Annotated in this window: 55 protein-coding genes (2 of these 55 cut by a window edge); 26 read left to right on the top strand and 29 right to left on the bottom strand. The window is 52.9% G+C overall.

All coding sequences use genetic code 11. The features are described from left to right. The 3 genes in view from JJU14_RS02540 to JJU14_RS02550 are tightly spaced (at most 50 nt apart) and all read left to right on the top strand, a layout consistent with a single transcriptional unit that may run on beyond the window. A protein-coding gene (locus JJU14_RS02540) for an FAD-dependent oxidoreductase (protein WP_300976133.1) crosses the window boundary here: on the top strand, positions 1-1,109 show its 3' portion. Its footprint begins 286 nt before the window's first position; 1,109 of the gene's 1,395 nt are visible here — the last part of the coding sequence; its start codon lies beyond the left edge, outside the window; it ends in the stop codon at positions 1,107-1,109. Positions 1,110-1,159: 50 nt separating this feature from the next. After that, positions 1,160-2,134 (top strand): hypothetical protein, encoded by a 975-nt coding sequence (locus tag JJU14_RS02545; RefSeq protein ID WP_228611032.1) that lies wholly within the window; start codon positions 1,160-1,162, stop codon positions 2,132-2,134. Between the two features lie 29 nt (positions 2,135-2,163). Continuing rightward, positions 2,164-2,664 carry a flavin reductase family protein gene (locus tag JJU14_RS02550; protein ID WP_228611033.1) on the top strand — a complete coding sequence of 167 codons (501 nt, stop codon included), beginning with the start codon at positions 2,164-2,166 and terminating at the stop codon, positions 2,662-2,664. A gap of 71 nt (positions 2,665-2,735) precedes the next feature. Here JJU14_RS02550 and JJU14_RS02555 read toward each other — a convergent pair whose 3' ends face one another. Together JJU14_RS02555 and JJU14_RS02560 are read right to left on the bottom strand one after the other, a co-directional pair. Further along, on the bottom strand, positions 2,736-3,377 hold the full coding sequence (locus tag JJU14_RS02555; protein ID WP_228611034.1) for a glutathione S-transferase family protein: 642 nt from the start codon (positions 3,375-3,377) through the stop codon (positions 2,736-2,738). A gap of 13 nt (positions 3,378-3,390) precedes the next feature. Further along, positions 3,391-4,056, bottom strand: a complete 666-nt coding sequence (locus JJU14_RS02560) for a hypothetical protein (RefSeq protein ID WP_228611035.1) — start codon at positions 4,054-4,056, stop codon at positions 3,391-3,393. 257 nt (positions 4,057-4,313) lie between these two features. Between JJU14_RS02560 and JJU14_RS02565 the strand changes: the two genes are divergently transcribed. Next, positions 4,314-5,081, top strand: a complete 768-nt coding sequence (locus JJU14_RS02565; protein ID WP_228611036.1) for a GntR family transcriptional regulator — start codon at positions 4,314-4,316, stop codon at positions 5,079-5,081. Positions 5,082-5,101: 20 nt separating this feature from the next. Then, a complete protein-coding gene (locus tag JJU14_RS02570; protein WP_228611037.1) occupies positions 5,102-5,551 on the top strand; it encodes a DUF2141 domain-containing protein in 450 nt (149 codons plus the stop codon). A gap of 74 nt (positions 5,552-5,625) precedes the next feature. On the opposite strand, the gene JJU14_RS02575 is transcribed toward JJU14_RS02570, so the two are convergent. Next, on the bottom strand, positions 5,626-6,969 hold the full coding sequence (locus JJU14_RS02575) for an MFS transporter (RefSeq protein WP_228611038.1): 1,344 nt from the start codon (positions 6,967-6,969) through the stop codon (positions 5,626-5,628). A 15-nt stretch (positions 6,970-6,984) separates the two neighbouring features. Further along, positions 6,985-7,671, bottom strand: a complete 687-nt coding sequence (locus JJU14_RS02580) for a hypothetical protein (RefSeq protein WP_228611039.1) — start codon at positions 7,669-7,671, stop codon at positions 6,985-6,987. A 110-nt stretch (positions 7,672-7,781) separates the two neighbouring features. On the opposite strand from JJU14_RS02580, the gene JJU14_RS02585 reads away from it, so the two are divergent. The 15 genes from JJU14_RS02585 (at position 7,782) to JJU14_RS02655 (ending at position 23,270) form a co-directional block, all read left to right on the top strand. Continuing rightward, complete coding sequence (locus JJU14_RS02585; RefSeq protein ID WP_228611040.1) at positions 7,782-9,476, top strand: nitrilase-related carbon-nitrogen hydrolase; 1,695 nt, start codon at positions 7,782-7,784, stop codon at positions 9,474-9,476. Between the two features lie 5 nt (positions 9,477-9,481). Continuing rightward, positions 9,482-10,213 carry a hypothetical protein gene (locus tag JJU14_RS02590; RefSeq protein ID WP_228611041.1) on the top strand — a complete coding sequence of 244 codons (732 nt, stop codon included), beginning with the start codon at positions 9,482-9,484 and terminating at the stop codon, positions 10,211-10,213. A gap of 35 nt (positions 10,214-10,248) precedes the next feature. Then, positions 10,249-11,520, top strand: coding sequence for an acyl-CoA dehydrogenase family protein (locus tag JJU14_RS02595; RefSeq protein ID WP_228611042.1), 1,272 nt, complete (start codon positions 10,249-10,251; stop codon positions 11,518-11,520). After that, complete coding sequence (locus JJU14_RS02600; protein ID WP_228611043.1) at positions 11,517-12,947, top strand: aldehyde dehydrogenase family protein; 1,431 nt, start codon at positions 11,517-11,519, stop codon at positions 12,945-12,947. The genes JJU14_RS02595 and JJU14_RS02600 overlap by 4 nt, the downstream gene beginning before the upstream one ends. Next, positions 12,944-14,383, top strand: a complete 1,440-nt coding sequence (locus JJU14_RS02605) for an aldehyde dehydrogenase family protein (protein WP_228611044.1) — start codon at positions 12,944-12,946, stop codon at positions 14,381-14,383. The genes JJU14_RS02600 and JJU14_RS02605 overlap by 4 nt, the downstream gene beginning before the upstream one ends. Then, complete coding sequence (locus JJU14_RS02610; RefSeq protein WP_228611045.1) at positions 14,380-15,180, top strand: alpha/beta hydrolase; 801 nt, start codon at positions 14,380-14,382, stop codon at positions 15,178-15,180. Before JJU14_RS02605 ends, JJU14_RS02610 begins: the two co-directional genes overlap by 4 nt. A 3-nt stretch (positions 15,181-15,183) precedes the next feature. Next, positions 15,184-15,786 (top strand): isochorismatase family protein, encoded by a 603-nt coding sequence (locus JJU14_RS02615; RefSeq protein WP_228611046.1) that lies wholly within the window; start codon positions 15,184-15,186, stop codon positions 15,784-15,786. Between the two features lies 1 nt (position 15,787). Continuing rightward, entirely contained in the window at positions 15,788-16,993 is a 1,206-nt protein-coding gene (locus JJU14_RS02620; protein WP_228611047.1) for an NAD(P)/FAD-dependent oxidoreductase, read from the top strand. A gap of 25 nt (positions 16,994-17,018) precedes the next feature. Beyond that, entirely contained in the window at positions 17,019-17,795 is a 777-nt protein-coding gene (locus JJU14_RS02625; RefSeq protein ID WP_228611048.1) for an Asp/Glu racemase, read from the top strand. A 104-nt stretch (positions 17,796-17,899) separates the two neighbouring features. After that, positions 17,900-19,102: a CaiB/BaiF CoA-transferase family protein gene (locus tag JJU14_RS02630; RefSeq protein WP_228611049.1), complete on the top strand. Its 1,203-nt coding sequence runs from the start codon at positions 17,900-17,902 to the stop codon at positions 19,100-19,102. Positions 19,103-19,113: 11 nt separating this feature from the next. Further along, on the top strand, positions 19,114-20,031 hold the full coding sequence (locus JJU14_RS02635) for a hydroxymethylglutaryl-CoA lyase (protein ID WP_228611050.1): 918 nt from the start codon (positions 19,114-19,116) through the stop codon (positions 20,029-20,031). A 32-nt stretch (positions 20,032-20,063) separates the two neighbouring features. After that, positions 20,064-21,005 (top strand): alpha/beta hydrolase, encoded by a 942-nt coding sequence (locus tag JJU14_RS02640; protein ID WP_228611051.1) that lies wholly within the window; start codon positions 20,064-20,066, stop codon positions 21,003-21,005. Further along, on the top strand, positions 21,002-22,039 hold the full coding sequence (locus JJU14_RS02645) for a hypothetical protein (protein WP_228611052.1): 1,038 nt from the start codon (positions 21,002-21,004) through the stop codon (positions 22,037-22,039). Before JJU14_RS02640 ends, JJU14_RS02645 begins: the two co-directional genes overlap by 4 nt. A 42-nt stretch (positions 22,040-22,081) precedes the next feature. Next, positions 22,082-22,768, top strand: coding sequence for a hypothetical protein (locus tag JJU14_RS02650; RefSeq protein WP_228611053.1), 687 nt, complete (start codon positions 22,082-22,084; stop codon positions 22,766-22,768). Positions 22,769-23,075: 307 nt separating this feature from the next. Beyond that, entirely contained in the window at positions 23,076-23,270 is a 195-nt protein-coding gene (locus JJU14_RS02655) for a hypothetical protein (protein ID WP_228611054.1), read from the top strand. 66 nt (positions 23,271-23,336) lie between these two features. Here the strand turns inward: JJU14_RS02655 and JJU14_RS02660 are convergent, their stop codons facing one another. Beyond that, entirely contained in the window at positions 23,337-25,967 is a 2,631-nt protein-coding gene (locus JJU14_RS02660) for a TonB-dependent receptor (protein ID WP_228611055.1), read from the bottom strand. A gap of 342 nt (positions 25,968-26,309) precedes the next feature. Here JJU14_RS02660 and JJU14_RS02665 point away from each other — a divergent pair, with 342 nt between their 5' ends. Then, a complete protein-coding gene (locus JJU14_RS02665) occupies positions 26,310-27,014 on the top strand; it encodes a helix-turn-helix domain-containing protein (RefSeq protein WP_228611056.1) in 705 nt (234 codons plus the stop codon). Positions 27,015-27,057: 43 nt separating this feature from the next. Here JJU14_RS02665 and JJU14_RS02670 read toward each other — a convergent pair whose 3' ends face one another. Beyond that, entirely contained in the window at positions 27,058-28,305 is a 1,248-nt protein-coding gene (locus tag JJU14_RS02670) for an MFS transporter (RefSeq protein ID WP_228611057.1), read from the bottom strand. Between the two features lie 212 nt (positions 28,306-28,517). Beyond that, positions 28,518-29,456, bottom strand: a complete 939-nt coding sequence (locus JJU14_RS02675) for a CpcT/CpeT family chromophore lyase (RefSeq protein WP_228611058.1) — start codon at positions 29,454-29,456, stop codon at positions 28,518-28,520. 244 nt (positions 29,457-29,700) lie between these two features. Between JJU14_RS02675 and JJU14_RS02680 the strand changes: the two genes are divergently transcribed. After that, positions 29,701-30,402 carry a Crp/Fnr family transcriptional regulator gene (locus JJU14_RS02680; protein WP_228611059.1) on the top strand — a complete coding sequence of 234 codons (702 nt, stop codon included), beginning with the start codon at positions 29,701-29,703 and terminating at the stop codon, positions 30,400-30,402. Position 30,403: 1 nt separating this feature from the next. On the opposite strand, the gene JJU14_RS02685 is transcribed toward JJU14_RS02680, so the two are convergent. The 5 genes from JJU14_RS02685 to JJU14_RS02705 all read right to left on the bottom strand — a co-directional run bounded on the left by JJU14_RS02685 (position 30,404) and on the right by JJU14_RS02705 (position 34,799). Further along, a complete protein-coding gene (locus JJU14_RS02685; RefSeq protein ID WP_228611060.1) occupies positions 30,404-31,144 on the bottom strand; it encodes a GntR family transcriptional regulator in 741 nt (246 codons plus the stop codon). 21 nt (positions 31,145-31,165) lie between these two features. Beyond that, positions 31,166-32,569, bottom strand: coding sequence for an aldehyde dehydrogenase family protein (locus JJU14_RS02690; RefSeq protein WP_228611061.1), 1,404 nt, complete (start codon positions 32,567-32,569; stop codon positions 31,166-31,168). Beyond that, positions 32,566-33,633 carry a nitrilase-related carbon-nitrogen hydrolase gene (locus tag JJU14_RS02695; RefSeq protein ID WP_228611062.1) on the bottom strand — a complete coding sequence of 356 codons (1,068 nt, stop codon included), beginning with the start codon at positions 33,631-33,633 and terminating at the stop codon, positions 32,566-32,568. Before JJU14_RS02695 ends, JJU14_RS02690 begins: the two co-directional genes overlap by 4 nt. Continuing rightward, complete coding sequence (locus JJU14_RS02700) at positions 33,630-33,932, bottom strand: DUF1330 domain-containing protein (RefSeq protein ID WP_228611063.1); 303 nt, start codon at positions 33,930-33,932, stop codon at positions 33,630-33,632. The genes JJU14_RS02695 and JJU14_RS02700 overlap by 4 nt, the downstream gene beginning before the upstream one ends. A gap of 174 nt (positions 33,933-34,106) precedes the next feature. After that, positions 34,107-34,799 carry a hypothetical protein gene (locus tag JJU14_RS02705; RefSeq protein ID WP_228611064.1) on the bottom strand — a complete coding sequence of 231 codons (693 nt, stop codon included), beginning with the start codon at positions 34,797-34,799 and terminating at the stop codon, positions 34,107-34,109. A gap of 212 nt (positions 34,800-35,011) precedes the next feature. On the opposite strand from JJU14_RS02705, the gene JJU14_RS02710 reads away from it, so the two are divergent. The 4 genes from JJU14_RS02710 (at position 35,012) to JJU14_RS02725 (ending at position 39,530) form a co-directional block, all read left to right on the top strand. Next, a complete protein-coding gene (locus JJU14_RS02710; RefSeq protein WP_228611065.1) occupies positions 35,012-35,515 on the top strand; it encodes a DUF3598 family protein in 504 nt (167 codons plus the stop codon). 21 nt (positions 35,516-35,536) lie between these two features. Beyond that, positions 35,537-36,496, top strand: a complete 960-nt coding sequence (locus tag JJU14_RS02715) for a VOC family protein (RefSeq protein ID WP_228611066.1) — start codon at positions 35,537-35,539, stop codon at positions 36,494-36,496. Positions 36,497-36,523: 27 nt separating this feature from the next. After that, the gene (locus tag JJU14_RS02720) at positions 36,524-38,113 is read left to right on the top strand and encodes an FAD-binding oxidoreductase (RefSeq protein WP_228611067.1); all 1,590 of its coding nucleotides are present in this window, start codon (positions 36,524-36,526) and stop codon (positions 38,111-38,113) included. Between the two features lie 169 nt (positions 38,114-38,282). Then, complete coding sequence (locus JJU14_RS02725) at positions 38,283-39,530, top strand: MFS transporter (RefSeq protein ID WP_228611068.1); 1,248 nt, start codon at positions 38,283-38,285, stop codon at positions 39,528-39,530. A 66-nt stretch (positions 39,531-39,596) separates the two neighbouring features. Here JJU14_RS02725 and JJU14_RS02730 read toward each other — a convergent pair whose 3' ends face one another. From JJU14_RS02730 to JJU14_RS02810, 17 genes are all read right to left on the bottom strand, one after another. After that, positions 39,597-39,812 (bottom strand): hypothetical protein, encoded by a 216-nt coding sequence (locus JJU14_RS02730; RefSeq protein WP_228611069.1) that lies wholly within the window; start codon positions 39,810-39,812, stop codon positions 39,597-39,599. 2 nt (positions 39,813-39,814) lie between these two features. Then, positions 39,815-41,380 carry an FAD-binding protein gene (locus JJU14_RS02735; protein ID WP_228611070.1) on the bottom strand — a complete coding sequence of 522 codons (1,566 nt, stop codon included), beginning with the start codon at positions 41,378-41,380 and terminating at the stop codon, positions 39,815-39,817. Positions 41,381-41,383: 3 nt separating this feature from the next. Further along, entirely contained in the window at positions 41,384-42,274 is an 891-nt protein-coding gene (locus JJU14_RS02740) for a DUF1838 family protein (RefSeq protein ID WP_228611071.1), read from the bottom strand. A 15-nt stretch (positions 42,275-42,289) separates the two neighbouring features. Next, complete coding sequence (locus JJU14_RS02745) at positions 42,290-42,796, bottom strand: hypothetical protein (RefSeq protein WP_228611072.1); 507 nt, start codon at positions 42,794-42,796, stop codon at positions 42,290-42,292. A gap of 52 nt (positions 42,797-42,848) precedes the next feature. Continuing rightward, positions 42,849-45,317 carry a TonB-dependent receptor gene (locus JJU14_RS02750; RefSeq protein ID WP_228611073.1) on the bottom strand — a complete coding sequence of 823 codons (2,469 nt, stop codon included), beginning with the start codon at positions 45,315-45,317 and terminating at the stop codon, positions 42,849-42,851. 415 nt (positions 45,318-45,732) lie between these two features. Next, positions 45,733-46,911 (bottom strand): CaiB/BaiF CoA-transferase family protein, encoded by a 1,179-nt coding sequence (locus JJU14_RS02755; protein WP_228611074.1) that lies wholly within the window; start codon positions 46,909-46,911, stop codon positions 45,733-45,735. A gap of 10 nt (positions 46,912-46,921) precedes the next feature. Then, the gene (locus JJU14_RS02760) at positions 46,922-48,112 is read right to left on the bottom strand and encodes a CoA transferase (RefSeq protein WP_228611075.1); all 1,191 of its coding nucleotides are present in this window, start codon (positions 48,110-48,112) and stop codon (positions 46,922-46,924) included. Between the two features lie 12 nt (positions 48,113-48,124). After that, positions 48,125-49,300 carry an acyl-CoA dehydrogenase family protein gene (locus JJU14_RS02765; RefSeq protein WP_228611076.1) on the bottom strand — a complete coding sequence of 392 codons (1,176 nt, stop codon included), beginning with the start codon at positions 49,298-49,300 and terminating at the stop codon, positions 48,125-48,127. 12 nt (positions 49,301-49,312) lie between these two features. Beyond that, complete coding sequence (locus tag JJU14_RS02770) at positions 49,313-49,831, bottom strand: MaoC family dehydratase (protein ID WP_228611077.1); 519 nt, start codon at positions 49,829-49,831, stop codon at positions 49,313-49,315. Between the two features lie 17 nt (positions 49,832-49,848). Then, positions 49,849-50,700, bottom strand: a complete 852-nt coding sequence (locus JJU14_RS02775) for a CoA ester lyase (protein WP_228611078.1) — start codon at positions 50,698-50,700, stop codon at positions 49,849-49,851. Then, the gene (locus tag JJU14_RS02780) at positions 50,691-51,581 is read right to left on the bottom strand and encodes a polysaccharide deacetylase family protein (RefSeq protein WP_228611079.1); all 891 of its coding nucleotides are present in this window, start codon (positions 51,579-51,581) and stop codon (positions 50,691-50,693) included. The genes JJU14_RS02775 and JJU14_RS02780 overlap by 10 nt, the downstream gene beginning before the upstream one ends. Positions 51,582-51,630: 49 nt before the next feature. Beyond that, positions 51,631-52,473: an SDR family NAD(P)-dependent oxidoreductase gene (locus JJU14_RS02785; protein ID WP_228611080.1), complete on the bottom strand. Its 843-nt coding sequence runs from the start codon at positions 52,471-52,473 to the stop codon at positions 51,631-51,633. A gap of 9 nt (positions 52,474-52,482) precedes the next feature. Beyond that, positions 52,483-52,791: an REDY-like protein HapK gene (locus tag JJU14_RS02790; RefSeq protein ID WP_228611081.1), complete on the bottom strand. Its 309-nt coding sequence runs from the start codon at positions 52,789-52,791 to the stop codon at positions 52,483-52,485. Positions 52,792-52,915: 124 nt separating this feature from the next. After that, the gene (locus JJU14_RS02795) at positions 52,916-54,100 is read right to left on the bottom strand and encodes a CaiB/BaiF CoA-transferase family protein (RefSeq protein WP_228611082.1); all 1,185 of its coding nucleotides are present in this window, start codon (positions 54,098-54,100) and stop codon (positions 52,916-52,918) included. Positions 54,101-54,112: 12 nt separating this feature from the next. Further along, positions 54,113-55,489 carry an amidase gene (locus JJU14_RS02800; RefSeq protein WP_228611083.1) on the bottom strand — a complete coding sequence of 459 codons (1,377 nt, stop codon included), beginning with the start codon at positions 55,487-55,489 and terminating at the stop codon, positions 54,113-54,115. Beyond that, positions 55,479-56,888 carry a phenylacetate--CoA ligase family protein gene (locus tag JJU14_RS02805; RefSeq protein ID WP_228611084.1) on the bottom strand — a complete coding sequence of 470 codons (1,410 nt, stop codon included), beginning with the start codon at positions 56,886-56,888 and terminating at the stop codon, positions 55,479-55,481. The genes JJU14_RS02800 and JJU14_RS02805 overlap by 11 nt, the downstream gene beginning before the upstream one ends. Before the next feature lie 4 nt (positions 56,889-56,892). Then, positions 56,893-57,671, bottom strand: partial view of an MmgE/PrpD family protein gene (locus tag JJU14_RS02810; protein WP_228611085.1) — the 3' portion only. The gene runs 592 nt beyond the window's last position; the window shows 779 of its 1,371 coding nt (coding positions 593-1,371); the start codon falls outside the window, past its right edge; it ends in the stop codon at positions 56,893-56,895.

Below are 57,671 nucleotides of genomic sequence, written 5' to 3' on the forward strand. Positions count from 1 at the left end.
AAACCTTGCGCGAGCAAGGCTATCAGAGCTCCATCCTGCTGATCACAGCCGATGATGGCAGTTACTACGCCAAGCCTCAGTTATCCACCGGCTTTGCCAGGCAAAAGTCAGCCGCCGAACTGGTGCAATTCAGTGCCGAGCAGATGGCCGAAAAATACCAGGCCGACATTCTTATTTTTAGCCGGGTCGAATGTATAGTGCCGGCAGAAAAATACCTGCAACTGAGCACTGGTGGCCGCATCTCCTACCAGAGTCTGGTGCTGGCCTGTGGCGCCAAACCGGTGCAATTGTCGCTGGCTGGCAATGGGTTGCAAGGGGTGCATGCTATCAATGACTTAATGGATTATGCCCGCTTTCGTACTCTGGCCGCTCAGAAAAAACGCATTCTGGTGATGGGTGCCGGTCTTATTGGCAGTGAATATGCCAATGATCTGGCGCAGGCTGGTTTTCAGGTCGATCTGGTTGACCCTCTGCCGGGCCCCTTACATAGCTTAGTACCTGAAGTCGCCAGTCAACGTCTGGCCGCCGCTTTTGGTCAAGCCGGCATCAACGGGCACTACAACTGCACGGTGCAATCGATTGAACAGAACCCGGCAGGCCTTCAGATCCAATTAAGCAATGGCGAGCAGCTGGCCGTCGATCTGGTGCTGTCCGCCGTTGGAGTCAAGCCCAATACCCAACTGGCACAAGCCGCCGGTCTGGCTGTTCATCAAGGGATCCAGGTGAACCGGCAACTGCAGAGCTCCGAGCCGGATATTTATGCCATCGGTGATTGCGCCGAAGTGGCCGGCCTGGTCCGGGTCTATGTTCAGCCCTTGCTGGCTCAGGTCAAGGCATTGGCCAACACCCTTAGCGGCACACCAACAGAAGTCAGCTATGGCGTGATGCCGGTCAGTATTAAAACCACCCTGCATCCGGTGGTGGTTAACCCACCACCAGCCGGGGCAACCGGACGATGGCAGTGCGACAACGACAGCGACCAGGGGGTTTGCGCCCGCTTTATCGGTGCCGAAGGCCAGTTACTGGGGTATGTCCTGACCGGGCAGCACACCAGTCAGGCCGCCAGGTTCAATCAACAATGTCCGGCCCTGCTGCCGGTATCATGCTAACAAACGGCAGCGCCGCCGTTTTTGGATAGACACTAACAAAGGTATTCTTTATGTCTGAACAGCAGCCCAGTAAATTTCAGCAAGCCATCACCGGAGAATGGCACGGTATCCCATCGGTATTTGATGCCGACGGCAATCACACCGGCTTTAATAAAGTCAACCGCGCCAGTGTGTTTGAAGGTGATCGCACCACCTACTGGATGGAAACCGATTTTCGCAACAGCGGCCCGCTGCGCAATCGTTTTGATACCGCCGGCGCTCGCTTTGAGTTTGGCGTCATCGACAGCGACAGCAATCGGGTTTACTGCGGCCCCGATTTCATGGGCTCAGGCCGCCCTTATGGTTTATTGGTCGACTCCAACTATTACTCGCCCGGTTGGAATACCGACTTACGTACCGTCAATCTGATCCTGCCGAAGCACGGCTTGCAGGTCTATTCCTCGCAACTGTTCGAAGCAGATACCCTGGTGGCGGTCTTCAATGGCCTCTACGTGGTAACACAGGATCATGCCAGCAACCAGGATACGCAGGCTTTTGTCGATAGTTTCCTGCAGCAGGAGCAAGCCAACGCCAGCAAACCTTTTATCCTGCCGGTAAAACATGCCGGACAGTGGCGTGGTGAGTTTGAAGTCTATAACGATAGCCAGCAGCTGCTTGGCAGCTGCGCTGTGCTGATCGATTACACCCCACTCTCGCTGACCAGTGCTGAGGTGACTGTGCATCTGACCGGTGCCATTGAACGAACCTTTAGTTACCGTCGCAGCCGTAACAATCAGGTACACCGCTTTGAAGGACCCGATGTCTATGGCAATGGCCGCGCCTATGGCCGCTACCTGTGGAGCACTCAACACTTTTATGGCGAAGCCTTCAAACTGAAAAGTCGCGACACCCTGCTCGATCAGCAAGGCACGCTCTGCTGTGTCTGGAACTTCTATGCTGGCGGCAAGGAGCAGCTGACCGCCTTTGGGGTACTGGACTGGCATCAGGGTGAGCAAATACTACAGGCTCGTTATGTTCAACCTTAAGCTAGCCAAGCGCTCAAAGGAGAATTCTAATGAATTACCCAAGCTTTGACAGCCGTGATTTTCGCCAGGCCTTAGGGCAGTTTCCCACCGGAGTCACCATTATCACCTGCAAAACCAGCGCCGGCGAGAACGTCGGCATGACGGCCAGCAGTTTTAACTCGGTGTCGCTGGAGCCGCCACTGGTGCTCTGGAGTATTGCCAAAGGTGCCTGGTCACTGGCCGCTTTTGCCGAAGCCAGGCACTTTGCCATTCATGTGCTGGCAGCGCATCAACAGGAGCTGTCCAATCAGTTTGCCCGCCAGGGAGCCGATAAGTTTCATGGCATCAACACCGATGAAGGCTTAGGGGGTGCGCCCTTATTGCAGGATTATTGCGCCCGCTTTCAATGCCAGATGCTGCATCAATACGATGGCGGCGATCATCTGATCCTGGTCGGGCGGGTGCTGGATTTTTGCAGCAAACCACAAGCCCCGCTGGTTTTTCACAGCGGCCGCTACGCCAGGCTGGAAGAGGCTGCCGTTGTCATTTAATCGCAAAAAAGCCGTGCCCCACTGGCACGGCTTTTTGCAAGAAACCGTCTTAAACATTTCAGGCCGCTTAACTAGCGGTTGGCAAAGGCCTGAAACGCCTGCTCCATTTCATCGATACCGGCTTTGACCGCCTCAAACTGCATCATCTGCGACCACCAGTCCTGTAAGGCCGCTTGCTCCGCCAATAAATCGCTGTCATGCCCTAGCATTCGGGGCAAGGCCAGTACAAAGTACAGCACAGGTACTAAGGCAATATCGGCCAGATCCAGCCCTCGCTCAGCCAAAGGCCCGGCCTGGCGCCAAATCACATTGGCTTTAGCCAGTTCCTGCCTGAGCAAAGCCAATTGCGCTGGCACATCGACCTGCTGGCGACCCAGCAAGACGCTAAACAGCGGAAAAGCAGCCGGAGCCAGCTGGGTATCGGCAAAACGGCCCCGCGCATTCATTTGTGCTTGCAACCAGGGATCTTCAGGCTGAAAGGATGGTGTATTATGAACACTTTCCAGATACTGCATAATGCTCCAGGACTCGGCCAGACACTCGCCATCCTCCCGCACCAGCACCGGGATCTTGCCGTATGGATACTTGCGGACAAAGGCCGGTGTGCGCAATGGCACATCCGGTGGCTCAATGGCAATATCCAGCTGCTTTAAGCGGATCAGGGTCCGGACCCTGGTAGCGTAAGGTGACAAATCAGAACTGAGTAATTTCATGGCGTACCTGTCATCAAAGTTGGATTAAATGCGTACCGATGGCTGCATTGATCAGCAAGCCCAGCCAGATGGTGTACACATACCATCTGGCTTTGGCCAGCGCCTGCTGCATGCTGCGATCAGACTGTGGCTGAATGCCGTGCTGAATCATCTGTTGCCAGGCCTGCATAAAAGGTTTTAACGCAAGGCGAATGCCAAGGCCGCACCCAACCAGGCCAGCAAACACCGTGAGCTTGACCGCCATCCGGGCTGTCAGCCAGGGTTCGGCCAAAAGCACCGTAGCAGCCAACAGCAAACACAGCCCTATCACGACACAGCGAAAGACGAAATCAAAACGGCCCAGACCCGCCAGCCAGGGTTTTCCCTTCACAAAGTGCAACACCAGCACCATGGCAAACCAAAACAGACCAATCAGCCAGACGAGCAATACCATACTGGCAGGAAGCTGGATCATGCCAAGTACAGCGCCTAGATGGAGACCGCTCGGTAAGATCAACGGCATGCATAAACGCGGCCCCTGATCCACACCGAGCATAATGTTGAGCGCTGTCGAGCGCTGGGCAACCGTCAGATCGGCACGTGCCACAAAGCGCGACGCGTAAAAGGTTCCAAGATCGCCGCCCAACCAATACACGAACAGCAACAAGTGAATAAAATTCAGCAGTAAAATTTCAGACATCAATAAAGGACCTTTCTGATTGAACTGACCCCAGAGCCAGACCGTAAGCCAACACAGGATGCCTGTTGTTGTAACACAGTGCCCCTGGCTCCTTATTGACAAAGGGCAAAACTAAATAAAAGCCTGGCTCCTGCAGCAAAAAGTCGACTTTGATACGGTTCGGCGCTAGCCATAATTGAATTATTGTTATATCATTTCTTGGTTATCACCTGTCGTACAAAGACGGAAAAACTTCAACACAAGGAAAATTATCGGTTATGACTTTTGAAGAGCTGTTAGCTGACTCAAGACTCAAATCCGCACTTTGGGAAAATGTGCCAACGCCTTTGTATCACCAGGTGTACCTGTATTTAAAAGAAAAAATACACCATGGCGATATCCCACATGGCGAAAAGATGCCCACCGAGCATCAGCTGTCGGAGGCCTTTGGCGTATCCCGCATTACCGCCAAACGAGCTATGGATGAGCTGGCAGCCGAAGGCTATATAGTGCGGCAACGCGGTAAAGGCTCCCATGTGGCTTACAAACACAGAGCCGAGCATTTGCAGGCCCCATTGAGTGCCTTGCTGGATAGCCTGAAAGTGATGGGCCAGGAAACTGTGGTCAAATCGCTGACCTTTGCCCGGCTAGTGCCGCCGCTGGATATTCAGGAGCGCTTTGGTACAGGTCCTGATCAGCCACTGATCCAGTCGGTCCGGCTGCGTTATGCCGACAACAAGCCTTTTGGTTATTTTGTCAGCTGGACGCGCGAAATCGGCGAGCTTTATACCGAAGAGAATATCTGCAAAATGTCGCGGATTGATATTTTCCGTAAATCGGGCATTGCGCTGGATAAAGTTGAGCAATCGGTCACTGCCACCCTGTCGAACACCGATACCGGCGCTTATCTGGAGGTGCCGGTGGGACGTCCGCTGCTGGTGCTGGATCGCTCCATGTTCGATGACAGCGGCCAACTGATTGATCATATGTATGCGTTGTACCGGCCGGATCAATACCAGTTCGAAATGCAATTTTCGATGAAATAACACCAGCAACAGGAGTTTGTATGACGGCACGATCGCTTTTTCTTGGTAGCTGCCTGGCAGCCGGCAGCCTGCTTGCCAGCCCGTTGCTGCTGGCGGACACTTTGTATTTGCATGTGCAAGGCATTGCTTCTGATCAAGGCCAGGTGGTGGTGCAGGTGTATGACTCCGAACAACATTGGCTATCGGATAAACCAGAACACATGGTGCTGCGTTTCAAGGTTGATGCCGCTGAAGTGGTTAGCAACCCAAAGCTGGCTTTGCCCCTGCCCTATGGCCGTTATGCCATCCAGGTGTTCCAGGATTTAGACAGCAACGGCAAGTTGCGCACCAACTGGCTGGGTATTCCGCGTGAGCCTGTCGGTACCTCCAACAATGCCACAGGCCGGATGGGCCCTCCAAAGTTTGATGATGCCAGCTTTGAATTTTCTGCAGAGAATCCGGAGCACAAACTGGATATGGTCAATATCTAATCCCAACAGCTTATTTTGGATGAAAAAAAGCCCCTGAGATTTCGACTTCAGGGGCTTTTTGTTGCTGTGGTTGGTTATGGGGTTGGTGCATCCTGAACAGCCATGGCGGTATCGTCCGGCGCCGGTTTTTGATAAGGCACCACCTTGTGGCGCACCATCAAACCCCAGATACAGACCAGCAAGGCACAACAACCGATAAAGACGAAGGGGCCGGAGTAATCCCAATGGTCAAACAGGTAACCACCCACCAGGCTGGAGACCAGAATACCCACAGCGCCGCTTAAATTAAAAATACCAATCACAGCACCACGCTTTTCCGCCGGAGTTTGCTGCGCAATCAGCACGCCCGAGGTAATGATGGCGCCAATTTCACTTAAACCAATCAGCACCACCACCAGCAGCATGGCGTGGCCAAAGGGATCGCTAATCAGGTAAGTGCTGGTGTAGCCGACAAAGGAGATGAAAAGCGCAATAATCAATGCATTCACCCGGGTAATCTTATCGGTCAGGATGCCAAAGAAGGGTGCTCCCAATAAAGCCACGCCCTGGGCGATAGCTACAATGATGCCGGCTTTTTTCAGCGCATCTGCCGGGCTCATGCCGGCATCAGCCACTCCGTAATTCGACAACCACAGCGTCATAAAAGCACCGACGATGGTCAGGTTGGCGCGCGAAACAAAAGCCCCGCCATAGGCCAGAGCAATGCCAGGATCACGGCCAGCTTTAACACCATTCACCACCATGGTCAGTAAAGGCAGCTTTTCACTATCATGGGTGGAAGCGCGTGACTTTAACCCCAACCAGGAAAACACGGCCAGCACCACCGACAGCACCACCACCAGGGTATAGGTACTCAAGCCGGATTGCATCGCATCCTGGCCGGCATTTTGGAACACTTGCGGCATACGCAGCAACACAAACAATGCGATCACAGCACCAAGGCCGTTGCAGATGCCCTGAAAGCCAGCAGCCTTGCCGCGGTTTTCATCGCGGGCAAAATCGGCCAGTAAGGTCACGATCATGCAGGTAGCCGCGGCAATACCGACACCATAAACCACCCGGTACATAAGCAGCTCAGTCACACTGCCGGCTCTGGGGTACAGATAAAACGCCAGACCGACCAGCAAGAAACCCATGGTCATCACAAAGCGACGGCCGATTTTGTCGGACACGGCGCCCCACAAACCAACGGTCGCAATAATGGCAATCTCACCGGCAAAGTTTAGTTTGCCTGTCAGCACCCCATGTTCAGCCCGTGGAATATTCATCATTTCACTGAACAAAAATGGCTGAAATGCATTCATAAAGGTACCGAGCAGAATTGATGCCAGGCAAGTCAGGTAAAACACCATCATATTGCCGGAGGAGACCCCTGGATTCACTTTTACACCCAAAAACGATTTCATTTCCTGTTGCATAGGACCTTCCTTCTGTTAAACCGGGGCGCCGACAGGCTCCGGCCGATTCAGACGCTGCCATAGAACCCAGCCGGCCAGAGCCAGACTGCCTTGTGTTGCGGTATTGCTGATTTGCGCCAGCCACTGAAAGGCTTCGCTGGGATCGCCGACTCTGGCCAGCCCTGACATCACGAACACACCGACGATGTTGGCAACAAATAAAGCCGCCGCCAGAGTGCTACCGGCCGCCAAACTTAGCTTCATCGCATGCCAGGTAAAGAGGATGTTTGCCAGCGTCAACTGCAGCAACAACACAAAGAACCAGACATTGGATTCCAACCGGATCGCCAACAACAAAGCCAACCCCAACCCCAGCATGCTGGCCGATAACGGGCAACGCCAGGCGGTAGCACGCAAGGGCCGCTGTGCCAGTTGTCGCCGCACCGACCAGATTGCAAAAGCAATAAAGGTAAAGCCGGGTGCCATCAACACAAATAAGGCATCGTTGAGTGGCATCCAGTTGATATCAAAAGCTGCAATCAGCAGTTTCCAGGTCGCTTTGCAAAAGCCTCCCAAACCGACCAGCACAATGGCAAAGCGCATCAGACGCGCCATCGAAGCATCCGTTTGTTCCAGACAACGGGCGGTAAAGAGCAGGCCAGTGACAAACAACACGATGGGAATGTAATCGTACAGGGCTAAAGCAAGACTGTATTGAACCATATGATCATCCTTCTACGCGCTCAGTATTGACATAATGATATACTAATAATACATTAAGTCTATCTTTACTTCGCGATTGTCGAAAGCGATCACCAAAAGGCGGGAAAAACATGAAAGTTGCAGCAGCACAATTCGCCGTAACCAACGATGTGGCACAGAATCTTGCGACTTGTCTAAGAATAATAGCACAAGCTGCCAAAGCACAACCGGATTTAATTGTCCTGCCGGAGTTTTGCAATCACAACTCCTGGTACGACGATGCAGCCCACTGTTATCAGGTGTCCGTCGCTTTGGATGGCGACTTCCTTAGCGCTATTGCGGAGGCCGCCCGGCAGGCAAAGGCTTATCTGGTGATCAATTGCACGGTACAGCGAGCCGAGCAGCAGGTGACTGGCACCAGTTTGCTGTACTCCCCCGATGGAGAGCTGCTGGCAGAAGCCGATAAACAGGTGTTGATCGGCCATGAAAACGACTTTCTACGCCGTGCTACCACGCCCAGCCCTATTGTGGAGACGCCCTTTGGTAAGCTAGCACTCTATGCCTGCATGGATGGCGTCATCAATGAAACACCCCGCTGTCTGGCACTTCGCGGCGCCCAATTGCTGTGCAACAGCCTGAACTCCTTTGCCATTGACGAAGGCAACCTGCATATCCCGGTGCGGGCCGCTGAGAACAAAGTATTTGTAGTGGCCGCCAATAAAGTAGGCCCGTTGATCCCAGAAGCGATGCTGCAGCCGGTATCTGAGGCCGTCAATATACCGGTGCAATTTTTAAGCGGTGCCGGCGACAGCCAGATTGTCGCACCGGATGGCACTGTACTGGCGCTGGCGGGCCATGACGAAGACATTATTTATGCCGAGATAGATTTAAACCAGGCGCTTGATAAAACCCGCCCCGACGGCACCGATATTTTCCATCAGCGCCAGCCTGCCCTGTATCAACCACTGGGCGAAGATCCGGCGCAGCAACAGCTACCTGCCTTCGAAGGCGTCCACCAATTGCAGGCAGCGAGCCTTGCCATTCATGCAACCGGCGAACAAGCGATTGCAGAAGCCGTGACGAGCGTGGAAAAATTGCAATCACAGCAAGTACCGCTGATTTGTTTGCCACAATTGCTGTGGCAGGATGGCAGCAGCAGCTATGATGATGCCGCTCTAAGCGCTCAACTTATCGACCAGCTAAGTAAGGTGTTAACAGCTGATACCCTGGTGGCCTGCAGTGTGCTGCTGCCCTATCAGAGCGGCTTGCGTCACTGCGCTGTACTGATTGCAGCCAGCGGCGTGGTGCACTGCCAGCCGCAAGTGCATCACTCCAACCGCTTTGCCCATCAGGTAGCAGGCGAGCGCTTTAGCATTTATCCCAGCCGCTTTGGCAAACTGGCTGTGCTGTGTGAAGACGATGCCATCTACCCGGAGACCATGCGCCTGATTGCAATGCAGGGCGCGGAAGTCGTGCTGGTGCCCTTGCAGTTGCAAGAAGCCTGGCTGACCGCCACCGGACTGGTCGAGCGTTCAGCCGAGAACAGGCTGAACCTGATTGCCGCCGATCGCAAAGAAGCCAACCATCTGATCTGCGATTTGCAAACCGACTTCACCCTGATGACCCCCTGGCAGGAGCGTGCCTTCGATGGCTTGCTCAGTGCGCCTGTGGTGCTCCGGGGGCAACAGCAACAGCCAGTCCTAAGCGCCACCATTCATCCGAGTGCAGCAGCCAATAAAGTGGCTTCGCATCGCACCGATCTGATTGCCAGCCGTCCCTGGCAATTGTTGCAACCTATGCTGTCCTACGCGACAACCAGAGGATAATCACCATGAGCCCATCACTGCCTCAACAACTCAGCGATACCACTCTGGCGGCCATTGTCGATCACTTTGAGCTGACCGAACAAACCAATGCCAACGGCGGCCCCTGCATGACTCTGCACAGCCAATTGCCGATGGTCCAGGGCCAGGTCGGCACTGTCCGGCTGTTTCAGGGGGACAGCATCCAACGCCTGGTGACCTGCTCCATTGTGGTACCGGCCATGCAACTGGATTCGCACATGATCTTTGCCTTTACCGCCAGCGATTCAGCCCTGCCTCACTTTACCCTGGACTCGGTCAAAGCCGGTGAGCACTACTCATTCCATTTGGATTTGATCCCACGACTGGATCTGGCAGCCCATACCGACTACATGAACGAGGTATTTTTGCCGCTAACGCCGCTGTTTCAAGAAGCAGAAGCCATTGCTGGCATAACGCCTGCTCATATTACCCCGGCGCAGCGCGCTACCATGTCACCCTGGATGCTGGTGCATCGGGCAACGGAGGCTGGCTTTAAGCAAGTCTTTCCTTTTGTTGAACGCTACCGGCTGTATTGGCAGGAGCTTATCGCCAAAGGCGTTACTTCCTCCGTCAGCAAAGCAGCGCTGGCCGAGCGGGACAGCGCCAACCGGGCCGCCATTTTTTCGCCGCAAATCGACCCGGTCTGGCAACGCATCGATGGCCTGATTGGCCAGGCCGCCGGCGAGCAGCTGCGTACCCTACTAAAAAGCAATCACTGAGCGATATAAGGCCAGCCAGCCTGACAGGAGAGGCGATGAAACTTACAGCAGAATACTTTGTAGAAGGCATGAATGCCGAGGAAAAAGCCAGGGCAGCACGGGTTGAAGCCGTGCTACCCGCTTTAAAAGAGGCCGCTAATACGGTCGATCAAAACGGCAGTTTCCATCAGCCCCACATCAAGACACTGAGCGAGGCAGGTCTGCTTGGGCTTATTATCCCGCAGCAATACGGTGGCCTTGGTGGCGGTTTGCGCGATCTGGCTGCAGCCACCTTTGCCATGGGCTCGGTCTGCCCTTCGACCGCCCTCGCCTATTTTTTCCATTGCTCGTCGGCATCGCGCGGCTTACTGGCACTGGAAGCCATTGAAGCCGGTTTATTTAACGATGAAGAAATCCCCAAAGTGCGGGACTTTGCCGAGAAAATACTACTGAACATGGGCCGTGACGGCCTCTGGTTGGCTAACTTTGCCAGTGAAACCGTCAAGTCGCAAACGGCTGCCATTACCATCAGCACCACAGCCAGCAAAGTGGCCGGCGGCTATCGGCTTAATGGCGTCAAAAGCTTTGGCTGCGCCACCGGTGTGGCAGACCGTTACCTGGTCACTGCCAGCCTGGAGGGTTCCAAAGATGCCAGTGGACTTTGTACCTTTTTTGTTGAACGCGATGCCGCAGGGGTGCGTGAACGGCAACAATGGGATGCGCTCGGCATGCGCGGCACCGCCACCCATGGCCTGATCCTGGAGGATGTCTTTGTTGCCGACCAGGATGCACTGACCCTGCCCGCTGCCTTTACCCGTTGCATGCAAATGAGTCGCGGCAGCTTTGTCGGCAATCAGCTGGCCGGCATCGCCGTCTATCTGGGCCAGGCCTGGTCGATTTACCGTGCCTGCCTGCAGATCCTGACCAGCTCCACCTTTGGCGACAGTGGTGCCACCATTGCCAGCTCACCGATGCACCAGCAATTGATTGGTGAAATGATGGCGGATCTTGAAACCGCTACCCTCTGGCTGCGACGGCAACTGGAGCTCGAAACCGCCGAGCCGGAGATCCTGCCCAAAAATGAGGTGGTTAAGCGTTGGCGTTTATGCAAAGGCCAGGTGTCTGAGTATGGCTTTAAAGTCGCCGTTAATGCACTGAAATGCCTGGGCACCACCGGCACCAACAACCACAGCCCGGCTGGCAAAGGCCTGCGTGATATGGCGATGGCGCTGGTGCAAGCCTTCCCGGCTGAGCGGGGCCGGCTGATGGCAGCTCAAATGGAAACCGATGGCGCCGAACAACAGCAATTTGGTGTCAAAGCGCCATGAGCCAGCTACCGGTCTTTCGCAACTACATCGCCGGTACCTGGCAACCAACCGAGCCGACCAGCCGGGCACTGACCAACCCGAATACCACAGAGGTGATTGGCTACCAGGCCAGCAGCAGTGCCATTCAGATAGAACAAGCCCTGGTGGCGGCTGAAGCCAGCTTTGCCAACGGCAGCTGGGCTTTGACAAAACCACAGCAAAGAGCCGATGTACTGGAGGCCATTGCCAGGCTGCTGGAACAGCAGCAAGAAGCCATTGCCCAATTGGACTCGATGCAAAATGGCGTGGTGATTGCTCAAACCCGCCTGGTAGCGGCGATTTGTCCGGCAGCCTTTAAAGCCGCCGCTCAGCTACTGCGCAGCCAACAGTCGATACGCTACCTGCCTGGCACCCACAGCGATGTTGAAGTAGAACGGCTGCCGCTGGGTGTGGCGGTCATTATCACGCCCTGGAATGCCCCGTCCGGTATCGCCTGCCATAAACTGGCCAGCGCTTTGGCCGCTGGCTGCAGCGTGATTTTCAAGCCCTCGGAATGGGCCGCCGCATCGGCGCAATTGATCGCCGAAGCCATTGCCGCTGCCGGACTGCCTGCCGGCGTCTTTTCGCTGCTACACGGCAGTGCCATGGTTGGTAGCCGCCTGGTGCGCGATGAACGCTGCCACTGCGTCTCTTTTACCGGCGGCGCCGTCGGCGGCGCTGCCATTGGCAAGGTCTGCGGTGAACAAATCAAACCGGTGCAACTGGAACTGGGTGGCAACAACCCCATGGTGGTGCTGGCAAGCGCCAATACCGACCAGGCGGCCGACGCCATCGTGACTGGCCTGACTACCATGAATGCGCAGTGGTGCCGGGCGCTGGGGCGTATTCTCGTCCATCAGGACATCAGTGCAGAATTGCTTGGCAAGGTTACGGAGCGGCTGGCTCAGCTACAACTGGGCTCTTCCGATGACAGCTGCGCACAGATGGGCCCGCTGGTACATCAGGGGCACTATCAGCACATTCGGCAATGCATCGAACAGTATCGCAAGCAAGGGGCCGAGATCCTGCAGCCCACGCCCTTGCCAGCACTGCCCGGTTACTTTGTGCCACCGACGCTGGTACTTGGGCTGGCCCCGGAGCTTACGCTGGAAGAAGTCTTTGGTCCGGTCGCCTGCTGGCACACCTTTAGTACCGAGCAACAAGCGACGGCCCTGGCCAATCAAACGCCGTTTGGCCTGGCAGCCTATGTGTTTGGCGACGAGCCAAGCGCCTGGCAGCTTGCCCGCACCCTCAGAACCGGTGGCGTCAAAATCAATGCCATCAGCTTGCTGAACCTGAACCCGATGGCGCCACGGCCAGCCTGGGGCAAAAGCGGCCTTGGCGATGAAGGTGTGGTGGAAACCTTTGAATTTTTCCGGGGCAACCGGGTAATAGGAGTGGCCGGATGAAGCAAACCGAGCTGTTGATTGGCGGTAAAGAACAAGCCGCTGTATCCGGTGACTATTTTGATGTGCTGGCCCCCGCCACCGAGCAGCGGCTTGGCCGGGCCGCCAGAGCAGGTAAAGTTGATGTCGAGCTAGCCGTTGCTGCAGCCCAGCAAGGCTTTGCTGAGTGGTCTTCGCTGGCACCGGCCAAACGGGAAGCCTGCCTGCTCAAAGCCGCGGAACTGGTGGAACAACAAGGCCAGGAGCGCTTACTGGATCTGCTGATCGATGAAAGCGGCTCCACCATCAGCAAAGCACGCAACGAAATTCGTTATACCGTGGATTTGCTGCGGACAGCGGCCGGTGAGGCACGCCGCCTTTATGGCCAAACCTTTCCGAATGATCACCCCGGCCGGCTATCGATGGTGCTCAGAGAGCCACTCGGCGTAGTAGCGGTGGTTTCACCCTACAACGCCCCGCTGGCGCTGCTGTGCAAGATGGTCGCCTTCCCGCTGGCGGCCGGTAATGCGGTGGTGATTAAACCTTCGGAAGAAACCCCGATGATCGCCATCGCTTTTGGCAAGATCCTGCTGGAGGCTGGCTTACCGCCAGAGGCCATCAGCATTCTGACCGGTTTTGGCGCTGAATGCGGTGCGCCGCTGATTGATCATGAGCAGGTGCATTGCATCGCCCTGACCGGCTCTACCCTAACCGGCCAGAAAGTCGGTGCCAGTGCCGCTAAACGCATGGTGCGCACTCAGCTGGAACTGGGCGGCAAAAGTGCCGTGCTGGTACTGCGCGATGTGGATCCAGTCAAAGCTGCCGCCATAGTGGCGCAGGGCATTTTTACTCACAGCGGCCAGATCTGCATGGCCAATAGCCGGGCCGTAGTAGAAGACGCAGTGTTTGATGCCTTTGTCGCTGCGCTTAAACAACATACCACTCAGCTGGTACTTGGCGATCTGCGCGATGAAGCCAGCTGCTATGGACCCTTGATCCACCGGCAGGCGCTGCACAAGGTACAACAGCATGTAGCCGCAGCCATCGATGCCGGTGCCAGCCTGCTGACCGGTGGTCAGGTGCAACAGGGCCTGGTGTACCAGCCGACCGTTTTGCTGCATACCCCGTCCGATTGCAGTGCCTGGCGTGAAGAATTGTTTGGCCCTGTGTTGTCGGTGGTGCGGGCCCGTGATCTCGCCGATGGCATTGCCAAAGTCAACGACAGCGATTACGCCCTGTCATCGGCGGTGCTGACCAAAAACATCCATTGGGCGATGCAGGCCGCCCGGCAGATCAAAGCCGGCTCTGTCCATATTGGCATGCATGCTTTTCAAAGCAACGCCCTGGCACCGATTGGGGGCAGCAAGCTATCCGGTGTTGGCCGCAGTGGCGGCGCCTACTCCACCGCTGAGTTTACCGAGCTTAAATGGATCAGCATGGAACTGGAAGAAAGCCTATGAGCCAGCGCCCCGTGGTGGAACGCTTTTACCTGAATACAGCCCAGGGTCAGCTGCATCTGAGGCAAACCGGCTCAGCCAGCAAGCCCTTGCTGCTCTTGTTGCATCAGGCTCCCAGTCACAGCCAGATGTATGAAGCTCTGATGCCGCAGCTGGCTGAGCACTATTACTGCGTGGCGCCGGATTTGCCCGGTTGTGGTCAGTCCGATCCGATCACCGCAGCCAGTATTGGCGAGCTGGCAGCCTGCCTGTTTGGTGCTCTGCAGCAAATCGGATCTGTAGCTGCCGTCTTGGGGCATCATACCGGTGCTGCGGTTGCGGCCGAGCTGGCTGCATTCTGGCTCACAGAGACCAAAGCCATCATTCTGTCCGGTCCACCCTTGCTAAGTGCAGAGCAGCGGCAGCAGTTGCAGGCCATGCAGCAACCACGGCCCGCCTCTGAAGATGGCCAGCATCTGCAGGCGTTATGGCAGTATTTACGCGGCAAAGATCCCAGCGCTGATGTGGCGTTGACCGAGCGCGAGCTCTGCGCCGCGCTTCGTCTTGGCAGTGGCTATCCAGCCCTGTATCAGGCGGTTGCGGCGCACGATTTCGCCGGCTGTCTGAGCAGCCTACGCTGCCCGGCCCTGGTGATGGCAGGTCAGAACGACAGTCTGTACGCGGCAGTGGCGCCAACCTTAGCTTTACTCAGCCAGGGAGAAAGCGCCGATCTTGGCCAGACCGGCACCTACCTGTTCGACACCGACAGCGAACGGGTCGCCGCTTTGATCCGCTCATTTTTAACCAAGTACGGGATCTGAACCATGGACTTGCAACGACAGAGTCTGACTTTAGGGCAACGCCCTGCCCTGATCCTGGTGGATATGATCCACGCCTTCACCGATCCCACTTGTCCGCTCGGCACCGAGTGTCCCGAGGTGGTGCAGGCTAATTTTCAGTTGCTGCAGGCCTTTCGTGCCAGACAGCTGCCAGTATTTTTTTCCACCGTCGTCTTCCATGCGCCGGAACAAGGCCGGGTGTTTCGTCAGCGGGTGCCAGCACTAAATGTACTGACCCCGGATTCCCACTGGGTACAGGTGGACGCCCGGCTAGCCCCGCTCGAAGGCGAAGCCGTGGTGACCAAACAGGGTGCCAGTGCTTTTTTTGGCACCGAACTGGCCAGCTTGTTGCAGCAAAGCGCTGCCGACTCAACGGTTATTACCGGCCTGACCACCAGTGGCTGCGTGCGTGCCACCGTGATTGATGCCATGCAACACAATTACCCGGTGCAGGTGCCCAAAGAGGCAGTCGGTGATCGCAACCCGGCCGCCCACCAGGCTAATTTATTTGATCTGCATGCCAAATATGCCGATGTGGTCAGCCTCGACCACATTTTGACTCAACTATCCCAAACCGAGAGCCATTAACATGACCACCCAACCTGTTCTTATCGCCGGCTCAGGCCCTGCAGGCTCCTTGCTGGCACTGTATTTATCACAACAAGAGATCCCGGTGATCCTGTTTGAAAAACAGCCGGATCTGCCGGTTGATCTGCGCGCCTCGACCTTCCATCCCCCTTCACTGGAGATGTTGGATGAACTGGGTGTGGCCGATGCCATGATTGCCAAAGGCCTGAAAGTAGATCGCTATCAGTACCGTGACCGACGCACCAAGGAAGTGGCAGAATTTGATATGGGGCTGCTAAGCGACGATACGCGCTTTCCGTTTCGACTGCAGCTGGAGCAATACGAAATGACACGGATCATCAACCAGCAACTGGCCAATTACCCGACCGCTCAGGTGCTGTTTAGCCACGAGGTGCTGGGCTTTTCGCAGGATGACAACGGCGTCACCGTGCTGGTGAATACCCCGGACAACGAAAAGCAATTTCGTGGCAGTTTTCTGCTTGGCTGTGACGGTGCTTCCAGTCAGGTTCGTAAAGCGGCTGGCATCGGCTATGGCGGCTTCACCTACAACGAAAAGTTCCTGGTGGTCAGTACCCCATTTCCGTTTGAACAGGTGTTCGACAACCTGTCCTATGTGAACTACATCTCGGATCCGGACGAATGGTGCGTGCTGCTGCGAACCGAAAAACTATGGCGGGTGCTCTGGCCGACCGATCCGGCTGAGGCCAATCCGGCGCAAACCTATCTGAATGATCAGTACATTCAACAGCGACTGCAGCACCTGCATGCCAAAGCCGGTGACTACGACATCGGGCACAAAACACTGTATGCGGTGCATCAGCGGGTGGCCGAGCGTTATGTGCAGGGCCGGATGGTGCTGGTTGGCGATGCCGCCCATATCAACAATCCATTAGGCGGCATGGGCATGAATGGCGGCCTGCACGATGCCCATAACCTGGCGCAGAAGCTGACCTGCATTCTGAAAGAAGGTGCCAGCTACCCGGAACTGTTCGCCCAGTATGAACGCCAGCGCAAGGATTTGGCGGTGGAATTTGTGCAGCAACACACCATTGCCAACAAACAAATGATGGAAACCAAAGATCCCGAGCAGCAACAAAAACGCCAGCAGTGGTTTATGGAAACCGCCGCCGATCCGAGCAAGGCCAGAGCCTTTATGCTGGAACGCGCCATGTTTAACTGCCTGCGTGACAGCTTGCAACAGGCCTGAGCCGCGCCCAACAGGAGACACCGCTATGCAGAATTATCAGATTGCTCACCGGGCACAAATTGGCGTCATTATCCCCTCCACCAATACAGGGGTTGAATATGACTTGCAGAAGTTTGCCCTGGACGGGGTGAGCTGGCACCCGTCCCGCTTCTGGATTGAGCTTCGCAACTGGGCCGATGAGGTGCAGCAGACCGGCGACAACGAAAACGTAGTGTTTGAACGCTTTCTGGATATGATCCGCGATGAAATCCCCTTGTCTATCCGCAATGTACTGAGCGCCAAGGTCAACCACATTATGCTGGGTATGAGCGCCGAAACCTTTTGGGGGGGCCTGGAAGGCAATATCCGCTTTGAGCAGCAAATCCGCGACCAAATTGGCGATATGGGCCTAACCACAGGCGCTACCGCCACCCGAATGGCGCTGGAGAAGTTTAAAGCCCGTAAAATATCGGTGATCACGCCCTACCCACCGGTGGGCGATGACAATGTGTTTCGCTTTTTCAGCGACATCGGCTTTGAGGTACACAAAGTCAAAGGCCTGAACCGGCCCTCGGCAACGGCCATTGCCGAAACCCCCATTCAGCAGGTGATCGATGCCATCTACGAGGTGGATGGCGATCAGGTCGATGCCATTGTGCAATGCGGCACCAATCTGTCCACGGTCGATCTCTTCCCTACCTTCGAACATATTTTGGGCAAGCCGCTGCTGCCGATAAATGTCGCCACCGTCTGGCATGCCCTGCGCAGCTGCGGCATCGAAGACAGACTGACCGGCAAAGGCCGTTTACTGGAAGAGTTCTGACAGCAGGCCAGGTGCTTGCCTGGCCGTCGTGATAAAGAGCAGTTTACAAAGCCGGCTTAATTGATATATAGTTATATCATTAAACCATAAAATGGGGATGCGCCATGTTCAATAAGCCACTTGCCGGGATCAAGATTCTGGATTTAACCCATATGCTGTCCGGCCCTTACGGCACCATGCTGCTGGCCGATATGGGAGCCGATGTGATCAAAGTTGAGCCGCTGCAAGGAGAAGGCACCCGTAAGTTGCTGGCCAATGATCCAGACAACTCATTGGATGGCTTTGGTGCTTATTTTATTACTTTAAACCGCAATAAACGCTCCGTTGCCATTGATTTAAAAACGCAGCAAGGCAAGGAGCTGTTTTATCAGTTGGTGAAAAAAGTGGACGTGGTAGTCAGCAATTTTGGCCCTGGTGTGCCTGAGCGGCTTGGCATCGACTATGCAACTCTGCAACGCCATAATGAGCGCATTATCACCTGCACCATTACCGGCTTTGGCTCGGAAGGCCCGGGCGCCAACCGACCAGCCTTTGATCAGGTGGCCCAGGCCTTTGGTGGCGGTATGTCCATCACAGGCACCGATCCGGCAACCCCGATACGGGCCGGTATTCCAATTGGCGATTTGGGCGGTGGCATGTTTGCAGTGATGGGCATTCAGGCCGCGCTGATTGAGCGCTTTAGCAGTGGCAAAGGCCAGCATGTGGATATCTCGATGCTGGATTGCCAGATCTCCATGCTGAACTACATGGCCACCATGCATTTTCTATCGAAACAAGATCCCTACCCGATTGGCAATGGTCACTTTGTGCATGTGCCTTACAACAGTTACAAAACCCAGGATGGCCATATTATTCTGGCGGTGATTACCGACAACTTCTGGCAAAACCTCAAGGGCGTGGTGCAGATCCCGGCATTTGATGATCCCAAGTATGATGGTCAGCCCGGCCGTTTCGCCGATAAAGACTTTATTGATCAAACGCTGAATGTCTTGTTTGCTACCAATACCAATGCTTACTGGATTGAGCGGCTGGAGGCGGCCCGCATTCCCTGTGCGCCAGTCAATAAATTGAGCGATGCGCTTAGTGATCAGCAAGTGTTGCACCGCAAGATGGTAGTGGAAATCGCCCACCCATCGGGCGCAACCACGAAAGCACCTGGCAACCCGATTAAACTATCGCGCAGCCACCAAGACAGCTTCAGCCCGGCGCCTTATATTGGCCAGGATACCGAGCAGGTGTTGCAGCAGGAGCTGGGCCTGCCGCTGGACAACATTGCGGCCTTACGGCAGAGCAAGATCATTGCCTAGGAGCGCCAGCCATGCAAACTGATGTGCTGATCACCGATGTCGGCCCGCGCGATGGCCTGCAAAACCAAAGCCGGATTTTAAGCCCGGCACAGCGCATTGCCCTGATTGAGCAATTGATCGCCGCTGGGGTCCGCTCGATTGAAGCCGGTGCCATGGTGTCACCCAAAGCCGTGCCAGCCATGGCGGGCAGTGATGAGGTGATTGCCAGCATCGCAACCCGGTATCCGGTGCAACTGCAGGCGCTGGTGCCTAATGTGAAAGGCTATCAACTGGCCGTGCAGGCCGGGGCCAAAGCGGTGTTGTTTGTCATCTGTGCCAGCCAGAGCATGAATCAGAAAAATGTCCGGCTGAGTGTCGAAGACAGTCTGCTGCAGCTGCAGCAAATCCTGCAACTGGCGACGCAGGATCAGGTAGAGGTACTCACCTGCATTGCCGTAGCCTGGCATTGCCCCTTTGAAGGCAAAACCCCGGTGGCTACGGTCAGCCAGTTAGTCACTCAGTTGCAACGGCTAGGCGCCAGCCAGCTGGTACTGGCCGATACCATAGGCGCAGCCAATCCGGCTTCGGTGCGCCACTTGTTGCAGGTTATCGTGCAGCAACAGGATGCGGCACTGCTCGGTTGTCATTTTCATGATACCCGCGCCATGGGGCTGGCCAATGCCGCGGCGGCGGTGGATGTCGGGATCCGGCGTTTTGATGCCGCTATCGGTGGTCTTGGCGGTTGTCCTTTTGCACCCGGTGCTACCGGTAATGTCGCCACCGAAGATTTGGTGATGATGCTGGAGCAAATGGGGCTTCGCACCGGCATTGATCTGGCCGCTTTGTGTCAGGTCGGCACGTTTGCCGGCGAGCTAACCGGCCAATGCACCGGTGGCCGGGCCGATCGCTGGCGGCAACTGCAGCTGGCGGCCCAACAACCGCTTTATTAGCACCCTGACCAGGGTGCACCGGAGAGTACATTATGTGGCGCTGGTTGCTTCGTTTGCTTCTGCTGGTTTGCCTGCTGCTGGCTGGTTATGTCAGCTATGTGCTGCTGCGCTATGCCGATATTCCAGTGCAGCACCTGCTGAGCCAGCACCCCGATGGCCAGATCCAACAACTTATCGTCAAGGGCCAGCCACTGTTTTATCAGGATCAGGGGCAAGGCCAGCCCATCATTTTGCTGCATTCACACTTTTTCAGCATGCAGATGTGGCAGCCCTGGGCCGAGCCGCTGGCAGAGCATTACCGGGTGCTGCGTTTTGATCTCACTTCCCATGGCCTGACCGGGCCAGCGCTGGATAACGACTACAGCTTAGCGCGTGATATCGAATTATTGCATGGCTTTATTGAGCAACTGCAACTGGAAGATGTGGTGCTGGTGGGCAGCTCACTGGGCGGTAATATTGCCATCGGTTACAGTGCCCGTTATCCAGAGCAAGTGCGGGCACTGCTGCTGCAAAATTCCGGTGGTTTTCGTAAAGCCGACAGCCGGGGAGGTCGTGGCGAAGACTTGCCCCGCTTTGCCGATTACCTGCTGTATTTTTTGCCCCGCGCCGGCTACAACCGTTTTTTACAGTGGATGATGGCGGATGAAGCAACCATCAGCCCACAGTTGCAACGGCAATTTCACGATGGCTTTCGCCGCGCAGGCAATCGCAAGGCGGAGATGCAGCGCATTCGCCAGTTTCAGGAAGGCGGCGCTGCCGCGCAGTTGCAACAACTGACGTTGCCGGTGCTGATCCAATGGGGAGAGGCCAACCCACAGCTGCCCGTTGCCATGACCCAGTTATTTGTCGACAATCTGCCAAAAGCCAGCACAGTGCAGGTCATCACCTATCCGGATACTGGTCATGTGTTAGCGCTGGAGCGCCCGCAGCAAAGCCTGGCCGATGCGCTGCAATTTCTGCAGGAGTTACCATGAAGCCGCTCCTAACCTTGCCAGCGCTACTGAGTGCACTCCTTGTTCTCTTACTGAGCGCCTGCAGCAAAGCCCCTGAATTGCCAGTCGTATCAGAGTTTCCATTAAACCCGGAACAAGTAGCAACACTTTATGGCAGCCAGACCACCAGGCAGTCGCTGTTTGACAGCGGTGAGCAAAGGTTGAAGCTGGATGATCGGCACCTGAACATCCGTCTGCTGGCCCCGGCTAGCGCCGGTCAGTACCCGCTGATTGTCTTTTCGCACGGCAACTGGTCCAATCAACTGGAATACGATGCTCTGCTGCTGCATTGGGCCTCGCAAGGCTATGTGGTGCTAACGGTCAATCATCTGGATTGCTGTGGCATGGCCCGTGGCATTGTGGCAGCCTTGCGCTATGGCAATGTGCGCTTAATTGAGCAACGGGCCTGGGATCTGGCCATGCTGCTGAATCAACCGCAGCAGTTGGCATCCAGGCTGCCGGATGGCGTAACCGCCGATCAGAGCCGGGTGGCCCTGACCGGCCACTCCTTTGGTGCTTACACCGCACAGCTGTTTGCCGGTGCCACCTTGTTTGATAAGAAAATTCAGGCACAGCGCAGCGTGCCCTTGCAGCTGGCAGCGCCCGATGCTATCCGTGCCATTGTCGCCATTTCACCGCCAGGCCCAATGTTTACCGAGATTACCGAACACAGCTGGGATCACCTGCAAGGCCCGGTGCTGGTGACCACCGGCACCTGGGATGTTGAACCACGCTTTTTCCCGGATTATCGCTTGCATCTGATGTCGCACAAAAAAGCGGTGCCGGGCAGTCAATACGGTCTGGTGCTGGCCGGAGCCGATCACTATTTTGGGCGCTTGATTGGCCGCACCAACCGCAGAGAGCCAGCGCAACAGCACCAGTTTAGCTTGCTACTCTCAGTCAGCACGGCTTTTCTGGATGCCTATGTCAAAGACGAGGCCGAGGCACTGTATTTTTTGCAGAGCAACCAATTAACCGAACAAACCCAGGGCTTTGCTAGCCTGAGTATTCGTTAACTGCCCCATCGCTGGGGTTTGGATCAGGAAGAAGGGGGAGCCATGTCATTAAGCTACTTTTTTGCCAGCTATCTGCTGGTGCATCTGCTGTTGCTGGTGTTGTCTTTTCGCTGGCAACTGACAGGCCCTCGCAGCTGGTTGCTTCGGGCGATTTTAGTCGGCGTTATGTACGATAACACCATGCTGCTGCTCAGCAGCTGGTATGGCGGCGCTGCCTGGCTGGAGCCGCTGAACTACCCACGCTGGTGGCTGCATGGCCTTTTGCTGCCATTGCTGTCGCTTTTTACCTTGTCGCTGCTGCGCCAGGCCGGCGTCAGCATCGCCTACAGCCGCTGGTGTACCGGGCTTTTTGCTGTCGTGACGCTGGCCTGCCTGAGTTACGGCATCTGGTTCGATATCGTGCAGCTGCAACTTACCAGCCGGGTGTTTGAGGATCCAACAGGCTTGTTCCACAGCATGGAGCGCTTTAATGCCGTCGCAGCCTCACCACCGCTTGGCACCATTTTCACCAATATTTTTATCCTGCCCTGGGCCGTGGTGTTATGGCGCAAGACCGGCTGGAGCTGGCTGTTTGTCGGCTCCCTGACCATTTTTATTATCAACGCCGCCGGTGCCGCCCTCGCCTACGGTTTCCTGCTGGGCAATTTCGCCGAAATCCTGTTTTTGCTGGCGCTGTTAAAAACCGAGCAGCATTTTGGTACACCTAAAGCCGCCATAACGAAAAGCTAACAGCCCCCCTTTCCCACAACCCACTCAGTCCGCTCTACACCAAAGCGGGCTGAGTGGGATTTTTACTGCCTGCTCGTTTCTACTCGCAAGGACTGCAACTTATTGCATAAATTGCAGCTTGCCAGTTTCGAAGCCGTCATCTAACTTAATTTCGTAGCGGTTAAAAAACGACAAAAAGATCCTTCACTCTGCTCTTTGCATGATTTACCTCATGGCTTAATAGCAACAAGAGTGAATAAAACGAGGTGTTGGAGCGCACTGATGGCCAGTTAGTACATCCGCTGCAAGAGCCACAAGGAGATGAATCATGATTAACATTCCGGAAGGCTTCCACGAAAAGTGTGCATCCGCATTGATTCACAAAACGATTCGGAATATGCAGGATGAAAAATCCACAGAGGAACTACCCTTCGTTCAAGCTGTAACGCAAGGACTGGCTGATATCTGTGAAGGAAATACGGTGACACTGAATGAAGCAAAACAACAACTCGGTGTGATCTAAGCCCAGCTTGCCAGGCATAAAAAAGCCCCGGCACGAAGCCGGGGCAATAACCAGAGAACAACCAAGCTATCTGAATTTGTACGACAGGTTAATCCCTGCTGTTCTGCCCATTCTGGGCTCAACCACAAACTGCGGCTTACCATTCCACAGGTACTTACGGTAACCGCCGGATGGGGTGTCGTTATTGGTCAGGTTATTAACAAAGAGGCTCACCCGCAGCGACTCAGTTTCAAAACCTATGGTCAACCTGGCCGTGACCGCTGAAGGCAACTCCGTGCTATTGGTGGCATCCAGATATTGCTTGGAGCGGTAGCTGAACGACAGCTCGGAGAAGCTGTTCAGATTGCCCCAGTCACGGACATAATCGATGCTGGAGTTCAGCGTGACGCGGGAAGTCCGCGGCATGGTATTGCCGGAGATATCGCCATCCGACACCAAAGTACCCTCTGGTGGCAGCGTCATCTGCCCGACTACGCCAAAGAACGGTGGGCGGGTGCTGACCATCGTCAGTGTCTGACTAACCGGGTACTCGGTCGGGTTCATGCCCTGGGCTGCATAATCCAGAAAACCAAACTCCGGACCCAAACCACCGACTTTAACGGTGGCATCGTTGTAAGCCGCGGCAAAGTTCCAACCAAAGTTGTCGGTGATTTGCCAGCGACCATCGAGCTCCAGACCTTTGACTTCGGTTTTACCCAGGTTGGTGACGATCACCGCTGGTACTGCATTGGTATGGTTGCCCAGAGTCGAGAAATCACGTACCTGCTGCTTATCCCAATCGATGTAATAAGCCGCGATGTTAAAGCGCAGCCGGCTGTCAAATAGGAAAGATTTCATACCAACTTCATAGGTCCAGTTTTGCTCGGGATCGAAGGTCATTTCATCCCCTTCGGCAGAACCGTTCAAACCACCGGATTTAGCGCCCTTGGCCACGTTCAGATAATAAAGCGTGGTTTCGTTGGCATCCCAATCCAGCGTCACCCGCGGCGTGAAGTAGCTCCAGGATCCATCCATTTGCCCGGTTGGAAATAGCACGCCAGGCGCCCTGTTGTCGGTATGGTTGTTGGCATACTTGTCTTCCCGGGTCCAGCGTCCTTCCAACGACATGGTCCACTCATCACTCAGGTTAAAATCTACCGCACTAAACACCGACTTGGTGGTAGTTTCGTAGGAGGTGCCCTGCAGGGTAATCAGACCATTGTCTTCAAAACCAATACCAGCTGCATTGAAAATCATATTGGAGTAACTGTCGGTGCCCACCACGCCAAGAGTGGTCATCTGATCCAACTCTAACTTGCTGTAAAAAGCACCAAAGGCCCAGTCCATGCCATTGTGATTGCCAGCAAAGCGCAGCTCATGGCTGTATTCTTTACGATCGTCATTCGGCTGGCCACCTAAATCGTAACCACGAATGCCCATGTAAACAGTACCAAAGGACAGATTTTGCACCTGCAAGCCGGCTGGTGCATCCGGGAAGGCACTGGCTGGTGGCAGGTTCTGTGCCACAAAGGTTGGCAAGATGGTCATGCCGGCATGGTCTTTTAACTGACCTAGATTAATGGTGTAGTCGGTGCGGTTGTAGCCACCCAGGTAGGTGATGGAGAAGTTCTCCATATTGTGGTCAATCACCAAACTGGTGCGATCCACTTTGCGCTCAGTGCCGGTTGCTTCCGGTGCCACCCCGGTAAAACTGGAACGCCATAAATCGTTATCCACCACACCCAGGTATTTTTGCGGGTCGCCGGTAAACACCCAATCACCCAGCAGATCCCACTGGCCCGTTGCCGGGTTAAAGGTAATGTGGGTACCATTGACCAGCACACCAAACTCCTGCGCGGCATTGCGAATGCCAAAGCCACCATTGTGCTGCACATGAGCCGTGGCGCGCGGCGTTTCTTTGGTGTCGATGTGGGTATGAGACAGGCTGATGTTGGTATTATCGCCATCATAGACCAACCTTAACCGCGCCAGTTGATTGTCCATTTCTCCCAGTCGACGATTGTCAATGCGCTCCCCAGTAATGGTATTTACATTACGGATGGTAGAGCCGGTACTGCTGTCGCTTAAATCCAAGCGCGCTTTAAAGCGTTCGGTTAAAGCACCGCTCAGATACAAATGGGCATCATGCATGCCGTGCGTACCGGCCGAAGTATTGACACCAAACTCAAAGGTATCGGAAGGCGCCTTGGTGATGTAATTGATAGCACCGGCAAAGGCATTGCGACCATAGATGGCCGATTGTGGGCCACGGACCACTTCTACCCGTTGCAAACCGCCGTACGGCAGGAAGCTGGCATCCCGGCCAGAGGCATAGACCCCATCAATAAAAACCGCCACATTGGTTTCATCACCCACCAGGCCAGGCTGAGCCAGCCCGCGAATCACCGGTGAGCCGGATGCCATACCACCGATGGAGTCGTAGGTGACACCTGGGGTTGCTTCAATGATATCGTTGATATTGCGAATACCGGTCCGCTCCATCTGCTCACCACTGTAGGCGCTGACAGAGACCGGAATTTTGTTTAGTAACTCTTGGCGCAAACGCGCCGTAACGATAATGCGTTCTATCGGCTCTTTTGCTTCATCCTGCTCGGACTCAGCGGCCTCATTGGCAAACGTGGGTACAGACAGCATTAATGCGCTACCCAGTGCACTAAGCAGTATCGGATACCTTAACTTAAATGGTACCTGTTTCATCGGAACACCCTCCTGACTGCATTTTTTATAATGTATTTTTAGTGTTTCGTCTCTCGGCAGCCGATACTGCACTGGCATGCCACATTGATATAATGATATCATTATATATCATTTGTCAATGAGCAAAATTTGCGCAGCCAGATTTTTTGTTAAACCAATTTAAAAACAGTACCTTGTAATCATAAATATTTTTATTGCTCTAAGGAAATGACAGGATTTATTCCCAAAAACAGGAAGTCGACTCAGGTATTTTCAACCCTAGAATACCTGAGTTGCGGTGGCAAACTACCCTCTTTTGTGTTTTTTGCCATACTCAACAGACACACATTACAGGACAATCGCATGATGGCACTCGATACTTCGAAAGTTTCCATTAAAACCTCTCTGGCCGCCTGCTTTGGTCGCAATTTGTATGAGCAGCCAGGGGCCAATGAATTCCTGCAGGAGCTATCGCAATCTGCGCAGGAAGTTACCATTCAGCAAGGAAGTTACATCTTCAAAGAAGGCGATCCCAGCGATTACGTCTACATCGCTATCTCGGGTGCCATTATGCTGGAACGGACCTCACCGAAGGGCGCCCGCCATGTGTTTGCCTTTTTATTTACCGGCAACCTGCTCGGCCTATCGGAGTTTACCGTCTATTCGTTCAGCGCCGTGGCTTTGACCGGTGCCACCGTAGTGCGCATCAACAAACGCCTGATCCAGAATATTTTTGAGCGCCATCCCAAAATCGCCAAATGCTTCCACGATTTCACCACCCATGTGCTGCATTATGTGCTGGATCAGATGTACATCCTGGGCCAGAAAACCGCGCCACAGCGGCTGGCACATTTTTTACTGGATATGGATAGCCGGCTTGGCCGAGGCTCTGGCCAATTCTATTTGCCGATGAACCGGGTTGATATCGCCGATTATCTGGGCATGTCGCTGGAAACAACCAGCCGCAGCTTTAGCAATCTGAAAAAGCGCAAGCTGATTGAGATTGAGAGCAGCCATAAGATCATCATTGCCGAAAAAGCCAAGATGCAGGCTTTTATTGATGAGTAAGCCGTTGATAACCGGGCAAACGACAGCCGTATGCCCGGTTTTATCAGGCTTGCTTTTTCACCTGACTAATCAGCAGCAAAGCAATGGCCACCAGCACAATATAAATGATAAAGGCATTGTGATAACTGCCATAGATATCAAAAATTTTGCCAGTCAGGTAAATGCCTAAACCGCCGCCAATCGCATCCAAAATGGTAATGGTGCCAAGCAATCGCCCGGAGGCTTTTAGACCAAAGCTGTTGATGGCAGTAAGCTGCAACAGGGTGTAAAAACCGCCCCATGCCAGACCAATGATAAAAATCACCATCATCACTGTACCCGCGCCGGCAAATAGCAAGCCAATCAGCCCCAGAAACATCACCGACAAGTTACCGTACAGGATCATTCGCCCGGAGATCTTGTCTGCCAGCAGGCCAAACAGGAACTTACCGACCAACGCCGGAGTAAACAGCATGGCCAGGCCGGCCGATGCGCTTTGAATATCAAAACCGAGATCTTGCAAGTGCAACACCAAATTGGCCTGTAAACCCAGCAAGGTATAAAAAGTACACATGGCAATAATGGCAATAGCCCAGAAAGAGCGGGTTTTTAACGCTTCCCAGTAGCCAAGGCCATGGCTGGAAATATCGGCCTGACTATCCGTAGGACTAGCAACTACGCCATAGGGCAACAGCCCTCGCTGGGACGGCTTGTTGCGCACCAAAAAAAGCGCCAGCAAAAACAGCGAAGCCGGAATAAAAGCAGCCAACTGAAAGCCCTGTTGCCAGCTCATACCTGCTGCTAACCAGCTGCCGTACAAGGGGCCAAGCAGCGCGCCGCCTAGCGAGGTTCCTACCACCACAATGCCAATGGCGGTGCCGCGCAGCTTCACAAACCAGGTCGATACCAGTATGACTGCGACATTAAGGCCACAGGCCACCAACACCACCGCAAAGACGGCATGAACCATGTAGATTTGACGCAGATCGGTAATGTAGCCGTAGGCAAAGTAAGCCAACCCCAGGATGACCGAACCCACCATCATCAGGATACGTACCCCTACTTTGTCGATTAAAATACCAACCACAGGTGCCAACAAGCCGGCTAAGACCAAGGTGATCAGCTCGCGAAACTTCAGCTGCCCCCGGGTCCACTCCGGAAAGTCGGCCAGGATGGCGCTGTCAAAGGCGGTGATAGCGGTTAAGGTCATGCCGTTGGATATCAGTAAAGCAAAACAAGCGATCCAGACGGTGATCCAATGAAAGCGGGTTTGTTGTGGAAGGACTGTATCCTGTATCTGTAGTGTCGCCATTGAGAACTCCTGACCAAACCTGATTCAATTAGCAGGCTGTTTATGGTTGTTTTATGCACGAACTATGTATACCGAATTTGTCCGCACAAATCCCGCCGGTCGCCAGCGCTAGTTGATAAATATCAATTGGAAGTGGTTTCGTTTCGCAAAGGAGTGACGCCGATGCAGCAACTCAACCTGTTGCTGCATCGCAAGATAATGATATGTGTGAGTTAATGCACATAGGCAGGAACCGGCAACTCCCGTAAAAATGAGACTTCAAACTCTGCAACCCCCTGGCGATGAGGAATAATGGCTTGATAAGCCTCCGAATACCAAAAGTCTTTTGCTGCCTGTAAACAAGGGAATCTAGCCAGCACCATGCCACGAGATGCCGGCGGCTCCCCTTCCATCTGAGCCACGGCCGGACTAAATGCCAGGTGGTATGCCTGATGCTGTTGATACAATCCGCTCTCAGCCAAAGCGCTTACATAGCGACCAAAGCCTGCCCGATCAAAAATCTCACCATAAACCACCATAATCACCGGCTCATTGCATTGTTGCTGACCGACCGGTCGAAACTGATACCCACCGGCTGCTGGGCCCCACACCAAGTCGCCATTGGCGCTAAAACCACGGTCCCAGTTAACGAAGCCATCGGCGCTCACCTGAGTTTGCGATATCATGTAGCTGGCGCCGCGATGACTATTGCGACACTGTTGGCCCTGAGTCGCACCTTCAAAACGCTGCGCGCCGGTTTTTACCAGATAGACGGTACATCCCACCACTGGCTGCAAGTCTTCCGGCTTTAAAGCGGCAAAACGCTCCGGCTGTTGCCAGGCTCCCATAAAGGCTTCTTGCTCCGGCAATAAAAAACCATCGGCCTGAATGCTGCCGTCTGCTGCTAATTGAAAGCGGGTAATGCGCTGACGATAAGGGCGCTCTGCATCCGGTGCCCAGTTTTCTGCATAGGTCCAACGTACCTTGCTATCTCCAGGCCAGATTTCGGTAATGTGCCAAGTGATATCTGCATAGCGATCATCTCTGGCCGCTTGCTGGCTGGTATCAAAACTACCAACGGCCAGCTCAAGATACTGTTGCAACAGATCGCTGGCATGCACAGGCTTAACCAACAAGATGGCCGCCAACAGACCGTAACTTAGTACTTTCATCCATAATTCCTTAAATGCATCGGATAGAGGGCCGATGGTTTGAGTGGTGGCAAAATCCTAAACAGGCCCGCCAACAACCCCATTGATTTTTATCAATCGCACTGTACTTTTTCCGGAAAAACCCCTCCGGTGCAAATGCAGGGACAGACTGAGCCTTATCGGATTGCTTTTTATCAACTCAATTGCTAGCTTAGCAGAGCAATTCATGCAAAATACCCACTTAACGGATTGATGACGACTGCCCATGACGATTGACACCTCTAAAGTATCGATAAAAACCTCACTGGCATCCTGCTTTGGCCGCAACTTTCAGGAGCTGGAAGGTGCGAACAGTTTTTTGGAGGAACTTTCCAAGCACGCGCAGGAAATCCACATCAATGAAAACTGCTACATTTTCAAAGAAAAAGATCCCAGCGACTACATCTACATCCCGATTTCAGGGGTCATTATGCTGGAGCGCTCCACTTCCAAAGGCTCGCGCCATGTGTTTGCCTTTCTTTTTACCGGCAACCTGCTGGGCTTGTCTGAGTTTTCGTTCTATACCTTTAGTGCCCGGGCGCTGAGCAACGGTACCATTGTTAAAATCAACAAACAGCTGATCCAAAGTATTTTTGAACGCTATCCGGCCATTGCCAAACGTTTTCACGAATTTACCAATCATGTGCTCAATTACATTCTTGATCAGCTGTTTATTATGGGGCAAAAGTCTGCTCATCAAAGACTGGCCCATTTTCTGCTGGATATGTCGAACCGCATCGGCCATGGTACCAATAAGTTTTACCTGCCGATGAGCCGCCAGGATATTGCCGATTACCTGGGGATGTCGCTGGAAACCGCCAGCAGAGGCTTCAGCAGCCTGAAAAAGAAAGGCATGATTAGCATTCAAAACAACTATCGAATCACGATTTTGGACGAAGCAGCGCTCCATCGCTTTGCCGATGATTAATCTAAAGTTTCTTGGTGGATGAGGGGGTTAGCACATTGATGTAACGGTATCGATGTGCCGGGTAAATGCTCTCTGCAAGCAACACCAATTCGCCTTGTTTCGAGTAGTACTTTCGCACCACCTTCATCGCAGCTGACTGCGCCCTGTCATTCAGTTTTGTTGCCATCTCACAGGTCAGAAGGCAGGCGGTAAACTCTTGCTCTACCCGACCAATATTCGCACTACTTAGCAAATGCATCATTTGCCTGAGCGCGGCTTTCTTATCCAGGCTCTGTGCCAGCACCTCAGGGTGATAGCGAAACTGTTGAATGCTGGAATAGCAGATAGGCTTTTTATCATGCACTTCGGAGCGAATACCAGCCAGGTAGATGTAGTTCATAGGGCTTAACAGCTTTAAACGCGCCATCTCGTCCTTATCGGTCGACAGTAGCTGACAGACATCGATGTTAAAACGTGTTTGCTGGCCAAACTCCAGCAGCTCCTGTACCGACTGAGTGAATTGATTAATTTGCTCCGGCAGACTGCTGCGGATAACCCGGGTGCCGGCCCCTTGCCGGCGTTCGACCACCCCAATGCGTTCAATGTAGCGTAAACCTTCGCGCGCAGTATGACGACTGATCCCATGCTGCGCGCAAAGCTCTTTCTCGGTGGGCAGTAAAGAGCCTAACGGATAGTGCCCCTGCAGAATCTGCTGCAAAAGCAACTCACCTAACTCAATGTACTTGGCCTGCTTACTATGCATCCGTTGCTTTCCTTAGCTGCCTCAGGCTTTAAACCACCAGGGGGAAGGAACACCCGTATTGCGGATGAATGATTTTTTACGAATAAAACGACGTATAGATTCAGCGCCCATTCTGGAGCCTCCCATACCAGAGCATTGAAAGGATTGCTTTTCTGCCTCATGCACAAAACCCGTTAAAGACGCATCATTGATACTGATACCCCCGGCTTTCAGGGTTGCCGAAATCCGATACGCATTCGCCAGATCCTGGCTAAAGACGGCAGCGGATAAGCCGTACTTTGAGTCATTGGCCAGCCGCACAGCCTCGTCATTGGATTGCACCCGCTGCACCACCACAATAGCTGCAAAGGTTTCTTCCGTCACAATCTGCATGTTATTGCTAACCTGGTCCAATACCGTTGGCTCACAATAAAAACCGCCGCCTAGTTCCAGCACCTGCCCCCCACACAGCGCCCGGGCACCTTTTTCAAAGGCATCATCGAGCTGCTGGCGAATAACAGCGACCTGTTTATCCGAGATTACAGGCCCTATTTCACCGACCCGGATATCCGGGTAGTTGTGTCGTAATTTCTTTACTTTTTCTACCAAACGGCTGATAAATGCATCCGCAATACATTCATGCACATAGATACGCTCCAGGCTCATACAGGACTGTCCGGCATTCACCATACTCCCCCAGCACAAAGCACTGGTGGCCACTTCAATGTCCGCGTCATCGCAGACGATTGCGGCATCCTTACCACCAAGCTCTAAAAAAGCCGGGATAAACTGCTGGGCACACAACTCCCCGACTCGCCGCCCCGTGGCCACACTGCCGGTAAAACACAAGGTATCGACATGCTGAATCACTGCCTGCCCGGTTTCACCGGCTCCCGTCACTATTTGCAAAACCGCAGCTAGCGCAGGCGTCGCCCGAATGGCCTCTTGCAAAGGTGCCACAAAACGCGAGGTCACTTCACTGGGCTTAATCACTACCGCACAACCGGCCAAAAGTGCAGGAATAGCATCGACCAGGGACAACAGCAACGGAAAGTTCCACGGGCTAATCACACCGACCACTTCAAAGGGAAGGTAGCTGGGTTGGATCTCTAAAAATGGGATCTGCGCTTTTCTCGGCGGGGCCTCGGCCAACAGCTCAGGCGCATCTTTGCACCAGCGCTGAATGGTGCTGATAGTCACATCCACCTCGAGCTCAGACTCACTCCAGCGGCCTGTGTCTTCAGCAACAGCTGCAACCAATGCCTCCCTGTGCACAGCCAATTGCTCTGCAAAGTCCTGCATGGCCTTAACCCGTGCGGCCATACCGAGCTGCCACCACAAAGGTTGCGAGGCTCTTAAGTTCGCCGCCAGATGAGCCACCTCATCAAGCGATACCTCGTTTAAGTTAAAATCTAAACGGCCGGTTCTTGGGTTACGGATCTTCATTTTACGACTACTCCGCCAGGCTTAATAATGCCAGAAGCTTGCAAAGAACGAATCACCTCCAACTGGGTAGATTCAAAGTGGGATCGATTCACCGGGATTACCTGCTGTTGTTCATTCAGCATCGTATTGGCTGGATACACACTTTGCTGATAACTGGGAGCAAAGAGTTCATTTCTTTGCCTGGAAAGCAGGTTGGACATGCCTGGCTTGGCGCGGTAGCGACGCAGCAGCTCCATATCCAGCTCGGCATGAGCCACCATGGTTTCGCCGTTTGCAGCCTCGGCCAGCACCCGGCCCTTCATATCAATAATTTTTGACATGCCATCCGACGATTCTTGCGGCAGCTGAATACCGGAAAAGCCACCGCTATTGGCAGAAACCAAGTAGGCCATGCTTTCAATGGCTCTGGCACGCTTGGCAATATCTTTGGGCGTCAGGCCCGGCGCTGCGATTTCGGAAGTACTGTGCAGCAATACCTCAGCCCCCTTCATCGCCAGGCAGCGAGCAATTTCAGGGTACAGGATCTCTTCTGAGGCAATGGCCGCAAGACAACCGAGCTCGGTCTGTGCAACAGGGAACAGACCGTCATAGCCGTAAAGTTCAAGGTATCTATCCAGCACATCATGCGGTGTAGGCGCAAACATTGAAATCAACCGCCGATAACGCAGTACCACATCCCCCGAAGGGTTCATCAAAAATGAGCACTGGAAATACAGTTCAGGGAAATGAGGATCAACTTCGTAGACGTTACCGGATAAATACAGTTTATTTTCCTGCGCAATAACCGAAAGCCGGTCATACTCCGGGCCATCCATCGCAAGTACAGCCTTGGCTTGCCATTCTTCCATCGATTCAAAGGTAGGAAAGCCGGTCAGAAAATACTCGGGCAGAACGACCAGGCGAACATCATCACCGGTCAAAGTGCGAATAAACCCTTTACTGGCACGAACCTGCTGTTGCACCCGTTCCAGGTTGTGCATGATCTGCACCCTTGCGTCATCTACCCCAAGTGCATTTACAGCAAAACATTTTGTCTGCAACGCCAGAGCCGTGTATGCGTTCATTTGATATTCCCGTTTAAGCCATGAACCAACATGACATGAAAATGCCCGGTGCCGTCACGTAAAGCAATGAGTCGTTGGTAAGTATCAGACTGCCAAAATGCTCGGATTGCAGCTTCATCCGGCCAGCGTGAAATCACCACACTCGCTGGCTTATGCTGCCCTTCCAGCAGTTCATGCTGGTTATCCATCGCGATGTATTCACCACCGTAAGCACGCACCAAAGCGGGTACCTGACTGGTGTATGCTTTAAATCGCTCCCAATCTGTTACATCCGCCTGAATCACCATATAGGCTGCCATCGGAATACCTCACTGCGTGTATTGTGCATCTTAGTTCAAGACTGCTGAATTATAGGGGCCGAGTAAAGCCTGATTTTCATCCTGGCTGATATTTGTCAATTCAATCGGATAAATACCCAAAAAAAAGCCGCTTTGCAGCGGCAATGTGGGCAAAAAAAGCAACACATCAACAGCTTAGAATGGCTTAACAGCGCCAAAGAATGCGGTGGTTAAGATACCAATCCAGTAAATGTATGCCAGGCGGCGACCAAAGCGAATGGACTCTTCCAGCCGGTTTTCCACCTCTGGGTTGTTGCCATCAACAGCCAGCTTCCGGAACATCACTGTCCACTCACGCATAATGAAGCGCAGCAGTAAGCCAATCACCAGCAGGCCAGAGAAAATCAACATTTTGATGGCGAACCACTTCTGGCCATCACCGGCTGAGAATGGCCCATACCCCAATAACGAGGCGATACTGGCAATCGCCAATGCCGGGATCACGAAGTAGCGAATGGCTTCATCCAGCTTTGTCAGCACAAGGCCCCGGTCGGTTTCACGATAGATAAAGGCTGCCCAACACAAGGCTAACCAACCAAAAAAGAAGAGCCACATACCGGTTAACCAGGCACCAGCATAGGGCTGAACGCCCCAGAGATATCCCATGTGCATGCCGAGCGGGAATAGCATTATAATTCCGGTCCGGGCTAGAATATCAATGCGATACGCCGTTTCCATATGCCGCTTACGCTCCGGCATAGGCAGTTTGCGGTTGACTACATGGTAAGACGTTTGAAACACACCCCACTCGCCCCCCAGCCAATACACCATGGCCACTATATGAAACCATCGTAAGATGGGTAGTTCATACATGCTGATAAATTCCATACCAATCACCTTTGTTTGTTTTTACCAGCAAAGCTTAGGAGTGGAACTTTTTTCCATCATTGACAGATATCAATCACTGACCATATCCATTTCTGCGTTAAGGTTTTCATGAGGTACCTCGATAAACCACAGCCTCGATTGCCAATTGTCAATGGCATAACTGTGGTTGTTGTTAGCATCAATAACATGCTAACTCCATTAGGTAACTCGCTATGAAATTAAAAGAACGCATGCCTTTGCTGTCTCGTCATGAAGGGGTCTGGGAAGGCTATTACCGCTACTACAGCCCTGACGGTGAGAAAATAGATGAGCACCGCTCCAGGCTTTTGTGCCGTTTCCCATCAGATGACGTCTACCATCAGACCAACTTTTATTATTGGCCTGATGGGCGCAAAGAAGTGCGCGATTTTCCGACCAGAATAGAAAACAATAAAATTATTTTTTATACCGAAGTACAGGGCTGGGCAGCCGAAGTGCCACTGGATGATTTTCACCGCACCGTCATGCTGTACTGGGTGCGAACCAATGAAGAGGATTTACACCTGTATGAAATGATTCAACTGTCTGATTGCAGCAAGTATCGCTCACGGGTATGGCAATGGTTCAAAGCTGGCAAGCTACTGCAGCGCACATTGATTGACGAGCAGTTTATCAGCAACGATTGGGCCAGCTACGAAAACATCGACAGCAGCTTTGATCAGGTTGCTCAATTTTAAGTGTCACGGGAGTCACCAGCTATGACCTTTAAAATTGCTGCTTTTCAGGAAGCTATTGCCATTGTGAACGATTTTGGGCCTCTGATAACCTTGCTCTGTGAACATGGCGGCTGGCAAGAAATTCACCGGGGCCCCCTCTCAAGCAGTCTGCTTCAAGCCTGGCAACTATCGACAGAAACTGAAGCGGCAGAAGTTGTTTTGGCAAACCCAGGGATTAATAGTGGTTACCTGCGACTGATCCGTTTCACTCATCTGTCCCAAACCGTGATGCGGGCCAACGATCAAAGTTGGGATTATGGTGGCACTTTTGATTTCAACCTGAGAATAGCATCCATGGATGCATTGCAGCCAAAGCTGTCAAAGCTTGGTTGGCGCGGTGCATCCGAGCCTGTCGAGTTTTTCCTGGGTAGCTCCCGGGTCAAGGAATGGCTGGCAGTCAATCAAAACCATGTTCGTTTTGCTTTTATTGAGCGGGTGTCTCCGCCACTGCATGGCTGGGAGCATATGCAGCCTATCAGCCAGATATTTAACTCCAGCCAAATCGTGCAGGACTTTACTAAAAGTATGGCATTTTATCAGGATGTGCTTGGTTTTCAGTGTGTGGTACAAAGTGGCAACCTGACCGAGCAGCCTGGTGCGAATGTGCTCGGCATTCCTTTCGAGCGCGCTCATACCGAACCGTATCAACTGGCCATTCTGCAACCAGATGGCGAAATGCGGGGTTCCATTGAGTTGGTTTGCTTTGCTGCCAGTAAGGGCAAGGATTATAGCCAGGATAATACCCCACCTAACCTGGGTATGCTGGGCGTGCGCTTCCCGGTTGAAGGCATTGTTGAGCTAGCAGCACACCTTCAAACCCACCAGGTACCTTTGCCTGTGCCACTAACCGAACTGGACCTGCCACCATATGGCCGTGTTCAGCTACTGGCGGCTAAGACACCGGATGGCGCCTGGTTGGAGTTTTACCAGCCATGCATTTAATATCTTTGCAGATAAATGGAGTCCATGATGATACAGCCTAACCCGGCCGAAAAACTGACCGCTCTGATAGAAGAGCTCGGCACAGTTCTTTCACCCCAGTCGATTCAAAGCGACTTAGCCAGCCGTACCCTGATGTCGCAGGATGTTTTTTGTAAAAAAGAGCCGGCCGCTTTCGTGGTACAACCTGAAACAGTTAAACAACTGATTACTTTGGTACAAATAAGCACAAAGCATGGCTTTGCTGTACTGCCCCGCGGGGGTGGCATGTCCTACACCCAAGGCTATGTGCCGGTGCAGCAAAACTCAGTCATTGTGGATATGTCGGCGCTTGATCAGATCCTTGAAATCAATACTGACGATATGTACGTCACAGTGCAATGCGGTTGCAGTTGGGAAAAGCTGCATAAAGCATTAGCAGGAAGCGGATTTCGGACGCCTTTCTGGGGGACTTTATCGGGCCGCTTTGCCACTGTCGGCGGCGGGCTATCACAAAACTCCATTTTTTGGGGCTCAGGGCAGCATGGCTTTGCGGTTGACTCCGTGTTGTCCGTGGAAGTCGTGCTTGCGAATGGCCATGTTATTCGCACTGGCTCAGCGGGCCAATTGCATGCCAGCCCTTTTGCCCGACACTTTGGCCCGGATTTAACCGGATTGTTTTGCTGCGATAATTCCGCGCTCGGCATCAAGGCGACAGCTACACTGCGGTTAATTCCGGAGCTAAAATTTCATGATGGCTTGTCATTTAGTGCTACCAGTTTTGCCGCGCTGAGCCATCTAATGAGTGAAGCATCACGACAGGGGCTGATTAGTGAGTGTTTTGGTTTTGATCCCTTTTTACAGGCCCAGCGCATGCAAAGGGAAAGCCTGGGAAAAGATGTAAAATCGCTGCTCGGCGTGATGAAATCTGCTGGCAGTCTAGGCAAAGCCATTAAATCAGGGACAAAGGTTGCGCTGGCAGGCAGAAACTTTGTTCAGGCAGAAAGCTGGTCGGCACATTTCATGGTTGAAGACAGAACCGAGGCCGGGATACAGCATAAGCTGCAAGCCATCAAAGCGATTGCCAGCAAGCTGGATGTCAAAGCGATAGAAAACAGCATTCCAAAAATTCTACGGGCCAACCCCTTTGGCCCGGTCAATAACATGATAGGTCCGCAGGGTGAGCGCTGGGTACCTGTTCATGCAGTTGTTCCTCACTCCCAAACACAGCAGGCTTATCAAATCACCGAGCAAGTATTTTCAGAGAACCATGATCTCATAGAGAAGTTTTCTATTGGCATCGGTTATCTGGTGGCGACCGTGTCCAGCACGGCCTTTGTGCTTGAGCCGGTATTTTTCTGGCCAGATGAATTAAATGAGCTACACAAGCATGCAGTTGAAGCAAGTCATCTGAAGCGCCTTAAAGGATTTGCTGCCAATCCGGAAGCAACAAAGGCTATTGAAAAGATCCGGGCAGACTTGGTATTGGCATACAGCCAGCAAGGCTTTATTCATATGCAAATAGGCAAGTCTTATCGCTTCAAAGAAGGCCTGGCAGCTGAGAACTTTGAGTTGCTCAGAGCCATTAAAAGTTACCTCGATCCAACCAACAGCATGAACCCGGGCTGCCTTGGTTTCTAAACCTGTGGTGGTGCCTCTGGCTGGAGCACCACCTTGCAACCATCGTCGTACAGCAGCTATTTATCGCATTTACTCAGTAGGACCGGCCTGTTTGATAAAAATCAATTCTTGTTCGGTCCACGCTGCTTTATAACAAGAACAACTATCCATGAACCGAAGGACCCATTTGATGTTGACCACCGAAGTTCAGCCGCCAATGACCCAACAACGTACCCGTAAACATTGGTTGATGGTTTTTATTGCCATGATCAGTCTGATGGTGTCCAACGGCATGATTTTTACCGGCATCACAGCCTTCGACAGCTCCATCCTGGCTGAGTTTCCAGAGTGGTCCCGTGCCGATCTAAAGCTGCGTGAGTTAATTACGTTGATTTTATTGGGCTTGCTGGCTCCATTCATTGGCATTTTTATTGATCGGCTGGGTGTACGCGTCTTGATGATCGTGGGCTGCCTGGTGCTTATCCCAAGCTACTTTGCCTATGGCTACGTCACAAGCTTACTGCATATTTATATTATTCATGGCTTTTTTGCGCTGGTGATGGTGTCCTGCGGCTTAAATGTGGGTGTGATTCTGGTCTCGAACTGGTTTGTTAAAAACCGGGGTACCGCGATTGGCATTACCATCGTAGGAACTTCATTAGGTGGTGCTTTGCTTGCCCCATTGTTTGGCAGCTGGATGGCCGCTGGCATGGACTGGCGCCAGGGATTTCAGCTGGCTTCCATTATTCCCACCTTCCTTCTGTTGCTGGCTATTTTTCTGGTGAAAAGCAAACCTGCCGAAGCTGGCCTGGTTCCTTTTGGCTATCAGCAACAAGCAAACACCCAGTCGCATGATATTTCTAAACATGGTTTAAGCTACGTCGAAGCACTTAAAACCCGCTCTTTCTGGGCCATTACCTTTATTGCGATGTGCACTTTTTACATTCTGATGGGGCTTCAGGCCAACCTGGTGCTGCACTTGCAAGACATTGGTTTTGATATCCAGGCTGCAGCAGCTGGCCTTAGCATGTTATTTATTCCAGCCTTGATTGGTAAGTTTCTGTTTGGACTTTTTGCCGATAAATTCCATGGCAAAAAAATCCTCTATGCCAACTTATTGCTGATGTTTATTGGTTTGTTGGGGTTACTGTTCAGCAGTGCTGCAAGTGTTTTGACGGCGGTGGTTATTATCGGCTTTGCCTGGGGTGGCTTTTATACCCTGCTGCAATTAAATGCCGTGAATAACTTTGGGTTAAAAGCATCGGGTAAGATCCTTGGCACCATTACCGTGCTGGATGCGCTTGGTGGTGGCTTGGGTATTTACCTGACAGGCCTGATCTTTGATATCTACGGCAGTTATCATCATGCCTTTGTCATTTATATTGTCTTGTGTGCCATTGCGCTGGTTTTAATCAGTCAGGTGAAAAAGCACGTTTAAGTTAGGCTTTAAACTCTGCCGCCCCATCAAAAAAGCTCTGGTAAACCAGAGCTTTTTTATGCCTTATCAGGCTTGTTGCTTTCGCCTGAAAAAGGCTTTGAGCACCAGCTTTACTATAGCGGGCTTAAAACACAGCTTAAATAAGTTAGCCGCCTCTTCCGCGGTAACAATGGTTTCACATGGCATGGTACCCGCATAGCCACTCATCACAATGGTGTTGCCTTTTGCTTCAGCTTTTTCAATACGTACGCCAAGTTTCATGGATACGGTATTCACCTGCATAACTACTCCTGCTCCTGCCATGGCGATGTTTTAGCCAGGTTGCGTCCGGCCGCCCTACCTGAAATCATCGCTTCGGTTAAGTAACTACCATTTTGGTAAAGATTAGAAAACATCGAGCCTAACTCACCGGCTTCATACAAACGGGGAATCGGTTGACCGGCAGGGGTTAATACCTGTGACTCGATATTGCGTCGCCCTCCTCCACCAGTACAAACCACGGCAGGAACTATCTCAACCGCGTAAAACGGACCGGTGGCAATTGGTTGTAAGGTTACCGGGTTTCGACAGAAATCCGTATCCTCGCCTTGTGCACACATTTGATTGTAACGTTCCAGTTCTGCCGCAACCGCATTCGGGTCCCGTCCCATCTTTTCAGCCAGCTCTTCGATGCTGTCGGCTTTGAGAACTCGCCCCTGCTCAATTTCTTTTAAATTATCATCACTCCAATCCAAGCCTTCTGCCGCTATATTCCAGGTAAACGCTTTTAATGCCAGGCAGTTGTATGACCGGGTTGTTTCATCGAAAATCATGTGCACAGGACCAGCATTGATGTGCGGTGTATCCACCCAGTGATTGTGTTTCTTCTCTTTATAATGTGTCAGCTGTAGCTCTGCTGTTTCATTGTAAAAACGCTTATTATCTGCCGCGATTTCAAGCCAGCTGAAACTTTGCCAAAATAAATTACGCAAAAACACGGTTTCATAACCAGGCGCTTTCAAGCCTGGCCAAATACCGCCGGACTGTCCTTTATTACGCATATGCCACAAGTCGGCACCGGCTTTTTGCAGGATATGTATGCCATCACCAGTATTGCCCGGGGTTCCAAGGGGATACAACTTTTCATAGCCACAATAGTTGCGCTGCATTTCAAGATTCGCTTCATAGCCACCCACGGCAAGCACCACACCACGACGCGCTTTGATGGCTTGCAAGCGTCCATCACGTTCAACCCAGGCACCAAATACCTCCAGGGTATCTGGATCCTGAATCAAATCTTTTACTGGTGTCTCATACAACACTTCAATTGGCCGCTTATCGACATTGGCTTTAAACGCCAGCCAAACGCCTGCCGGAATTGGTAAAATGGTAGCTGTATAGGTTACAGCATCTGCAGCTCCCAGTTCAGGGAACTCCAAAACAGCCTGACGATCAGTAAAACCAGTCCCTTGAATATACTGAGAGCCGGCTTCTTCAGCTCGCTCTTTAATCCACGGCTCTAATTCTGACATTCTGTGCGCCCACGCATGCAGCATCTCCTCCGGAATTGGATTTGAAGTGCTCATGGCTCGCTGGTACTCAATCAAAGCCGCCGGGTTTTTCGCAATAAGCAGTGATTGGCCGGCAGCACGAGAGTTACCACCAGCATATTTCTCCGGCATTTTCTCACAAATCGTAACCTTCAATGAAGGATCCGCGGCCAAAGCTTCAATGGCGGCACTGGCCCCAGCTAAACCAAAACCCAGAATTAATACATCGGTTTCCAGATCCCATGCTTTAACTGCTGATAAACTTGACATAACTACCTCATAAAAAAATACAGCAACCCTAAGGTTGCTGTATAACAGCAAATACTACTTACATTCGGGTAATTTATTAGCCCGCTTCATTTTGGCGTAATAAGTCCAACTGGTTTCATTTGGCTGATAAAAGCTATCCGGTGCCGTCACATATTCAGGGAAGTGTTTTAAAGTATAGCTCTTCAATTGCTCGGATAAGTCATCAAAACTGTCGTATTTGCGGCCATGACCACTGTAAATAAGGTGTCCCGGCGTATCTGCCAGCATCATCCAGGGCAACCAGGGACCAGTCCGGGCCCAGGCATAGTGAGTGGGTGTACTGGTAGTGCTTGGATCAGTTAAATCCTCGGTTCTGGCGAAAAAGAAAAAGTGTTCCGATGCAATGTAGGTATCCCCGGTAGACTCTTTAGGAAACTCTTCAGGGCTTAATGGGTTGGGGTATTTTAGCGGAATATCCCAACGCAAGGCTGCGACATCGCCCATGACATCGAAGCTGGTAAAGAAAGCCATGGGGTTTGAGCCGTCCTGCGCCGGTGCCGGAAAGACATTACTGACCGGGTCATTAGCAACCTGCAATACGCACACGGTTTGCTCAGTCACCGGGTTAAACCAGGTTTCTGTAATCTCACCTGTTTTTAAATCCACGTAATAAGACACTTCACGGGTAACCCACTCATAACTGCCATCATCTTTAGCTATCATTTTGCCGGCATTAAAGCCGATGGTTCGGATAATCGGTTCTGGTTTTTCACCAGGCAAAGCCATAAATATAGTGGCATCCCAATCTTTAAATACTGGTGCGCCATTGAGATCCCCAACAAGACGAAGCATGGCTTTGTAAGCGTCATTGCTGTTGGTTAAATCCAGTCGTTCATCTGCAACCAGTCCGGTTGCAGCAACGGACAACGCCAAACCACAGGAAAGTACAATTTGCTTTAACTTCATAAATATTCCTTAACATTAACCCAAGGGAAAAACGCGGTTAATCCGCATAAACGTAGTGTTTTCATTGGCACCATGGGCTTTATTTTGTTCTATCAGCCGCTTCACCAAAGCTTCATCAGAGACATACTGAATTTCCAGCCTGGCTCCCTGATTCCGTTTAAACTTGTCTTCTTCATCTGGCGCATATTTGTACACCACGATAATAGCCGGCTGACCCGTTCGGAAATTTTGCCCGGTCTGGTTGTGACCCAGGCCAAACATCAGATATTTGTTGTCATGGGTGATACCAGGACGGATCACAGCACCATTGGCGCTGCCATCAGGATTGACCGTGGCAATAGCTACCGCTGCACGCATTTCCCGAATCACCCGCCAAAGCTCCTCTCCTTGTAGGGTGCTTGGCTGGTAATAAAAAATAGTGGAAGCCGATGTCCAGCCATCCACTGACGCTTTGGCATCCGCCGAGTCGGACCAACAACCAACAGCGCCAATCACTAGTGCTGCAGAGATTAAAAGTCGCATAAAATTACCTCAATCAAACCGCCGGGCTGTCACGAGCCCGGCTATTAAGCCATCAGAAGCGATACATCAGCTCCAGACCTACCTGGCGACCACGTCGTGGCGTTCCAAAAAATGCCCGCGGAGCACCTGACTCAGCACCTGCCGGCCCACCATAAGGTGCAGCAAAGGTAAAGTAGGGTGTTTGTAGCCAGCGAGTCGCGATAATGGTGCTATCTTCGTTACCAAGGTTGCGCCCGTAAGCGGTCAGGCTCCAGTTATCCGCCCGTACCCCTACCCGAGCACCAAAAATAGTCGCTGCAGGCACGTAAGCAAGGTTATGGACCTGTACATACTTTTTCGACTCATAACTCACGTCAAAGTTAACGAATCCCTCAATATCCCCGCTGACAGCCGTCATGTACTCCAAGAAAGCACTGGCCTGATGCTTGGAGCTCATCGGAAAGGCGTTGCCATTGATCGAGCAGCTCGGAGCACCGGCAAGATTAAAGTCAGCACTAAAATCAACGCCCGATTGGTTTAGCGGATCATTGAACTGACCACCACCACTGGTCAAAGACCACTGGAAATCATCACAACCATTGGTGAACTTAGTATCAGCCAAAGCGTAATTGAAGCGTCCAATCAGGTTGGCAGAAAAATTCATTGCGGCTTCCAACTCCAAGCCCTGAACCTGCCCCTTACCCTGATTGGTAGCGACTGAAATCAATGCCTGGCTGGTTGGATTAGGCACTGCAGTTGTTAATTGCAAGTCGGTAATTTCGTTTCTAAACACCGATGCAGCAAGGTTCAACCTATTAAACAAACGTGTTTTAACACCCAGTTCAACGGAGGTCGTTTCTTCCTGCTCGTACCTTGGAATACCACCAACTGCTCCAGCCGCACCATTCAAGCCACCAGGCTTCACCCCTTGAGCGAGAACACCAAACAGCATGGTTTGAGGGCTGTATTGGTAGTTTACTGTCATACGGGGCGTAAAGTTACGCCAGCTGCCCTCTCCGTCAAAGGTGCTGACACCCGCAGGATTAAACTGCTCCAGCCATTTATCTTCTTCCGACCAACGCAACTCCAAAGAAGCTTTCCATTGATCATTAAAGGTGTACTCCACCGAGCCAAATACGGCTTTATTGGTCAGATCATTCTCTTCTGCGAATACACCATCACGTGGTGAAGCAAAATTGAGCTCATAGCGCTTTTCATCTTTCTGGTAATAAAAGGCACCCAGCATCCACTCAAAATCGCCAATCGGAGAGCGCAATTGAATTTCAAACGACTTATCGATGACCTCATTGCGATCCGACATCGCAAAGAACGCCTGAGCGCCGGGAGCGAAGGTAAAGTTGATGGGTGAATGATCACTGTCCGAGCCGGTACGAATGGTATCACGACGATAAGTCACAGCAGTATCTAAAGTAAAACCACTGTCAAACTGGTAATCAACAGCAAGGCTGGTGAGCCAAAGATCACGCTCCATACCACTGAAAGCCATACCATTAGCGGTATCATAGAGATTACCAAAAAATACCGGGCCTCCAGGTAAAGGACCATCCTGTGGTACGCCAGGAACCAGAACAGGTTGCCCACTGGCAGAAGGGCCATCATTCAGTGCAATAGGTTGTGGTTTAATTTCACCACAAAAATACATGTTGTTATTGCTAGACCCACTGGTTGGCCAATAAGCCAGAGAACGATAACCAGGGAAGCAGTTATTCATTTCCGCCGATTGCAGGAAAAAAGGCCGGGTGCCATCATCGTCTTTGGAGTTCTGAATGCGCCAGCGTACATGCAAGGCATCGGTTGGTTCGGCATCGGCAACAAAGCTATAAGTACGGGAAGACTCGTCACCAATCGTTTTTTCAGTGACCAGGTTGGTCCACTCTCCGCCATAGGAATAATCCCGTATGGATAAAGCCACTGCCAACCAGTCGTTGATTGGCCCGGTCAGATAAACCTGCACATTGTGTTCATTGTGCTCGGCTATCGAAGCTTTGACCCGACCACCAAATTCATGCTGATCAGGACCTTTAGTAATAAAATTGATAGCACCGGAATAGGAGTTACGACCATACAAAGCACTTTGTGGGCCTTTAATGACCTCCACACGCTGAATATCAGCCATATCCAGGCTCTGTACTGAGCCGGCATAATAAACACCGTCAATGAAGTAAGCAGCGCCAGACTCTACACCAAATTGCACACCGGCGAGAACGTTGCTCATACCCCGAATGACAGGTCGCTCTGTGGCACGACCAAAGGCTTTGGAAAAACTTAAACCGGGTGCAAAGCGCGCAATGTCATCAATGCTTTGAAACCCTTGCTGCTCCAGCATTTGTTCATTAAATGCTGAAACCATCACAGGCACACGATTTAAAGATTCGACCCGGCGTCTGGCAGTGACTTCAATAATTTCGATGCTGTCTTCCTGTACTTCTGGAGTAGTTTCAGTATCATCCGCCAAAACAGCTTGGGCGCTTAAACCGAAACAGGCTGCTGTGACAGCGATGTAGAGTTTGCTCTTTTTCATTGGTTTCCCCTGTTGTGAGCTTATAGGTATATGTCTGGACAAATCTCTACTCTGTTATAAACCAAAACTTCTACTGACAGGGTATTGCGCGTTGACAATTATCAAATAGGCGATTCTTTGCTCAGCCACCTCCCCCAGAGAAGCACTCAATTCACCATAACAGCTCCTGACGGATAGCTCTATTGAACAAAGGTATCAATGGAATGAAGTCATTAAAATCAAATAAAACAATGACTTGATATAATCACAGCATTAAGATGCATTAAATTTTAATTAAAGTTTTACCTATGGTGTTGCCTGCTAACAGGCGACAAAATGCGACCTGCTTAACAACGAACGGAGCAAGTCCGGCTAGATGTCGTGCAAGCCGGACCTGGCGTTTTAACAGAAGAACAGATGACGAGAGAAGGCCCTTTTAAGCCTTTGAAACACTGCTTACAAAAGCCCCTCCCGCTTGCATCGACTGGATATCATGCCGGCTATACCCCAGTTCGGTTAAAATCGCCTCGGTATGCTCACTGAAGGCGGGCAGCTGCAACCTGGGTTGGGCTGGTTCCTGCTGGTACTTGATGGGCACGCCCAGGTGCTGATTGCCGGCCTTGTCGGTTAGCAGCATGTCACGCTGCTGCAGATGCGGCTCTTGCATGGCCTGGTAAAGGTCGCGTACCGGCGACCAGCAAACATCAATGTCGGCTAAAAAAGCTTGCCAATGGCTTAATGGCTGGCTGATAAAGCTTTGACGCAAGAAGTCTTTCACCGGCTGCTGCGCCTGGCCAGGCGGTAACTTGCAGAGCTCAATCAAGTCCGGTCGCTGCAAGGCGGTCAGTAGGTGACTAACAAACTTCAGCTCACTACCGCCCAGCGTCAGAAACTGGCCATCGCTGGTTTCATAAATCTGATAAAAAGCCGCCCCGCCCCAGCTACGTTCTTGTTTCACCTCTGGTGAGCGCTGCTCGGCAAAAGGTGGCCCCATCACATTGGGATACCAGGCTATCAGGGAGTCTTGCATGGAGATATCCAGGTAATCACCCTGCCCGCTTTGCTGTTTCTTTAACAGCGCCATCAGCACACCGGAAAATGCCATCAGGCTGCCCGCCATATCGGCTACCGGCATGCCGGGCATGGCGGGCTTGCCATCCTGGCCCTCATTAATAAAGACAGCGCCACTATCGGCCTGAATACTCAGATCATGGGCCGGTTGCTGGGCCTTTGGGCCATGCTGGCCATAGGCCGAAATTGAGCAATAAACAATGCCCGGATTCACCGCTTTGATGGCGGCATAATCCAGCCCCAGCCGCTGCATCACACCTGGGCGAAAAGCCTCCACCAGCACATCCACCGTGGCGCACAGTTTCAAAAATGCCTGCTTGCCGGCGGCTGATTTTAAATTGAGATTGATGCTTTTCTTGCCGCGATAGACATTACGAAACCAGACCGATAGCCCATCTTGCTGCAAACCAATCTGGCGCACCGGCTCGCCGCCAGGTGGTTCCAGACTGATCACCTCAGCCCCGTGATCGGCCATCATCATGGTAAAGTGCGGCCCCGGTAAAAAAAGCGATAAATCCAAAACCCGTATGCCCTGCAGTTTCATCATGCCTCCATTAGATCACGCTAGCCGATTTCAGGTCTTCAATCTCGGCACTGCTGTACCCCAGCTCAGATAAAATGCTCACCGAGTTTACCCCCATAGCACCAGCTGCTTTACCCGCCATGCGCTGACCATCCACTTTGATAGGACAACCCAGAATTTGCATATCGGCTTTTTCAGGGTGTGGTACAGTACGCACCATACCTATATCCCGGATATAAGGGTTTTGCAGTGCCTGGGGTAGATCCAGCACCGGTGCACAGGGAATATGACCTTTTAGCGTGTTCAGCCAGTCAGCTGTAGTTTTCTGGCTTAATACCCTATCCATTTCCAGCGTTAAGGCATCACGATGTTCCCGCCGCTTTGCCACCGTGGCAAAGCGAGGCTGAAGGAGTACCTCGTCCTGCAAGATACCCACCAATACCTGCCAGAATTTGTCCGTCATCGCCATCAGGAAGATAAAACCATCGGCAGTTTTATAAAGCTGGCAAGGCACGGTTGCCGGATGTGCAGAGCGCGCCACCCGCTCGGTGATATGCCCCTGATTCAAATACCAGGTCGCCGGGTACGACAGCTGATGCAAAGCCACATCGAACAAAGAGACATCCACATCACGCCCCTGGCCGGTCCGGTAAGCACCGAGCAACGCCGCCGTCAGGCCAAGGGAGGCGACAGCCCCCGTCATAAAATCCACCATGGAGACACCAAAGCGCGCGGGTGGCTGGCCCGGCTCACCAGTCAGCGACATCAAACCAGCTTCGGCCTGCATCAGATAGTCGTAGCCTGGCCAGCTTTTACGGTCGTTATCACGGCCATAAGCCGACAAATGGCCACAAACAATTTTTGGATTGATGTGCTGAAGTGCCTGGTAAGTCAAGCCCAATTTATCCGGCTGATCGCCACGCAAGTTATTAGTCACCGCATCAGCAGAGGCAACCAGCTTTTCAAACACGGCCCGGCCTTCAGGCTTTTTTAAATCCAGCGTCAGGCTTTTTTTATTCAGGTTAAAGGTCTGGAAAAAGTAGCTGTCGTTATCCCCCAGAAAAAATGGCCCGGTCTGGCGCGAGACATCACCACCAATGGCCGGGTTCTCTATCTTGATCACTTCAGCACCTAAGTCGGCCAGAAACATGGAGCCATATGGCCCGGCTCCATATTGTTCAACGGCAACAATGCGTATCCCTTCCAAAGGAAGTTGCTTCATGGTTGTATTCCCTCAGATTTTGTAGCGCTCAATCAGTTGTTTGGCAATGATGATGCGCTGCATCTCGTTGGTACCTTCACCAATGCACATCAGCATGGCATCGCGATAATAGCGCTCAATGTCGTACTCGACCGAGTAGCTATAGCCCCCGAAGATCCGCATCGCCTCATTGGCACAGAACACTCCGGCCTCAGAGCCGGCAAACTTCGCCATACCGGCTTCCATATCGCAGCGCTCACCAGCATCGTATTTAGCGGCCGCTTGTTCGATCAGCAGCCGGGCTGCCTCGACCTGTACTGCCATTTCGCCTAATTTGAGTTGAATAGCCTGATGGTTGCAGATGGCTTTACCGAAGGTTTCCCGCTCCTGGGCATAACGTACCGCCAAATCCAGGGCCCCTTTGGCGATGCCGGCACCACGGGCTGCTACATTGATCCGGCCCAGCTCCAACCCGCCCAGCGCCTGGACAAAACCTTTACCCTCAACCTCACCAATCAGGTTGGCCGCCGGTACCCGAAAGTCTTCAAACACCACTTCGCAGGTATCGATAGCGCGGTACCCCAGCTTTTTAAGTTTTGAAACCTTGATGCCCGGTTTAAAGTTGCCCTCAGCATCCTTGGTCTCGACAATAAACATGCTGGTGCCCTTGTGGGCAGGCACTGCTTTAGGATCGGTTTTCATCAGCACCGCCAACGAGTTACCGTTTAGCGAATTGGTGATCCAGGTTTTGGTGCCATTTAAAATGTAATGATCGCCATCGCGCACTGCCGTACCACGAATCGCCTGCAGATCGGTGCCCGCATTCGGTTCGGTCAACGCAATGCCACCGCGTAACTCACCACTGGCCATCCGCGGCAGAAAACGCTGCTTCTGTTCATCGGTACCGGCCCGCTCAATAGCGGACGCCTGAATAAGATGCGAATTGAAAATACCGCTGGGTGCCATCCAGGCAGAAGCCACGCAAAGTACGATTTTGGCATAAATAGTCGCGGGCAGACCCATGCCGCCATATTGCTGGCCGATGGTGGCACCGAACAGACCCAGCTCTTTCATCTGCTCTACCAGTTGATGCGGGTATTTATCCGCCTGATCAAACTCCTGGGCAATAGGCCGAACGTCTTGTTCGACCCAGCGCTCAATCATATCCAGGATGGATTGCTCGTCTTCTTTACTCCACAACTCGGACATAATGCTCTCCGCTTAATAATTAACTTTGTCTTCGACCGAGTGGCCTTGCTTGGCAATCAACATTTTGCGCACAAAACTGCAAACCACAGTGCCATGCTGGTTAAAGCCAGTGGTTTTTACCGTGACAATACCCGCCCCTGGCCGTGACTTGGATTCACGCTTATCCAGTACTTCGGATTCAGCCGTAAGGGTATCGTCTTCGAACAAGGGGTGCGTCAGCTTGATGTCATCCCAGCCCAGATTGGCGATGGCTTTTTGACTGACATCGGTCACGCTCATGCCAACCATTAGGGCTACCGTCAACGGCGAGCAGACAATGCATTTACCAAACTCACTGGCTTTGGCGTACTCATCATCAAAGTGCATTGGGTGGGTGTTCATGGTCAGCAGCGTGAACCAGGTATTGTCTGTTTTGGTAATGGTGCGACCAGGGCGATGCTCGTAGATATCGCCAATATGAAACTCTTCGTAATGACGGCCAAAGGATTCACGATAGCGGTTTTCACTGATTTTCTTTACATGTTGTACCATGATTAGTTCCACCTGAATTAATGCGCGCAGCTTGTATCATCAACTGCAGTTTCCCCGGCGTAAGCCAGTATTCGTTGACAAGAAAGTAAAACCGGTCGGTCGACCATTTTTCCATCCACCACCAACACCGCATCGGCGGAGTCGGCCAGGGCAGCTGCTACGACTTTTCTGGCATAGGTCAACTGCTCTGCACTTGGCTGTAAGGCCTCATGAATTGATTGAATTTGTTTCGGATGGATCGCCGCCTTGCCGCTAAAGCCAAGCGCCCGGATCCGGCGAGTTTCCTGCTGTAGACCCTGCAGATCCTGCAAGTCGACAAAAGGGACATCCAACAACTGAACGCCAGCAACAGCAGCTGCCTGTACCAGTTGACAGCGCGCCAACAGCAAGGGCTCATAACTGAAATCACAACCAAGCTCTGCTGCCAGATCAGCGCCGCCAAACATCAGCGCCACCAAGGTTTTGCTGGCCCGGGCAATCTGCTGGGCTTGCATCAAACCAGAGAGCGATTCAATTAAGCCAATCAATTTACTGCGCCCTTGCAACGAACGAGCCGCTCGCTCTACTTCTTCGGTGCTCTGACACTTTGCCAACATCAGATAAGCCGGTGGGCAGTTACTGAACCCAGTCAACTCACACTCACCCAACTGGGTTGATAATGGGTTCATCCGCACAGCCACCCGGTTACGCTGAGACGGTTCCAATTCAGCCAAAAAGGACTGCACCGCGGCAAAGGCCACATCTTTTTCAGCCAACGGTACTGCATCTTCCAGATCGATACAGATCAGATCGGCCTCGCTGGCTAAGGCTTTGTGAAACCGATCCGGCCGGTTACCCGGCACAAATAACAAGCTGCGAATTAGCCCCATGCCGGGTTCTCCTTCAGCTCAGCCGGTGGTACCTCGGCCTGAAAATGACGGGCAATTTGCTCACGACTGGCAAACCAAACACCAGGCTTGGCGGTGACATAACGAAAAAACTCCTCCAGTGCCCAAATGCGGCCAGGCCGCCCAATAATGCGAAGATGCAGCCCCAGACTCATCATTCTGGGTTGCTCTGCCCCTTCGGCATAGAGCACATCAAAACTGTCTTTGGCATACTTCAGCCATTGCTCCGGGGTATAGGAAGGTGCCACCCACATTTTCATGTCGTTCGAATCGAGCGCGTAAGGCACAATCACCATAGGCCTGTTTGAGCCTTCCACCCTGGCCCAAAAGGGCGCATCGGCACTGTAATCGTCCATGTGGTACAGAAAACCCTCTTCTTGCAGCAAGCGGCGGGTGTTGTCGGTTAGCAGATAGCGGGACAACCAACCCAGCGGCCGCTTGCCGGTGGTCTTTTCAATGCTGCTGACCGCCTGGCGAATAAAAGCCCGCTCTTCGTCTTCGTTCATACGAAACTGATGCACCCAGCGGTAGCCGTGCGAGCAGGTTTCATCCTCACGGCGGCGAATGGCTTCGGCCAGAGAAGGCGCTCGCTCCAGGCTTAAAGCAGCTGCTGTCCAGGTAGCGCGAATGCGGTATTTATCCAGCAAGGCAATAATGCGGCTGGCCCCTTCGTTCAGGCCATACTGGTAATTGGATTCATTGCCGTAATTGCGTATCGGCTTTTTCAGATGCACCTGCAACTCATCCACCGGCTCCATACCGGCATCACCGTCGCGGATGCTGTATTCAGAGCCTTCTTCCACGTTGACCACAATGGACAGGGCCAAACGAGCCTGATCCGGCCATGGGTATTGATGCTTCATAGCAGTAATCCTGTTTTAAATACCTGTCGAAAAATGAGCCATGACGCTACTAGTGATACTCTTCACCACCTGAGACATTCATCGCTTCGCCACTGATGTAAACAGCTTGCTCTGAACATAAAAAAGCACAGGCTTTGGCGATATCGTCCTGCAATCCCGGCCGCCCTAGCGGAATACGCGCCCGCATATCGGCCATGTATTGGTCATAGCCTTTGCCGGTCACTTCCGAAAAATGCGCGTTTTGCCAGGCACCGAGACCGGTGGTGACATGATTGGGGCATATTTGATTGACATTAATGCCATGGGGACCCAGCTCTTGCGCTGCCACCCGGGTTAAGCCCGTCATGCCGTGCTTGGAGGTGGTGTAGGCCGAAGCATGCGCAAAGGCAGATTTAGAGGCTTGTGAGCCAATATTGATAATTTTGCCGCCATTGCCCAACTGCACCATCTGCTCCGCAGCGTATTTGATGCCAAGGAAAGTACCGCGCAGATTGACATTCAGCACGGTATCCCACTCCTCGACGCTCATCTCTAATATGGGTTTCATCAGATAACCAACGCCGGCATTGTTCACCCAGATATCCAGGCTGCCAAAGCTATCCACCGCAAAGCGGGCAGCGGCAGCGACTTCTTCTGGCTTTAACACATTGCAGACAAAAGCCGCAGCCGTGCCGCCGGCCTGTTCGATTTCTTGCACGATGTCCTGCATTTCCTGCGTCGTGCCAATGGCGGTTTCCGGCAGATGCTCACCCTGGGCCTGCCCCAGATCGGTAATCACCACTTTGCAACCTTCGGCAGCCAGCCGCTTGGCCATCGCCTCGCCCAGCCCCTGACGACGACCGGCGCCGGTAATCACTGCCACTTTGCCTGCCAGATCCGGATACTGTGCCATACCCCCTCCTTAGATTTGTTCAGTCAAAATAAACAGTGGGTTATCGGCGAAGCTCTGAAACTCGCTGGCAACTTTTTGCATGGTTTCGCTGGCGACATCCTGGCCAAATTGCGCCATATCATTCACCTGAATCACTTCAATGTATTGGTAAGGAGGCGCTTGCTCACTCATCAAAAGCGCCTGGGATTTGTACAGCTTAAAGGCATCGACTGAAGGCAAGGCGCCCGCCGTTGGCAGATCGGTTTGTTTGGCCCACTGCTCATACGCCTGCTGATCGGCATCCGTTTTAAGATTAAACAGCACCACTAGCGTTGTCATTGTCCGCTCCTCTTCTCAAGTTGTACGGACAAATCTAGCTGAGCTAACACCCCGAGTCCATGTGGCTTGGCGGGCGAAATTGACAATTGACAAAAGGCGGGAAAAAACCGCCGCTAAAAGGGGGTTAACGACCTTTTAGCAGCTGCTGCAAGACGGCTTCGGTATGCTCACCAAGCTCAGGTGGAGCCGAGTCAAACGACAAGGGGGTAGCGGAAAACTTCACCGGATTAGCCACCATAGGCACCTGATAGCCTTTGGCATGAGTAGCCTGAATAGGCATGCCTCTGGCTTGCACCTGAGGATCGGCAAAGACCTGCTCCAGATTATTGATAGGCCCGCAAGGCACGTGCTGATCGGATAAAGCTTTGACCCAATGCGCTACGCCATGCTGCAACAGCTGAGCAGCAAGCAAGGGGATCAGGGCATCACGATGCTGCACCCGCAGCGCATTGCTGCAAAAGCGAGGATCATCGGCCAGCTCCGCACAGCCTAGCACCGCACAGCAACTGCGAAACTGCCGATCATTGCCGACCGCCAGCAGGATGAAGCCGTCTTTTACCTGCATTGCCTGATAAGGCACGATATTCGGATGGGCGGTGCCAAGACGTTGTGGCACCTGGCCACTAACCAGATAATTGGAGGCCTGATTGGCCAACCAGGCCACCTGGGTATCCAGCAGTGCCAGATCGATGTACTGGCCCTGGCCGGTCTGGTTGCGATGGTGCAAGGCGGCCAAAATAGCTGAAACAGCGTACATACCGGTCATCAAGTCCGCCACTGCCACACCGACTTTTTGCGGCCCGCCGCCGGGATGCGTATCCGGCTCACCGGTAATGCTCATCAGGCCGCCAAGACCCTGGATCATTGCATCGTAACCAGCCTGATTGGCATAAGGTCCAGTCTGACCAAAACCGGTGATGGAGCAATAAATCAGCCGTGGGTTGCTGGCTTTTAAGCTGGCATAATCCAGACCATACTTGGCCAGGCCACCCACTTTGTAATTTTCCACCAGCACATCGGCCTGTGCAGCCAGCTGGTGGATCTGCTGCTGGCCCTGCTCGCTGCTGATATCAATGCAGACTGAGCGCTTGCCCCGGTTGGCCGCTAGAAAATAAGCCGACTGGCCGGTGTTCTGCCCATTGGCATCCAGCAAAAAAGGCGGTCCCCAGCGCCGGGTATCATCCCCTTCGCCGGGCTTTTCTATTTTCCAGATCTCAGCCCCGTAATCCGCCAGCACCTGGGTAGCCCAGGGCCCGGCCAGGATCCGGCTTAAATCCAGCACTTTAATGCCCGCTAATGGACCCGCCATTTGAACTCCTCGTTACTGTATCTCGTTTACCATAGCAGGCAGACGATACTGAAAGCCACTTTCCCGTTGCCACAGCTCTGCCAGGGCCAGCAATTGCCAATCGCTGCCTGCTGGCCCTATCAATTGCATACCAGCCGGTAGCGGCTGTCCAGTGAGCATGGGCATACTCAGCGCCGGTAGCCCGGCCTGATTGGCCAGGCTGGTCAGATCCGCCTGGTTGGAAGGCACAGGCCCATCCAGCGAAAATGCACGTTGCGGTGTGGTAGGCAGCAGCAGCAGCTCCCCTTGAGCAAACCAGCGCCTGGCGCTGATAACCGCCTGTTCCAACACCTGCAAAGCAGCGCTGTAATCCAGCGGACTTTTCCGATCCGGGTAAGCCAGCAAGGCGCGTAAGTAGTTGGAAAATTCCTCCTGCCTGCTTTCCCATTCGTGCTGATACTCCAGCCGCATGTCGGTTTCACAAAGAAGAAGGCCGGCCCGGCGCGCTGCTGCAAAGGGGTAATCCCCAAGCTCAACGAACTGCACTGAGCAACCTAGATCACGAAATACCTGCAGATTCATTGCAAAGTCAGCCAGAATATCGTCGGCCACCCCCAGAGCATCCAGCTCTGCAGGCACAAGGATACGCACTGACTTGCAGTCCTGTGGTGCAGCGGCAGGCAAGTTGATAGCCTCCGGACTATTGGCATCGTAAGCAGCCATCCGGGCAAAAACCAAACTTAGATCCCGAGCCGAGCGCGCCAGTGGCCCTATGGTATCCATGCTGCGGCCACAGGGCACCGAGCCGCGATTGCTGATGGCGCCCCGGCTGGGTTTAAAGCCAAAGACACCGCAATAAGATGCCGGGATCCGCACCGAGCCCATGGTATCGGTGCCAAGTGCTACCGGTACTAAACCGGCAGCCACCGCCGCACCCGACCCACCTGAAGAACCGCCTGGTGTGAAGCCTAAGCGGTGTGGATTGTGGGCATTGCCAAAATGGCTGTTGTGGTTGCTGGCCCCAAGCGCACCTTCGTGCATATTCAGTTTGCCCAGCATGCTGCAGCCCGCATTTTTTAACTGCTGAATCACAAAAGCATCTTCGATTGGAAAAGCGTAGCGGCGTACTTCAAGACCGGCCGTGGTGGCAAAGCCAGTCACATCAATATTGTCTTTCACCCCCAGCACCAGGCCAGCCAACAGGCCATGCGGCTCAGGGAGTGGCGCTGCATCCACCAGTTGGGTGAAGCAATTTAACTGAGGATTAAAGTACTGTGCTGCCGACCATTGCCACTGCAATAACTCCGTAGCACTAAAGGCTCCGGCCTGAAGCCACTGTTGCTGCTGATGAAAATCGGCAGCCAACACTTGCTGTTCCAGCCTCACATGCTGCTCCTTTTCATCCGCCAAAACGCTGATCCAGCAAGCGGATCGGCTTTTGCCGCACATCCACCTGGGTCAGCGCCGTCAGTTCGCCCTCACCGACTAGCTCAACCTGCACCTCAATGCCTATTTTGCGTTTGAGCAGGCTTTGGTAGCTGTCCAGCAGCTCCGACCGCTGTTCTGGTGGGCTGCTGACCTCAACCAGCACAATCATTTCATCGCGGCCAGTGTCATCCCGCACCGCCTTGCACAAAAACTCGCCCAGAAACTCCGGCCGCTCCTCCAGCATGGGGCCAACCCCTTGCGGGTAAATATTAATGCCACGCAGTTTCACCATATTATCCGAACGCCCCATAAAGCCACGAATGCGCTTAAACGGCAAGCCCAGCTTATTTTCTCCCGGCAATTGCTCGCTCAAGTCGTGGGTATTAAAGCGAATAATGGGATAAACATCGTCTTTGTACAGACAAGTCACCACCATATTGCCCCGCTCACCGACAGCAACCGGCTGATTACTATCTGGGTCCAGCAGTTCCAGATAATGCGCATCCTCCCAGACATGCATGCCATCGTGATCCGGCCCTTCAGCTGCAATGCATCCGGTATCACCCACGCCGTACCAATCAAACAGCTCCGGGTTACCCCAGGCTTTTGCAATGCTGTCACGGCTTTCCATCCCCAGGTGGCCGATGATCATATCAATCTTGATATCTTTGCCCGGTGTCAGCCCTTCTTCTTTGGCAACATCTGCCAGTCGCTTAATGTAATCGACAAAACCAACCAACACATTGACGCCAAAGGTTTTCATCAACTGCACCTGCTGGGCAGATCGGGTTTCGACGCCGGTACCGGCTGACAGGAAAATGGCATTGGTATAACGGGTAACGGCTTCGCGGATGTAATGACCACCATTGATCATGCCATGGCCGTAGCAGCTTTGGATGGTCGCCGCCGGTTTTAGCCCCATAAAACGATAACTGCGTGCCACTAACAGCGATTGCACTTCACGGCCTTTGGGCCCAAATAGCAAGGGCTGCGGCGTACCTGTGGTACCGCTGGTGGTATGAAACACCAACGGCGGCCGCTGCTCTTTTGGGATCGCATCCAGGCCATGAAAATCACCGATGGGCGGAAACTGCTCGACACTGGCCATAATATCGGCTTTGGAAATAAGCGGCAGTTTTTCAATATCTTCCAGGCTCTGAATATCCGCCGGGCTCAGGCCAGCCTTGCCCCAGATGCGCTGATAAAACGGAATTTGCCAGGCCCTGGCCATCACTTTCATAAAACGCTGATTCTGCAACGCCCGCAGCTCCTTAGCTGACATGCGTTGGAAATGCTCCAACAGCGCCTGCCCCAATGGATAGTCCTCAAGCATGGCCTGGTAATCAAAGGATTCAAAGTAGGTTGGATAAGATGCTTGCATGACTTTACCTGTGTGTCGGACTAATTAATAAAGCAACCAGGTCACTACTATTGGCCAGCTGCTCCAGATGGTCTATGGCATTTATCAATTGCTGCCAGTCTGTCTCTGAATAAGGCACGGCGCAGCTGGCAATAGCCGCCAGGCATTTTTGCTGCTGCTGACTGACCGAGAGTGGCCGCTCAGGGTGGCCAAGCACAGCCGGCAGAAACAGACGAAGCTCGGTACCATCCTTGAGCCTAAGCTGCACATCAATTGGCGCCAGTGCATTCGGATCGGTGCAATCGCTTAAGGACATGGCTACCCGGCTAGCCAGAGCAAGGCGCCTCGGATCACGCAGCGCCGGCTCATCAAAATCAGTGACGCTGACCTGGCCATGCAACAAGGCACAGGCGGCAATATAGCCCTGACAAAGCTTGGCGTAGCTGCTGTCCATATCCGGCCGGACCGGCCGGTCGACCAGCCGCAGGATCAGCGGCGGTGCCGTAATATGAATGTGCTCAACCGTCTCAGCGGTAAAGCCGTGCTGTTGTTGCAGGGTCAAAATAGCATCAACAGCACCATGCCCGGCCCGACCGGTTGGGTACGGTTTATGGCTGACTTGTTCTATTTGATGTTGCTGGCCTAAGCGGGCAAATAACTCCGATAACTGGTAGCTTTGCTCGTACAGCTTAAAATAACCAAAAGGCCCTTCCAGAATATCTTTCGGGCCGGTAAAGCCAGCTCTGGCCAAATCAACCGCATGCATCGCAGCTCTGGCATTGATGCCAATTTGCATCGCCAGCA

Origin of the sequence: Alkalimonas sp. (assembly GCF_020831925.1) — a bacterium.
In the GTDB taxonomy this organism is placed as follows: Bacteria; Pseudomonadota; Gammaproteobacteria; order Enterobacterales; family Alteromonadaceae; genus Alkalimonas.

Coding starts and splice junctions, on each gene's coding strand:
- JJU14_RS02545 (WP_228611032.1), top strand. CDS start 1,160: ATGTCTGAACAGCAGCCCAGTAAATTTCAGCAAGCCATCACCGGAGAA.
- JJU14_RS02550 (WP_228611033.1), top strand. CDS start 2,164: ATGAATTACCCAAGCTTTGACAGCCGTGATTTTCGCCAGGCCTTAGGG.
- JJU14_RS02555 (WP_228611034.1), bottom strand. CDS start 3,377: ATGAAATTACTCAGTTCTGATTTGTCACCTTACGCTACCAGGGTCCGG.
- JJU14_RS02560 (WP_228611035.1), bottom strand. CDS start 4,056: ATGTCTGAAATTTTACTGCTGAATTTTATTCACTTGTTGCTGTTCGTG.
- JJU14_RS02565 (WP_228611036.1), top strand. CDS start 4,314: ATGACTTTTGAAGAGCTGTTAGCTGACTCAAGACTCAAATCCGCACTT.
- JJU14_RS02570 (WP_228611037.1), top strand. CDS start 5,102: ATGACGGCACGATCGCTTTTTCTTGGTAGCTGCCTGGCAGCCGGCAGC.
- JJU14_RS02575 (WP_228611038.1), bottom strand. CDS start 6,969: ATGCAACAGGAAATGAAATCGTTTTTGGGTGTAAAAGTGAATCCAGGG.
- JJU14_RS02580 (WP_228611039.1), bottom strand. CDS start 7,671: ATGGTTCAATACAGTCTTGCTTTAGCCCTGTACGATTACATTCCCATC.
- JJU14_RS02585 (WP_228611040.1), top strand. CDS start 7,782: ATGAAAGTTGCAGCAGCACAATTCGCCGTAACCAACGATGTGGCACAG.
- JJU14_RS02590 (WP_228611041.1), top strand. CDS start 9,482: ATGAGCCCATCACTGCCTCAACAACTCAGCGATACCACTCTGGCGGCC.
- JJU14_RS02595 (WP_228611042.1), top strand. CDS start 10,249: ATGAAACTTACAGCAGAATACTTTGTAGAAGGCATGAATGCCGAGGAA.
- JJU14_RS02600 (WP_228611043.1), top strand. CDS start 11,517: ATGAGCCAGCTACCGGTCTTTCGCAACTACATCGCCGGTACCTGGCAA.
- JJU14_RS02605 (WP_228611044.1), top strand. CDS start 12,944: ATGAAGCAAACCGAGCTGTTGATTGGCGGTAAAGAACAAGCCGCTGTA.
- JJU14_RS02610 (WP_228611045.1), top strand. CDS start 14,380: ATGAGCCAGCGCCCCGTGGTGGAACGCTTTTACCTGAATACAGCCCAG.
- JJU14_RS02615 (WP_228611046.1), top strand. CDS start 15,184: ATGGACTTGCAACGACAGAGTCTGACTTTAGGGCAACGCCCTGCCCTG.
- JJU14_RS02620 (WP_228611047.1), top strand. CDS start 15,788: ATGACCACCCAACCTGTTCTTATCGCCGGCTCAGGCCCTGCAGGCTCC.
- JJU14_RS02625 (WP_228611048.1), top strand. CDS start 17,019: ATGCAGAATTATCAGATTGCTCACCGGGCACAAATTGGCGTCATTATC.
- JJU14_RS02630 (WP_228611049.1), top strand. CDS start 17,900: ATGTTCAATAAGCCACTTGCCGGGATCAAGATTCTGGATTTAACCCAT.
- JJU14_RS02635 (WP_228611050.1), top strand. CDS start 19,114: ATGCAAACTGATGTGCTGATCACCGATGTCGGCCCGCGCGATGGCCTG.
- JJU14_RS02640 (WP_228611051.1), top strand. CDS start 20,064: ATGTGGCGCTGGTTGCTTCGTTTGCTTCTGCTGGTTTGCCTGCTGCTG.
- JJU14_RS02645 (WP_228611052.1), top strand. CDS start 21,002: ATGAAGCCGCTCCTAACCTTGCCAGCGCTACTGAGTGCACTCCTTGTT.
- JJU14_RS02650 (WP_228611053.1), top strand. CDS start 22,082: ATGTCATTAAGCTACTTTTTTGCCAGCTATCTGCTGGTGCATCTGCTG.
- JJU14_RS02655 (WP_228611054.1), top strand. CDS start 23,076: ATGATTAACATTCCGGAAGGCTTCCACGAAAAGTGTGCATCCGCATTG.
- JJU14_RS02660 (WP_228611055.1), bottom strand. CDS start 25,967: ATGAAACAGGTACCATTTAAGTTAAGGTATCCGATACTGCTTAGTGCA.
- JJU14_RS02665 (WP_228611056.1), top strand. CDS start 26,310: ATGATGGCACTCGATACTTCGAAAGTTTCCATTAAAACCTCTCTGGCC.
- JJU14_RS02670 (WP_228611057.1), bottom strand. CDS start 28,305: ATGGCGACACTACAGATACAGGATACAGTCCTTCCACAACAAACCCGC.
- JJU14_RS02675 (WP_228611058.1), bottom strand. CDS start 29,456: ATGAAAGTACTAAGTTACGGTCTGTTGGCGGCCATCTTGTTGGTTAAG.
- JJU14_RS02680 (WP_228611059.1), top strand. CDS start 29,701: ATGACGATTGACACCTCTAAAGTATCGATAAAAACCTCACTGGCATCC.
- JJU14_RS02685 (WP_228611060.1), bottom strand. CDS start 31,144: ATGCATAGTAAGCAGGCCAAGTACATTGAGTTAGGTGAGTTGCTTTTG.
- JJU14_RS02690 (WP_228611061.1), bottom strand. CDS start 32,569: ATGAAGATCCGTAACCCAAGAACCGGCCGTTTAGATTTTAACTTAAAC.
- JJU14_RS02695 (WP_228611062.1), bottom strand. CDS start 33,633: ATGAACGCATACACGGCTCTGGCGTTGCAGACAAAATGTTTTGCTGTA.
- JJU14_RS02700 (WP_228611063.1), bottom strand. CDS start 33,932: ATGGCAGCCTATATGGTGATTCAGGCGGATGTAACAGATTGGGAGCGA.
- JJU14_RS02705 (WP_228611064.1), bottom strand. CDS start 34,799: ATGGAATTTATCAGCATGTATGAACTACCCATCTTACGATGGTTTCAT.
- JJU14_RS02710 (WP_228611065.1), top strand. CDS start 35,012: ATGAAATTAAAAGAACGCATGCCTTTGCTGTCTCGTCATGAAGGGGTC.
- JJU14_RS02715 (WP_228611066.1), top strand. CDS start 35,537: ATGACCTTTAAAATTGCTGCTTTTCAGGAAGCTATTGCCATTGTGAAC.
- JJU14_RS02720 (WP_228611067.1), top strand. CDS start 36,524: ATGATACAGCCTAACCCGGCCGAAAAACTGACCGCTCTGATAGAAGAG.
- JJU14_RS02725 (WP_228611068.1), top strand. CDS start 38,283: ATGTTGACCACCGAAGTTCAGCCGCCAATGACCCAACAACGTACCCGT.
- JJU14_RS02730 (WP_228611069.1), bottom strand. CDS start 39,812: ATGCAGGTGAATACCGTATCCATGAAACTTGGCGTACGTATTGAAAAA.
- JJU14_RS02740 (WP_228611071.1), bottom strand. CDS start 42,274: ATGAAGTTAAAGCAAATTGTACTTTCCTGTGGTTTGGCGTTGTCCGTT.
- JJU14_RS02745 (WP_228611072.1), bottom strand. CDS start 42,796: ATGCGACTTTTAATCTCTGCAGCACTAGTGATTGGCGCTGTTGGTTGT.
- JJU14_RS02750 (WP_228611073.1), bottom strand. CDS start 45,317: ATGAAAAAGAGCAAACTCTACATCGCTGTCACAGCAGCCTGTTTCGGT.
- JJU14_RS02755 (WP_228611074.1), bottom strand. CDS start 46,911: ATGAAACTGCAGGGCATACGGGTTTTGGATTTATCGCTTTTTTTACCG.
- JJU14_RS02760 (WP_228611075.1), bottom strand. CDS start 48,112: ATGAAGCAACTTCCTTTGGAAGGGATACGCATTGTTGCCGTTGAACAA.
- JJU14_RS02765 (WP_228611076.1), bottom strand. CDS start 49,300: ATGTCCGAGTTGTGGAGTAAAGAAGACGAGCAATCCATCCTGGATATG.
- JJU14_RS02770 (WP_228611077.1), bottom strand. CDS start 49,831: ATGGTACAACATGTAAAGAAAATCAGTGAAAACCGCTATCGTGAATCC.
- JJU14_RS02775 (WP_228611078.1), bottom strand. CDS start 50,700: ATGGGGCTAATTCGCAGCTTGTTATTTGTGCCGGGTAACCGGCCGGAT.
- JJU14_RS02780 (WP_228611079.1), bottom strand. CDS start 51,581: ATGAAGCATCAATACCCATGGCCGGATCAGGCTCGTTTGGCCCTGTCC.
- JJU14_RS02785 (WP_228611080.1), bottom strand. CDS start 52,473: ATGGCACAGTATCCGGATCTGGCAGGCAAAGTGGCAGTGATTACCGGC.
- JJU14_RS02790 (WP_228611081.1), bottom strand. CDS start 52,791: ATGACAACGCTAGTGGTGCTGTTTAATCTTAAAACGGATGCCGATCAG.
- JJU14_RS02795 (WP_228611082.1), bottom strand. CDS start 54,100: ATGGCGGGTCCATTAGCGGGCATTAAAGTGCTGGATTTAAGCCGGATC.
- JJU14_RS02805 (WP_228611084.1), bottom strand. CDS start 56,888: ATGCAAGCATCTTATCCAACCTACTTTGAATCCTTTGATTACCAGGCC.